Here is a 57,671-nt window from a genome sequence, read left to right as displayed (position 1 = left end):
GAGCACCGTGACCACGGCGCCGTCCGCCGGGGCGGTGATCACGAGCGGGTCGCCGGCGCTGACGGAGAAGGTCGAGGTCACCGCGGCCGAGGTGGTGCCGCCGACGGTCTGGGTCGCGGTCACGGTTCGGCCGCCGACCGGGACGCCCTGGAACGTCGTCGTCCAGTCGCCGTCGTCGTCCGCCGTGACGATCGCCGTGAACGCACCGCCGATCCCGACCGAGACGCGGGCGTCCGGCGCCGCCGATCCACTCACCGTCACGGGCGTGGTGGACGATGCGTCGGCAACCGTGATGACGCTGCCGTCGGTCGGTGTGGTGATCGTGAGTGCCGCTGCCGCGGTCACCGAGAACGCACGCTCGACCGGGTCGCTCGTCGATCCGCCGACCGTCTGGGTGACCGACGCGGTGTGGTCGCCAGCCGGGATCCCCGTGACCGTGGTCGACCAGGTGCCGTCGGCACCGGCCGTGGTGCTGGCGGTGTGGCCGTCACCGGCGTCGACGGCGACCGTCGCGCCGGGCTGGGCGGTGCCGGAGAACGGGACGTCGCGCGTGCCGTCGTCGTCGGCGACCGGGAAGACCTGCCCGTCGGTCGGGGTCGCGACCGTCAGACCGGCGGCCTGCACGACCCGGAACCCACGGGTGACCGCGTTCGACGTCGAGTCGCCGACGGTCTGCGTGACGCTCGCGGTGTAGCCGCCCGCCGGGACACCTGGGACGGTGACGCTCCATGCGCCCGAGCCGTCCGTGGTGCCGGTGCCGGTGCGACCGCCGCCGAGGTCGACGGCCACCGTGGAGTTCGGGGTCGCGGTGCCGGTGAGCGTCACCGGGGCCGAGGCACCCGTGATGGTGAAGGTCTGCCCGGCGGTGGGTGTCGTGATCGTCAGCGCCTGCTGCGCGACGACCGAGAACGGCTGCGTGGCGGTCCCCGCCGTCGCACCGCCGACGGTCTGCGTCGCCGTCGCGGTGTGGTCACCGGTCGGTACGTTCGCGATCGAGGTCGTCCACGTGCCGTTCGCGGCCACCGTGGCGGTCCCCGTCCGGCCGGCACCGAGGTCGACCGCGATGGTCGCCCCGGGTTCGCCGGCACCGCTGACGGTGACGGACCTGGTCGACGATGCGGACGGGACGCTGAACTGCTGGTTCGCGGTCGGCGTGGCGATCGTCACCGGAGCGACCGCGCTGGCATGCACCGTCGACGTCGCGAGGTCGACGGTGGCGACGTTCGCACCGGGCAGGATCGACAGCCGCAGGGCGTGCACGCTCCTGGCGCCGGCGTCGGAGCCGCGCGGGTCACGGAACCCGGTCGTGGTGTCCTGCGCGTTCACGGTCAGGTCGATGACCTGGCGAAGCAGCAGGACCGCCGGTGACAGCAGGTTCGCCACCGCGGTGGTGGTCGTGGTGAGGGTCTGTCCGAGCGTCGTGATCGCGTCGCCCGTGAGGAGCGGGCCGACGACCCCGCGGACGAGCGGGATGAGGGTGGTGTTCACGACGGGTGTCAGGAGCGGCGCGAGCGCGGCGCCGGTGAGCCCGGACGCCGTGACCGTGGGGGTCCCCGCCGTCGTACCGAGGAGCTGCCCGAGGGTCGTGGCGACGTTCAGCGTGAGCCCCGTGATCGGCAGTCCGGCGAGCGTGGCGTTCGCGGTGACGCGGATCGAGATCGCGGTCGAGTTGATCGCGTTCACGACGGCGGTCTGCAGTGCGGACGGCAGCTGGCGTTCGAGGATGTCCGCGATCGCCGTGTTGATCGACGTGACCGCCTGCTGCGTCAGCACCGGGGTGTTCGCCGGCTGGCCGTTCAGGGCGGTGAGCTGGTCGAGGTCGACCGACACCGCGCCGGTGGCCGGCGTGATCGTGACGGCCCCGGAGGTGAGCGGTTGAGCGAGCACCTGCGTGAGCGTGTCGTCCAGGTTCAGGTTCACGGTCGCCTGTGCCGTCGTCCCGCTCAGCGAGATCAGGCCGAGTGACGACAGCGCGCCCGTGAGCCCGGTGGTCAGCTGCCCGGTGATGCCGGAGAGTGCGCCGTTCGCGCCGATGGTGGAGTTCACGCCCGACGAGAACGTCCGGAGGTCGCTCCGGAGCGACGTGGTCAGCCCCGACACCGCCGGGCTCTGCAGGTTCAGCTTCGCGCCGGCGATCTGGTAGTCGCTCGTCGTCCCGACCGAGGTGCCGCGCGTCGCGGAGATCGTCGAGGCGAGCGCACCGACCTCGAGTCGGCCGTCGGCGAGGACGCTGGAGTTCGCGCCGACGCGGGACAGCAGCGGGTCGAGGTTCAGCGAGGCGCCGGACCCGTTCGCGCCGTTGCCGACACCGATGCCGCCGTTGCCGGTGATGAGCCCGGACGACCCGGTCGCGCCGGACGCCGAGGACGTCGCGTACTGACCGGCCGCCCCGAGGGTCAGGATGCCGTTCGACCCGAGCAGGTCGATGTCGTTGCCGAGGTTGACGTTCACCGCGTTCAGCGCTGTGACGTCCACCGGCTGGCTCGTGGTCCCGCCGCCGGATGTCGCACCACGGGCGGAGTAGGCACCGGCCAACTGCACGATGGCGTCGGCGTTGACCAGCCCGGACCCGCCGAGCAGCACGCCTTCGCTCTCCGCGACGTCGCTCGGCGCGGCGGCGGCCGGCTGGATCGCGACCGTCGCGGCGATGAGGGCGGTCACGGTGGCGACGACGCCGCCGCGGAGCAGCAGCCGATCACCGCCTGGTGCTCGCCGTCGGTGTTCCCGTCGGCGTTCCCGTCGGCCTGGAGTGGTCTGTCGTGTGCCATCGCCGGCTCCGGTGGGTACGCGGGTACCACGGAGCGACACGTGCTTGCGCATGTGTGTTCCTCATCCTGGCGGGCATGCCCGCCACCTGATCCTCGGATCCCCGCCGGTGGTGAGCCGGTGAGGGCAGGAACCCTGGTTGGGGGTTCCTGAGGGGGATCTTGGCACACGTTCAGGCTGGATGCGCGTCCCGGGACGAAAAAGACTCCTCACGCACCCCGCGTGAATCCGACGCTGCCCCGGTTACCTGGTCCCCGCGTTCCCCGCGCGGACACGAAAAAGACTCCTCACGCACCCGCCAGAGCCCGGTTACCCTTGCTGCGTTTCCGCCCTGGGGGAGTTGGCCTGGATGGCGTCACGTGAGGAGCCGCCAAGCAGTCTACCGGACACGAGGAGCACGATCGAACCATGAAGATCGCCATCGCCGGAGGACACGGCCAGATCGCCCTGCTCCTCGCCCGCCTGATCACCGAAGCCGGACACGAGGCCATCGGCATCGTCCGCAACCCCGCCCACGTGTCGGACGTCGAGCAGACCGGCGCAGCCGCGATCGTCGCCGACCTCGAGCAGCTCGACGACGACCAGCTCGCACTCCGCCTCCGCGGTGTCGACGCGGTCGTCTTCGCCGCCGGTGCCGGCCCGGGCAGCGGTGCGGAACGGAAGCTCTCCGTCGACCGCGACGCCGCCGCCCTGCTCGCTGACGCCGCCGAACGGGCGGGGATCAACCGGTACGTCATGGTGTCGGCGATGGCCGCGGACACCTACGACCCGGAGCTCGCGGTCGTCCCGGCGAAGGACGACGCCGCGGTGTTCCAGGTGTACCTCCGCGCGAAGGCCGAGGCGGACGCCGACCTGCGGGCGCGGAGCATGCGGTGGACGATCGTCCGACCAGGTGGCCTGCTCGACACCCCTCCGCAGGGCACGATCGCCGTCGGCAGCACGGTTCCCAGGGGGTCGATCCCCCGTGCCGACGTCGCCGCCGTCGTGCTGCACGCGCTCCTCGACGACACCGCGGTCGGCGTGCAGTTCGAGGTCACGAGCGGCAACACCCCGATCCCGGCGGCGCTGGCGGCGATCAGCTGACGACCCGCCGTCCCTCCCGCGAGAGCGACAGGGTGCCGCGGAAGTTCCGCGGCACCCTGTCGCTTTCGCGGACCACACGCGCCGGCCCCACCCGCGTGACGCGGCACTCCCCTACAGCGCGACCGCGGCGGACTGCCGGGCGATCTCGAGCTCCTCGTTCGTGGGGATCACGAGCACCGCGACGCGGGAGGAGTCGGTCGAGATCAGTCGCGCCTCCTTCGAGTGCAGTTCGTTGCGGTCGTTGTCGACCTCGATCCCGAGGTGCTCCAGCCCCGCGAGCACGCGTCGGCGGAGCAGCGCGTTGTTCTCGCCGACGCCCGCGGTGAACACGACGGCGTCGAGCCCGCCGAGCTGGGCGGTGTACGCGCCGACGTACCGACGGATCCGGTGCCGGTAGACGGCGAGCGCCGCCTCTGCGGTCTCGTCGCCGTCGATCGCAGCGGCCTGCACGTCACGCATGTCGCCGTTGCCGGTGAGCCCGAGCAACCCGGAGCGCTTGTTGAGCATGTCGTCGAGCTCGTCGAAGGACAGACCGGCCTGACGGTGCAGCTGGATGAGGACGGCGGGGTCGAGGTCGCCGGAGCGGGTGCCCATCACGAGGCCCTCGAGCGGGGTCAGTCCCATCGACGTCTCGATCGACCGGCCCCCGTCGATCGCGGCGGCAGAGGCCCCGTTGCCGAGGTGCAGCACGATCGTCTTGAGCTCGGACAACGGCCGGTCGAGGAACACCGCCGCCTGCTCGGAGACGTACTTGTGGCTGGTGCCGTGCATGCCGTACCGGCGGATCCCGTACTCGGCCGCGAGGTCGGCCGGGATCGCGTAGGTGTACGCGTGCGGCGGCATCGTCTGGTGGAACGCGGTGTCGAAGACGGCCACGTGCGGCACGTCGGAGAAGACCTGCTTCGCCGCGCGGATCCCCTCGAGGTTCGCCGGGTTGTGCAACGGTGCCAGGCTCGAGAGCTCCTCGATCTGGCGCTCGACGTCGTCCGTGACGACCGTCGCACTGTCGAAGGTCGTCCCGCCGTGCACGACCCGGTGTCCGACGACCGACGGCGGGTGCTCGTCGAACGACGGTCCGACCTTCGCGAACGCGTCGATCATCGCCTGGAACCCCGCGGCGTGGTCCGGTACGCGAGCGGCGTCGTTCGAGGAGGACTCGCCCGTCAGCGCGTTGGTGTGCTTCCACGCACCGGTGGACTCGCCGATGCGCTCGACGAGCCCGGAGGCGAGCGTGCGCTCGCCGTTGAGCTCGATGAGCTGGTACTTGAACGAACTCGATCCGGAGTTCACGACGAGGGCAGCGGTCACTGATGGCTCACTTTCATGGGTGGCCGGGTGCGGCCGGACGGGAGGCTGTGGCTGGGTCTGGTGGTCAGGCGGCGGTCGGCGCCGGGTCGGCCTGCGCCGCGGTGCCGGCCTGGATGGCCGTGATCGCGACCGTGTTCACGATGTCGCTGACGAGCGCACCGCGGGAGAGGTCGTTGATCGGCTTCCGCAGCCCCTGCAAGACCGGTCCGATCGCGACGGCGCCGGCGGAGCGTTGCACGGCCTTGTAGGTGTTGTTGCCGGTGTTGAGGTCCGGGAAGATGAACACCGTCGCGCGGCCGGCGACCGGCGAGTCCGGCATCTTCGTGCTCGCGACGGTCGGGTCGGCGGCGGCGTCGTACTGGATCGGCCCCTCGACCAGCAGATCGGGTCGGCGCTCACGCACGAAGGCGGTGCCGGCGCGGACCTTGTCGACGTCCGCGCCGGAGCCGCTGTCGCCCGTGGAGTAGCTGAGCATCGCCACACGAGGGTCGATGCCGAACTGCGTCGCGGTCTCGGCGGACGAGATCGCGATGTCCGCGAGCTGCTCGCTCGACGGGTCGGGGATCACCGCGCAGTCGCCGTAGACGAGCACCCGGTCGGCGAGCGCCATCAGGAACACGCTCGACACGATCGACGTGTCCGGACGGGTCTTGATGATCTCGAACGACGGTCGGATGGTGTGCGCGGTCGTGTGCTTCGCACCGGAGACCATGCCGTCGGCGAGGCCGAGCTGCACCATCATCGTGCCGAAGTAGGAGACGTCGGTCACGGTGTCGCGGGCGAGTTCGACGCTCATGCCCTTGTGCGCACGGAGCTTCGCGTACTCCTCGGCGAAGCGTTCGCGGAGCTCCGGGTCGAACGGCGACACGAGGTTCGCGGCGTCGAGGTCCAGGCCGAGTTCCGTCGCGCGTGCCCGGATCGCCGCGGGGTCGCCGAGGATCGTCAGCTCGCACACCTGCCGCTGCAGGAGGGTCGAGGCGGCACGGAGGATCCGGTCGTCGTCGCCTTCCGGCAGGACGATGCGCTTGCGGTGCTCCCGGGCCCGGTCGAGCAGGCCGTGCTCGAACATCAGCGGTGTGACCACCCCCGACGGGGTGACCTGCAGCCGGGCGAGCAGTTCGTCGGCCTGCACGTGCCGTTCGAAGAGCGACAGCGCGAGGTCCGCCTTCCGCGGGGAGTCCGCGGCGAGCCGACCGCGCGTCTGGGTGATGCGGAGCGCGGTATCGTACGTGCCGAGGTCGTTCGTGGCGATCGGCAGCGAGCTCGACAGCCCTTCGAGCAGCCGCGTGATCTGCGGCGCGGTCTCGAACCCGCCGTTGAGGATCACGCCGGCGAGGCTCGGGAAGGTGTCGGACTGGTTCGCCAGGAGCGTGGCGATGAGGACGTCGCTGCGGTCCCCCGGGACGACGACGATGCCGCCCTCGATGAGCCGCGGGAGCACGTTCTCCATGCTCATGCCCGCGACGACGGTGCCGAGTGCTTCACGGTCGAGGAGTGCGTCGTCCCCGCGGACGAGCGTCGCCCCGGTGGCGGCGAGCAGCGCCCGCACGGTCGGTGCGACGAGCACGGCGTCCTCGGGGATGGCCCACACCGGGACGTCCGGGTGGTCGTCGTGCACCGCACCGGCGACGCTGTCGCAGATCGCGGCGAGGGCATCGGGGTCCGCGCGGTTCACGACGACGCCGAGCAGCTGCGCGTGCGCCGCGCGGAGTTCGCTCGTGGTCACGTCCGCGACCTGTGCCATGTCCGCCGGGGTGCGGGTCCCGCGTTCGGCGGAGTCCCGGCCGCCGAGCACCAGGAGCACGGGAGCGCCGAGGTTCGTGGCGACCTTCGCGTTGAACGAGAGTTCGGTCGGGCTCCCCACGTCCGTGTAGTCCGAGCCGAGGACCACGACCGCGTCGCACTGGCGCTCGACCTGGGCGAACCGGCTGACGATCGTGCCGAGGGCGGCGTCCGGGTCCGCGTGCACGTCGTCGTACGTCACCCCGACGGCGTCTTCGTAGGACTGGTTCGCACCGCTGTGCTGGAGCAGGAGCTCGAGCACGTAGTCGGGTTCGTCCACGGAGCGGGCGACCGGCCGGAACACGCCGACGCGTCCGACCGTGCGGGCGAGGGTCTCGAGGACACCGAGCGCCACCGTGCTCTTGCCCGTGTGTCCTTCTGCTGACGTGATGTAGATGCGGGTCGACACGCTTCCCAGGGTAGCCGTCGGACATGTCACGACATCTGGGAGCGAAGGATCTGTGGAGCGGGGTGGTCATCCACACCCCGCAAGACCTGTACCATGGGGTGTCGTCATCGAGAGATGGCGCCAGGAGAATTCGCCTAGTGGCCTATGGCGCACGCTTGGAAAGCGTGTTGGGTGCAAGCCCTCGGGGGTTCGAATCCCCCATTCTCCGCAGTGTTTGCCACACGACCCTCACCATCGGGCCGGAGTGACATCGTCAGGAACGCGTCGTCCGTCTGGGCGGCGCGTTTCGGCGTTCCCGAGCGGATCCGACGGGTTGACACGTCACCGGTCCCCCACGTTGGGGACGCCGTTGCACCCCGTTCGCCAAGGACTGCCACCGAAGGGGTGGACAGACCTGTCGCCGATACCCGCGAGTCCTCTAGGCTGACCCCGCGGCACGCCCGGGACGGACGGGCCGCGGGGACGAGGAGAGCAGTGGTGGGGGAAACGACGGCGCCGGCGACGGCGATCACGGACTGGGGGACGTACGACGTCGTGGTCCGGCCGCGGGCTGCACTCGTCCGCTCCACCGCGCTGAGCATCGTCTTCTCGGCGGTGCCCCTGGCCGTCGCACTGGTGTGGGTGTCGTTCCCGTTGCAGATCTGGGCCGTCCTCGCCAGCGTGGTCGTCGTCCTCGGCGGCCTGGTCGGTCTCCTGTTCATCCGCCTGCGGTCGGCGTTCGTCGGCCTCGGTCCCGACGGCGTCACCGTGCGCGGCGTGCTGACCCCGCGTTGGACCGTCGCCCGTGACACCGTTGCGGGCGTGGTGCTCGCGACGACGTTCGGCAGCTCCGTCGATCGCACCTCGCGGGAGCTCGTCGCGCTCGACGTGGAGGGCACGCGCCTGTTCCGGATGCGGGCCGACGTGTGGGGCGACACCGGTCTCGAGCAGATCGTCGACGGTCTCGGCGTGCAGGTGACCGAGCTCGGTCGTCCGCTGTCCACGCGCGAGTTCAGCCGACGCCACCCCGCCGTCCGGACCCGCCGACGCTGACGCCGACGCAGGGTCGCCCGACGCACAAAAGCGCCGAGCGCCGAGCGCCCGGACGACCTACCGCCGACGACGCAGGGTCGAGAAGATCCCCTGCACCACCTCTTTCGCGATCGAGCCGCCGAGTCCGCCACCGAGCAGCTCGGACAGCGGGTCGTCCGCCTTCCGCGAGGTCGACGTCCGCGACGACGTGCTCCGTGACCGTCGGGTCTGCGCTGCCCGCTCCGCCTTCTCGAACTCGCGCTGCGTCCGCTCGTACTCCTTCTGTGCCGCTGCCCGATCGCGTGCTTCCTGCTTCGCCTGCGCCGCGGCCTCCTTCGCGGCGGTGGCCGCGGCACGTGCGGCCTCCTTCTCCGCCTCAGCCGCAGCCGCGGCCGCGGCCTCCTGTGCGTCCGCGGCAGCAGCCTGCGCAGCAGCCGCCTCCATCCGACGGGCCAACATCTCGTGCGCCGAGTCAGGGTCGACCCGGGTGCCGTAGGTGGCGAGGAGCGGGGACGAGGCGACCCGTGCCTCCATCTCGGCCGACGGCATCGGGTCCATCGACCCCTGCGGCGCGCGGAGGCGCGTCCACGCCACCGGGGTCGGTGCGCCCTTCTCGTTCATCACGGTGACGATCGCCTCGCCGGTGGCCAGCGACGTCAGGACCTCCCCCAGGTCGTACTCGCTCGTCGGGTACGTCGACACGGTCGCCCGCAGCGCCTTGGCGTCGTCGGGGGTGTGCGCCCGGAGCTGGTGCTGGATGCGCGAGCCGAGCTGGGCGAGCACGTCGTTGGGGACGTCCTTCGGGGTCTGCGTGACGAAGAAGATGCCGACGCCCTTCGACCGGATCAGCCGGACCGTGCGGACGATCTGTTCGGTGAAGTCCTTCGAGGCGCCGCTGAACAGCAGGTGTGCCTCGTCGAAGAAGAACACGAGCTTCGGCTTGTCCTGGTCGCCGACCTCCGGCAGCTCGTTGAACAGGTCGGCGAGGAGCCACATCAGGAACGTGGAGAAGACCTCCGGCTGGTCCTGCACCCCCGGTACCTCGAGCAGGCTCACGATCCCCCGGCCGTCCGCGGCGGTCCGGAGGAAGACCTGCGTGTCGATCTCGGGCTCCCCGAAGAACTGGTCGGCCCCCTGGTCCGCGAAGGTGATGAGCTCCCGGAGGATCACGCCTGCCGTCTGCTTCGACAGCCCGCCGAGTTCGGCGAGCTCCGGTTTGCCCTCGTCACTCACCAGGAACGTCAGGACGGCCCGGAGGTCGGACAGGTCGACCAGCGGCAGCCCGGCCCGCTCGGCGTAGTGGAAGACGAGCCCGAGCGACGACTCCTGCGTGTCGTTCAGCCCGAGGACCTTCGACAGCAGCAGCGGCCCGAAGCCCGAGACGGTCGCCCGGATCGGCACACCGGTACCCTGCCCGCCGAGCGAGTAGAACTCCGCCTGGCTCGCCGCCGGGGTCCAGTCCTGGCCGATGCCAGCGGTCCGTGCCAGCAGCTTCTCGTTGCCGGTCCCGACCACGGCGAGCCCGGACAGGTCGCCCTTGATGTCGGCGGCGAACACCGGGACGCCGTTCGCGGCGATCTGCTCGGCGAGCACCTGCAGGGTCCTGGTCTTGCCCGTCCCGGTCGCGCCGGCCACCAGGCCGTGGCGGTTGAGCATGCCGAGCGGGATGCGCACCTGCACGTCCGGCAGGGGGTCGCCGTTGACCAGGGCGCCGAGCTCGAGGGCGCTGCCGTCCACTGTGTAGCCGTCGCGGATCGCCGCGACGGACGCTTCGCCGAGTGGCCCGCTCGGGCCGCCACCCGGTTTCACCTCGGCGGTCGCCCCGAGGGTTGCCCCGACGGTCGCCGCGACGGGAGGCTCGGTGCCGGTCGCCGGGACGGCCTGCGGTGTCGCGGCAGCCAGCTCCGGAGCCGGGTCGGCCGCCACCGTCGGTTCCGCATCCGGGGCGAGCGCCGCCTGCTCGAGCGCCTTCGCGAGTTCCTCGGCACGCGTCGCCGCTTCGTCCGCGAGGCGTCGTGCCTCGTCCGCTGCGGCCCGCGCTGCCTCGGCCGCGGCCCGTGCCTGCTCCACCACGTCGCTCATGGACACAGCCTATGGACGCGTGCGCCCCCGCGGTACGGTCCTGCGGGAACCCTGACCCAGAACGACAAGATCGTCGTCGCACGACATCGATCTCGTCGTTCCGAGTCGACCGCGGGCGCTCAGCGCGGCCGCACCGACCGGCGGCACTCAGTGGGTGAGCGCCGGCACCGTCCTCGGCCGCACGACGGCCCACAGCAGCACGATCGCGACCGCCGAGGTGCACGCCATCACGGCCGCCATCGGCGCCGCCTGCGAGATGCCGAGCCATCCGACGATCGGCGAGATGAGCCCGGCGACGCCGAAGTTCAGGGCGCCGAGCACGGAGGCAGCGGTCCCCGCCTCCTTGCCGTGGGCGGCCAGGCCGATCACCTGCACGAGCGGGAACGAGAACCCGCAGGCAGCGATGAAGAACCACAGTGGGACGAGCACACCGACGAGCCCGGCGCCGAGCAGGTCGAGCACGATGATCGCGACCGCCGCCAGGAAGAGCGTCGCGGTCGAGCACGCCAGGATCCACTGCGGTCCGACGCGCTGCGCGATCCGCGACGAGATCTGCACCCCGACGACGACACCGACGGAGTTCACCGCGAAGAGCAGCCCGTACTGCTGGGCGTCCAACCCGAAGACGTCCTGGAACAGGAACGGCGACGCGCTGAGGTAGGAGAACAGCCCGCTGAAGACCATCGCCCCGATGAGTGCGACCCCGACGAAGATCCGGTCGGAGAACAGGGCGCGGTAGCGCTGCCCCATCGTCGAGTGGCCGGCCTCGTGCCGACGGGCGGGCGGCAGCGTCTCCACGATGAGCAGGATCGACGCGATCACGACGGCAAGGCCGTAGCAGGCGAGGAACACGAAGATCCCACGCCAGCTGACGAACCGCAGCATCTGGGAACCGATGAGCGGCGCGAGGATCGGCGCGAGGCCGTTCACCATCGCGAGCCTGGACAGCATCCGGACGAGGGGCTTGCCGCCGAACAGGTCGCGGACGGTGGCCATCGCGACCACACCACCGGCAGCAGCACCCATGCCCTGCAGCACGCGGAAGACGGCGAGCACCTCGATGTTCGGCGCCATCGCCGCGCAGATCGACGCCACGATGTGCACGGTCGTGGCGATGATCAGCGGCAGTCGGCGACCGACCTTGTCGCTCCACGGGCCGACGAGCAGCTGGCCGAACGCGAAGCCGATCGTGGTCGCGGTCAGGGTGAGCTGCACGGCGCCGTCGGTGACCCCGAACTGGTCCTTCAGTGACGGGAACGCCGGAAGGTACAGGTCGATCGTGAACGGCCCGAGTGCGGTCAGCGCACCGAGCACGAACACGTACACGAGGCGCTGGGCGCGGGAGAGCGAGTCCCCCGGGTGGAGGATGACGGTGAGCGAACCAGTGGTCGCGGGCGCGGTCACGGCAGAGTCCTTCGACGATGAGGGGCGGTGGGGAGAGGGGATCGCGGGATCGATCGAATCGATTCGTCCGCGGAACCATCCTAGGGGCGGGTCCGCACGCGCCGCATCCGTCGCCGTTCGTTGCCGCGTGTCGTCGCGGTCGACACGGTGCCGCTCCCCTGACCTGCGGTACCGTCGGAGGGCTCGGGAGCCTCCGGGCGGACTCGTACCGGAAGAGGGGGTGGGCGTCATGGTGGACGCTCGGATCCTGCACACCACGGCCGCGCTGCGCGAGGCGATCCTCCGGCTCGCCGCCGACCGCCCCGTCTCCGAGATCACGGTGGCCGACGTCACGCGCGCCGCCGGCATCAACCGTGCCACGTTCTACTCGCACGCCGTCTCCCCCGGCTCGCTGCTCGCCGACGTGCTCACCCCGGAACTCGACCGCATCCGCGACGACGACGCCGAGGCGCGCCGGGTCGCCTCCGACCGGGGTGCGAGCCGCGACGAACTCGCCGCGATCACCCGCAAGGGCATCAACGCCGTCGTCGAGCACGTCGTCACACACCGGGACATCTACGGCAAGGCACTCCCCGACCCGAACGACGGCTCGCTGCACCGGCTGCTCGTCGAGCACTTCACGGTGTCGAGCGCGCTGCACATCCGGGAGCTCGACCAGGCCACGCGCCCGGAACTCCTCGACGACGTCGCGGCGGGCTTCGTCGCCCAGGGGTTCGTCGGCGCGATCGAGGCCTGGCTCGCCGGCCCCCGACGTGCCCGCAAGGCCCTCGTCGACACCATCACCGCGTCCTTCCCGACGTGGTGGAGCTGACCGCCCGGCCGTTCCGCGCGTAGGAAGCAGTTCCGCGCGTAGGAAGCAGTTCCGCGCGTAGGAAGCCGATCTTCCCCGCCTCCTACGCGCGATTCGGCTTCCTCCTGCGCGCGTGATGGGTCGGAACGTGCGCGCACGGCGGACGGGAGGCTCGTGGCGGGGCCGCCACGAGCCTCCCGTCCGGCCCGCGGTCGCGACCAGAGCGCCCGACCTGCGTCAGTCGGTGGCCGGCTTCTCGCCCCGCTGGAGCGACGTCACGGCGTCGATCGACTGCTCGACGAGGTCGGCGTCGGAGTCCGTCCCGGTGATGCTGTAGTCGGACGACACCCCGTCGCCGCCGGTGCCGCTGGCGGGGACCGCGCCGTCGAGACCGACCACGACGACCCCAGCGTCGTGCGCTGTCTGCAGCACCCCGGTCAACGCCGAGGGGTCGTCGGCCTGCACGAGCAGCGCCTTCGCTCCCGTGCGCACGAGGTCCCGCACCGCGGTCCGCTGCGATCCCGCCGGGTCGTCCGCGTCGGCGACCCGCACGTCGGGCCGGAAGCCCGCCTCGGTCAGCGAGGTGCGGAACCGGTCGGGCAGCGACGCACCGCCACCGGCCGGTGTGGCTCCTTCCGGGAGCAGCACGACCCCGACGACGGCGTGCTGGTCGAACCCGCCGTCCGAGCTGGTGAGGTCCGTGCTCGTGACCGGCGTCGGCGCGACCGAGGTCGTCCCGCTGCACCCGGCGAGGACGAACACCGCGCTCACCAGGGCGGCGGCGGCCAGGATGCGACGCACGGTTCCTCCTCGACGTGGGTCTGCCACGCTACCCGTTCCCGGCGGACGACGGAGGCGGCACCGGACCGAGTCGGCGGACGGCGAACCACCCGACGAGCGCGATGACGGTCATCGCGGCGAACACGAGGGAGAACGCCGAGGCGTCGTTCCGTCCACCCGAGGCGGTGAACAGCAACCCGGCGACGGCGAGCCCCACCACGCTGCCGGCCGCGTCCGCGATCGTCAGGGCGGAGCTCGCGAACCCGTCGTCCCCCTCGCTCGAGAACCGGAGCGTCAGCATCGAGGTGCGCGGGTACGCGACGCCCATCCCGGCGCCACCGACGAACCAACCGGCCACGAGCACCCAGACCGGCAGGTCCCACGCCGCCACCGCGAACGCCGCGACCAGACTGACGACGACGAGGCCGAGCCCGACGCCGAACGCCCACGCCGCGGTGAACCGACGCTCCCCCAACCGCCCGTGCACCCAGCTCGCGCCGGCCCAGCTGAGCGCCGCGACGGTCAGCGCCAGCCCGGCCGCGGACGGCGAGAGCCCGTGCTGCGCCTGCAGGAGGAACGGCACGTACGCCTCGGCGCCGAAGAACCCCGCAGCGAGGACCCCGCGGAGCAGCACCACCGACGGCAGACCGGGAGCGGCGGTCAGGGTGCGGCGCGGCAGCAGCGGACGCAGGGCGACCCAGGCGCCGACGAGCCCGACGACCACCGCGGCGATGCGTGGCACGACCGGCAGGTCCGGAGCGACGTTGAGCAGGAGGACGGCGACGGCGGCCGCGACGGACCACGCGATCCGCCCGCGCTGCCACGGTGGGCGGAGTGCAGCGGCCGGCGGGTGGAGCCGTCCGAGGGTCGGCACGAGCAGGCTGAACGCGACCACGGCGATCACGAGCGCCCCGGCGAACACCCAGTGCCAGCTGGAGAGCTCCGTGACGAACCCGGCGAGCGCTGGTCCGACGAGTGCCGGGACCACCCACGCCGCGGCGAACCCGGCGAACACGGGACCGTGCAGCTCCGCGGGGAAGATCCGGGCGACCAGGACGTAGAGCACCACGTCGATGGCGCCGGCGCCGAAGCCCTCGACCAGGCGACCGGCGAGGAACACCGGCATCGTCGGCGCGAGCATGACGATCGCGGTCCCGACGGCGAAGAGCGCAGCGGACACCCATGCCACCACGCGGCCGCCCGCCCGGTCCGTCCAGTTGCCGGCGAGCACCATCCCCGGGACGCCGGCGGCGAGCGGTGCCGCGAAGCTCAGCGAGTACAGCGTCTCCCCGTGCAGGTCCCGGCTGATCTCCGGCATGATCGTCGTCATCGCCAGGTTCTGGAACGCGGCGACGGCCACGATCGCGACCATCCCGATCGTCGGGAGGGCGTACCCCCTGCTGAACAGGGTCGTCCTCGTCGGCGTCGTGGCGGTCACCCGCCCAGGCTAGCGGCGACCGGACGGACCGCGGGTCCGCGGCGGGTCAGCGCCGGGTCAGCGGCGGAGCGCCTGCTGGACGTCCGCTACCAGGTCGCCGGCGTCCTCGATGCCGACCGACAGGCGCACGATGTTCTCCGGGACCTCGAGCTCGGTGCCCTTCACGGACGCGTGGGTCATCTCGCTCGGGTACCCGATGAGCGACTCCACCCCGCCGAGCGACTCGGCGAGCGCGAACACCTCCGTCGACTCGGCGAACCGCTTCGCTGCCTCCGGACCACCCGCGAGCGCGACCGAGAGCATCCCGCCGAACCCGCGCATCTGCCGGGCGGCGACGTCGTGCCCGGGGTGGTCGGTGAGCCCCGGGTAGTAGACGTGCTCCACCGCGGGGTCGCCGACGAGTGCCTCGGCGACCGCTTGCGCGTTCTGCGAGTGCCGCTCCATCCGGACCGCGAGGGTCTTGATGCCGCGGATCGTCAGCCAGGCGTCGAACGGCGACGAGATCGCACCGGCGCCGAACTGCAGGAACTGGACCTTGTCGGCGAGCTCCTGGTCCCGCAGCACGATCGCCCCGCCGACGACGTCGGAGTGTCCGCCGAGGTACTTCGTGGTGGAGTACGCGACGACGTCCGCGCCGAGGGCGAGCGGCTGCTGGAGGTACGGCGACGCGAAGGTGTTGTCGACGACCACGAGCGCACCGGCGTCGTGTCCCACGGCGGCGAGCGCCTCGATGTCGGCGATCTTCATGAGCGGGTTCGTCGGCGTTTCGACCCACAGCACGGTCGACGCCGGCGCGTCCTGCAGTGCGGCACGGACCCGGTCGAGGTCGCTCATGTCGACGACGACGAGTTCGACGCCCCACGGTACGTGCAGCCGGTTCACGAGCCGGTGCGTGCCGCCGTAGACGTCGTTGCCCATGACGACGCGCGACCCCGGCGTCAGCGTGGCGCGGAGCAGGGCGTCCTCGGCGGCCAGGCCGGACGAGAACGAGTACGCGGCGACGCCACCGTCGAGGTCGGCGAGCAGGGTCTGCAGGGAGTCACGCGTCGGGTTGCCCGATCGGGAGTACTCGTAGCCGTTCCGCATCTGCCCGATGCCGTCCTGCACGTAGGTCGACGTCAGGTGGAGCGGCGGGATGACGGCGCCGGTGGGCCCGTCGGGCTCCTGGCCGGCGTGGATGGCGCGGGTGCTGAACTCGGTCATGTGCTTTCTCCAGGTCGCAACGGGAGGCTCGGATCGCGTCGGTCGCGCACCGCACGGTGGGTGCGCTGCCGTGCTCACTCGGACAGGTAGGTAAGCAGGTCGTGCCGGGTGAGCACGGTGACGGGCTTGCCGTCCTCGACGACGAGGAGCGCGTCGGCGGACTCCAGCGCCCGCCGGGCCGCCGACACGGACTCGCCGACGCCGATGAGCGGCAGCGGGTCCCCGACGAAGGCGGTGAGCGCGTCGGCCATCTTCGCGGCACCCGTGAAGACCTGCTCGAGGAGCGCCTTCTCCTCCACCGCGCCGACGACCTCGCCGATGACGACGGGCGGCTCGGCGCTCAGCACGGGCATCTGCGAGACGCCGTACTTGGTCATGATGTCGACGACCTCGCGGACGGTGTCCGACGGGTGCGCGTGGACGAGGTCGGGCAGGCGGCCGTCCTTGCCGGCGATGAGCGACCCGACGGTCCGGGCGTCGTCGGTCTCCGCGAACCCGTAGGAGCGCATCCAGCGGTCGTTGAAGATCTTGCCGAGGTACCCGCGCCCGCCGTCCGGCAGGAGCACCACGACGACGTCGTCCTCGGTCAGGTCCTGCGCCGCACGGAGCGCCGCGACGACGGCCATGCCGCTCGAGCCGCCGACGAGCAGGCCCTCTTCACGCGCCAGGCGACGGGTCATCGCGAACGAGTCGGCGTCCGACACCGCGATGATCTCGTCGGGGACCTCGGGGTCGTACGCCGACGGCCAGAAGTCCTCGCCGACGCCCTCGACCAGGTACGGACGGCCGGTGCCGCCGGAGTACACGGAGCCCTCGGGGTCGGCGCCGACGATCCGCACGCGGCCGTCCGACGCCTCCTTCAGGAAGCGCCCGGTGCCCGTGATGGTGCCCCCGGTGCCGACACCGGCGACGAAGTGGGTGATGCGCTCGTCGGTGTCGCGCCAGATCTCCGGACCGGTGGTCTCGTAGTGGCTGCGCGGCCCGTTCGGGTTCGCGTACTGGTTCGGCTTGTAGGCACCGGGGATCTCCTGCACCAGCCGGTCGGACACGGAGTAGTACGACTCCGGGTGCTCAGGCGGGACGGCCGTCGGCGTGACGACGATCTCGGCGCCGTAGGCGGTGAGCACGTTGCGCTTGTCCTCGCCGACCTTGTCCGGCAGCACGAACACGCACCGGTACCCGCGCTGCTGGGCGACGAGGGCCAGCCCGACGCCGGTGTTGCCCGACGTGGGTTCGACGATGGTGCCGCCCGGCTGCAGGTCGCCGGAGGCTTCGGCTGCGTCGAGGATCCGCGTGGCGATGCGGTCCTTCGACGATCCACCGGGGTTCAGGTACTCCACCTTCACCAGCACCGTGGCGCGGATGCCCTCGGTGACGCGGTTCAGCCGGACGAGGGGGGTGTCGCCGACGAGGTCGACGACGGAGTTCGCGTAACGCACGCATCGAGTCTACGGACTGCCTCCCTGTGCGAGTCAGCATGTGTCGGACTGGGCCCACGCCGCCGGTGCCGGCGCGACGCGCCAGCGGCGTGCCGGCCGTGCCGGTGGGGGGAGGCACGGTGCCAGCTGGCACCGAGCCTCCAGTCCGGAACGGAACGCGACCGAGCCGCTGCCGCAGCTCGCCGGGTCAGCTCGCCACGGCGCGGAGCTGCGCGATCCGCGCCTCGAGCGCGTCGGCGACGTCCTGGTGCCGTCGGTCGATGACCGCACCGATGTCCTTCGCGAGTTGCGGCGACGACCGCACGATGGTGTCGATCGCCTCGACCGGGACCACGAGCACCGTCACCTCGGTCAGGGCGACCTGGTTGGTCTGCACGACCTCCCGCGTCAGCGCGGTCTGCCCGACGTAGTCGCCTGCTTCGACCCTGGACGCCGGGAGCTGCTCGTCCTCGAACGGGACGCGGAGCTCGACGCTGCCGGACAGGACGAACCGCAGTGCCCGCGGAACGACTCCGGGGCGCATGATCGTCTCCCCCGCCGCGTACCGCTCGAGCCGGACGACGGGGCGCAGGGCGATCGCGTCGTCTGCGCCCAGGTAGAGCGTCGGCGCGATCGTCTCCACGGCGGCGTCACGGCGCTCGTCGGTGACGAAGTCGTCCGTGGTGTCGCCGTCGAGCCCGAGCCCGGCACGACGTGCGGCGTACCAGAGCCACAGCCGGAACACGGCGAGCGCGTCGCCCTCCTGCGACGGCCCGCGCACCTCGAACGACACCGAGTAGGCGGCTCCGCCGATCGGCACCGCTGAGGGCGTCGTGCCCGGGTACTTCTGCGGGAGTTCCGCCGCGATGCGCTGGAGCAGCGCCACGACGGCCGCCGGCGGGTCGTCGGTCGTGAAGGTGACCTCGGTCGACACCGGGAACGTGCCGCCCGTCCGGGACAGGTTCGTGAACGACGCGCCCGCGAGCGACGAGTTCGGCATGATCAGGATGCCGTTGCCGGTGTCGATGTGCACCGACCGCCAGTTCACCTCGACGACCCGGCCCCGCGCGCCGCCGGTGTCGAGCCAGTCACCCAGGCGGAACGGCTGCTCGAACAGCAGGAACAGGCCGGCGATGACCGGGCCGACCGCGGACTGCAGCGCGAGGCCGATGACGAGCGACCCGACGCCGAGTGCCGTGAAGATGCCGCCGACGTCCGCGTTCCAGACGAGCTTGAAGACCAGCGCGAGCCCGAGGGCGATGAGCACGATCCTGGCGATGTCGACGAAGATCGACGGGATCTTCTCGCGCCACGTGCCCTTCCTGGCGTTCGTGAACAGCATGATGTTCAGGCCGTTGAGCACGAAGATGATCACGAGGAACCCGAGGACGGTCCCGATGATCCGGTTCGCCGTCACCTCCTTCGGGTCGACCGCCTCGGTGACCTGCGTCGACAGGATGAAGATCGCGATGAGCGGGACGACCGCGTTCCGGAGCAGCCCGATGATCTTGTGCAGGTCGTTGCCACGCCGCTGCAGGTTCGACTGCCACTCGGTGAGGACGAGCAGCACGACGGGCAGCCCGACGATCACGACGATCGCCGGCCAGAACCAGTCCTGCTGCCAGAACGGGGTCATCGCGCACCCCTGACGAACTTCCACACCCGCTGCGGGCCGCCCTGCGTCTCGACGAGTCCGGCCTCTGCCAGGTCGTTCCGGTCGCCGAGCTTGTCGACCACCCGCTGCGTCGCGAAGACCCCTGGTGTCGGCGCGATGCCCTGCACCCGGAAGGCCAGGCTGACGGCGTCGCCCCACATGTCGTAGATCAGGCTCGACTTGCCGACCAGGCCGCTCGTGACCTCACCGGTGTCGATGCCGGCCCTGAGGCCTATCGATGCGCCGTTCTGCGCGTTGAACCGGTCGATCACGGCCTGCGCGTCCACGGTGAAGTCGACGACCCTGCGGACGTTGTCCACCCGGGGCACCGACAGGCCGCAGCTCGCCAGGTACCCGCTCCTCGTCGACCGCACGCGTTCGACGCCGTGGCGCTGCGCGGCGTCGTCGAAGGACCGCCAGACGTCGTTCACGAGCGCGAGGGACTGCTCCGCCGACAGGTCCTTCGCGAAGTCGTCGAACCCGATGATGTCGGCGTAGACCACCGCGACGTCCTGGTGGTCGGCTGCGATCGTCTGGTCGCCCTGCTTGTACCGCTTGGCGACCTCGTCCGGCATCATCGTCCGCAGCAGCGCGTCGTTCTGCCGTCGCTGGTCGTCGAGCAGGTCCTGCTTGACCTTGAGACTCCGGCTCATGTCGTTGAACGCGAGCCCGAGTTCGCCGATCTCGTCGCCCTGCTTCGCGCGGACCTCGACGCCGATCTCGCCCGCGCTCACGCGGTTGACCGCGGTCTGCAGCCGTCGGATCGGCCGGACGAACACCTGCGCGAGCAGCAGCGACAGCAGGGACACCAGCACGATGATCCCGACCAGGGCGAGCCCGATGTTCCTGGTGAGCTCGTTGATCGGCGCGAACGCCTCTGACGTGTCCATCTGCGCGACCACCACCCAGCGCAGGCCGTCCACCTCGAGCGGGGCGTAGGCCGCGAGGGTCTCCTTGCCGCGGTAGTCGTCCGCGACCACCGTGCCGGTCTTGCCCTGCAGGGCACGGGTCACCGGCGTGGTGTTCACCTGCTGGAGCAGGACCGACCCCTTGACCTGCACCTCGCGCTTCGCCGTCGCCGGAGCGGTGCCGGCCGAGACCACGTCCCGCTCGTACTGCTTCGGGTGCTCGAGCAGCTGACGCGGGTACGACCGCATCAGGTCGTCATCGCCGACGAGGTACGACTCACCGGTGTCCCCGAGGCCGTCCTTCGCCCAGTGCTGGTCGCCCGTCATGACCTGGTTGATCAGGTCGACGGGCACCTGGACGGCCATGACGCCAATGATCTTGCCGTCCTCGCCGACCGGCGACATCACCCAGAGGGTCGGCACGTTGAGGCTCGGCACGTACCGCGCGAAGTCCGTCACCACGATGTCGTCCGAACTCGTCAGCTGCAGCGCCTCCTTGTACCCGGTCGCCAGGTTCGAGTCTCGGTAGGGCCCGTCCTCGACGTTCGTGCCGAGGTCGGCACCCGCGTAGGCGGAGTAGACCACGTTGCCGTTCGTGTCCATCAGCGCGAGGTCCTCGTAGCCCTGTGCCTCGACGATCTGCCGGAAGTACGGCTGGTACTCGGCGTGCGCGGCAGACCAGGAGCTGCCATCGCCTGCGTCGTCCTGCTTGATGGCCTTGTCGTAGTCGTCGAACGGCGCCGTGTACTTCGCCTGCAGGTACGCCTGCGGGTCCTGGGTCGGTGCGAACTGCTCCGGGTTCGCCGTGCCTCCGCTGCGGGCATCGAGCTGCGGGACGAAGGTGTCCTGGTACCAGCCGTCGACCTTGCTTCGGTCGCTCGCCGACACCGGGGTGTCCTGCAAGTCGTCCCATCCCGACGTGAACGCCTTCGTGGCGCCGATGACGCTCGCGTTGCGGCTCTGCGACACCACCGTCTGGGTGAACTGGTTGAACGATCGCTTCAGTTCTGTGATGCGCGATTCCCGCAACGACGTCACCTGGTTCAGCGCCGCGGTCTGCAGGGCGTTCCGGCCGTTCACGTACCCGACGGCGCCGATCACCAGGGCCGCCAGCACGCTCACACCGAGGAGCATCACCAGCAGCTTCGACTGGATGTCGAGCGAGCCGGTGGTGAGGAACCGGCGCCAGCGACCCTTGCGGCGTGCCGGCTGGTCGGTCACCCGGATCGAACCCGTGCCGGTCCCGGGTTCTGCTGGCGGGATCGGGTCCGCGTCGGGGGCTGCTGGAGGGACTGCTGTCACGGGAACTCCGATCAGGAGGCACGGCGATCGCGTGCGCAGGGAACCGGTGGTGCAGCGCCGCGGGATCGGCGTTCAACCACAAGTACCACCTGCGCAACACGCGTGTCAGCAGTTGCTCTGAGTTGCTCGCGCGTCACGAATCGATGGCGCCGGTTGCCGCCTCGATCGGGGTGTTCTGCTGGAGGTGCAGCATCGCGTAGATGCCGTCGAGCGCCAGCAGTTCGTCGTGCGTGCCCTGCTCCACGATCCGACCGTGATCGAGCACGAAGATCACGTCGGCGTCGCGCACGGTGGAGAGCCGGTGCGCAATCGAGATCGTGGTGCGCCCCTGTGCGGCGGCGTCGAGCGCCGTCTGCACGACGCGTTCGGAGATGGAGTCGAGCGCACTCGTCGCTTCGTCGAGCACCAGGACCGGCGGGTCCTTGAGCATGACCCGCGCGATCGCGATGCGCTGCTTCTCGCCGCCGGACAGTCGGTAGCCGCGCTCCCCGACCACGGTGTCGTACCCGTCCGGGAACGAGGCGATCGTCTCGTGGATGTTCGCCGCGCGAGCAGCACGCTCGAGTTCCTCGTCCGTGGCGTCGGGTTTGGCGTACCGGAGGTTGTCGCCGATCGTTGCGTGGAACAGGTAGGTCTCCTGGCTGACGATCCCGACGTGCCGCATCAGGTCCTCGTGCTCGAGGTCACGGACGTCGGCGCCGGCGAACCGCACCGAGCCCTTCGTCGCCTCGTAGAGCCGCGGGACGAGGTACGAGACGGTGGTCTTGCCGGCGCCGGACGGCCCGACGAACGCGGCGAACTGCCCGGGTTCGAGCTCGAACGAGACCCCGCGGAGCGTCGGCTTGTCGGCTTCGCCGTCCGGGTAGGTGAACGTCACGTCGTCGAAGGCGACGTGACCCACGCGGGTCTCGTCGACCTTGCCGGCCGTCGGCGAGTCCGTGATCGCCGGCTTCAGGTCGAGGTACTCGAAGATGCGGGCGAACAGCGCGCCGGATGTCTGCAGGTCGAGGACGACGCGCAACAGCCCCACGGTCGGGAACAGCAGCCGAGACTGCACCGTCGTGAACGCGACGATCGTGCCGGCCGTGATCGGGACGCCGCCGAGGATCAGGTAGGCGGCGACGAGGTAGATGATCGCCGGGATGATCGACAGGAAGATCTGCACGATCGCGAAGAACCACTGGCCGGACATCTGCTGCCGGACCTGCAACGCGATCTGGTTGCGGTTCTCGTCGCCGTAGCGGTGGGTCTCGCTGCGCTGCTGGTTGAAGCTCTTGGCGAGCAGGATGCCCGAGACGCTCAGGGCTTCCTGCGTGATGGCGGTCATGTCGGAGAGCGACTCCTGCGTCTGCCCGGCGATCTTCGCCCGGACCTGACCGACCTTGCGCTGGGCGATGACCAGGAACGGCAGCAGGACGACCGCCACCAGGGTCATCTGCCAGCTCAGCAGGAGCATCGCGACCACCGCCGCGATCACCGTGACGGTGTTGCCGAGCACCGACGAGATCGTGTTGTTCAGCACGCTCGCGACGCCGCCGACGTCGTTCTGCAGGCGCGACTGGATCACCCCGGTCTTGGTACGGGTGAAGAAGGCGAGCTCCATCCGCTGCAGGTGGGCGAACAGGCGCATGCGCATCGCGCCCATCACCTTGTTGCCCACCGTCGCCGTGAGGTAGGTCTGCCACACGCCGACGCCGGCACTGGCGATCCACAGGACGACCATCGCGGTCACCAGCCAGAACAGCACCGGCAGGTCCGGCGTCCCCGACTTCGGGAACAGCCCGAGGTCGAACGCCTTCTGCGTCAGGAGCGGCGGGATCACGGAGAGCGCCGCCCCGATGAGCACGAGGACGACCGTGAAGACGATCGACCGACGGTGCGGGACGAAGAGTCCGGCGATGCGTCGCAGCAGGTGCGGGATCCGTGGCGCCTCGGCGTTGGCCGCCTTCTGTGCGTCGTAGTCCCCGCTCGAGATCCGGCCGCCGCGACCGCCACCGCCGCCGCCGCGCATCCCCGGCATGCTCATCGCGAGGTCCTTCCGCCCGGTGCCCACCGGACGGTGCGCTCACTCGAGCAAATGTATCCCCGGGCCCCGACGTCGGGACGCCGCTTGCACGGATCTGTGGAATTGACCCCCTTCCGGGCCCGTGCGAGCATGATCCGTCCCGTTCCCCGCACCACGAGGTCCCATGTCGTCCGCGCCGTCCCGCCCCGCAACGTCCCTGCGTCACCAGCTCGCGAGACGGAAGCCGATCGACCAACTGCAATCCGAGTCCGCGACGGGCGTCAACGGGGAGCCGCTGCGCCGGACGCTCGGGGTCTGGCACCTGACGATGATCAGCGTCGGGGCGACGCTCGGCACCGGCATCCTCGTCGTCCTCGGCACCGCGGTGCCGCTCGCCGGCCCCGCGGTGTGGATCTCCTTCGTGCTCGCCGGCGTCGCGGCGCTGCTGTCGGCGCTGTCCTACGCGGAGATGGCCGGCGCCGTCCCGACCTCCGGCTCCAGCTACTCGTACACCTACGCCACCATGGGCGAGGGGATCGCCTGGGTGTGCGGGTGGTGTCTGGTGCTCGAGTACGCCGTCTCGGTGGCGGCCGTCGCGGTCGGTGCGAGTGAGTACGTCGACGAGACCCTCAAGGTGTTCGGGCTGCACCTGCCGACCGCGCTGGCCGCTCCTCCCGGCGAGGGCGGACTGGTCAACCTGCCGGCGGCGGCGCTCGTGCTCATCGCCACCGCGATCCTGATCCCCGGTGCCCGCGAGAGCGCCTGGGTGAACACGCTGATGGTCGTCGTGAAGATCGCGCTGCTGGTGTTCTTCGTCGCCGTGGCCTTCACGGCGTTCCGGACCCAGAACTTCGAGCCGCTCGCCCCGATGGGAGCCGCGGGTGTGACCGCTGCGGCGTCACGACTGTTCTTCTCCTACATCGGGTTCGACGCCGCATCCACCGCGGGCGACGAGGCGAAGAACCCCCGCCGTGACCTCCCCCGCGCGATCATCGGGTCGATCGCGCTCATCACCGCGCTCTACATCCTCGTGGCCATCGCCGCGATCGGTGCCCGGCCGTGGACGTCGTTCTCGTCCACCGAGGCGTCCCTGGTCCGCATCGTCGTCGACGTGACCGGCCAACCGCTCGTCGCCCTCGTCTTCTCGATCGGTGCCGTCATCGCGATCGCGAGCGTCGTGCTGACGGTGCTCTACGGACAGACCCGCATCCTGCTGACCATGGCGCGCGACGGACTGGTCCCGCGGGTGTTCGGGCGGGTCTCGCGGCGCACGGGTACCCCGATCGCGAACACCCTGATCATCGGCATCGTCGTGACGATCGTCGCCGCCCTGGTACCGCTCGGCGAACTCGCCGACGCGACGAGCATCGGGACGCTCGTGGCGTTCGCGCTCGTGAACGTCTCGGTGATCATCCTGCGCCGGTCGCAGCCGGACCTCGAGCGGTCCTACCGGGTCCCCCTGTTCCCAGTCGTCCCGATCCTCGGTGCGCTCTGCTGCGTCCTGCTCGCCGTGTTCCTCGGCATCGGCACGTGGATCGCCTTCGGCATCTGGATGGTCGCCGGCGCCGCGCTCTACCTGCTCTACGGCCGCCGCCACAGCACCCTGTCCTGACCGCGGCGCCGCCGCGCGGCGCCGCCGCGCGGCCCTTCCGCGAAAGCGACAGGTTCCCGCCCGCATTCGGCGGCACCCTGTCGCTCGTGCGCACCGGACAATTCCACGATGTCGAAACGTGTCGCTTCGGCGTCACACGGAGACGTCACCGACATGGCACCCCCTGCTGCCGGAACAGCGCCCGGAGCCGCTCCGGCGCGACGAGGTGCGACCAAGTGACCCGAACGAACCGACGCACCTCGGCCCTCGCACGGAGGCGGTCCTCGCGACGCTTCTCGTCCCAGAGGACATCACGCGGGGCTCTCCCCGCGAGCATTGCGGGATCGTCGTACTTCTGACGGCCGTCGAACTCGACGACGATGCCCAGTCGTGGCAACCAGAAGTCGACGCGGTCGACGGTTCCGTCAGGCGCGACGAACTCGTGCTGGGGCTCGAGGTCGGGGCAGCCGAGTTCCGCTGCGCGGGCCGCGAGGTACGACTCACCGACGGACTCGTGTCGAACGTCCGCGATCTCGAGGGCGTGCTCGAGCCGCACCGATCCCCACGGACCGGTCTCCGCGGCGATCCGCTCGAGTTCCGCGGCCGACACGCCCCTTCGGAGTGCGTCGTCGATGACGACGACGGCCGCCGACAACGAACTCCGACGAGCGAGTTCCACGACCGTCCATGCGCGTGACGAGAACGGCACACCCCAGAACAGGCGCCCGTCTGCCCCGACGTGTCCGGCGTGCAGCGTCAGACCGACACGGTGGACGTCGTGGTCGAGCGACGGCACGACCGCACGGACCCGGTCCGGCCACGGATCGAGTCTGGGGAAGCCGAGGATCGCAGCCGCCGAGTCGAGCGCGAACAGGGCGCCTGGCCTCAGGAGCGGGATCACCGCCCGCATCCGGACGAGGTGCCGAGAACGACCGTCGAGCGCCTCCCACGGGTTGCGCTCGACGTACACACCGTGCCGTATCCGGACGAGTTCGTCGGCCGCACGTCGCCGCTGGAGATGTCGCGCTGCAGCACGGTCGAGCGAGGTGGTTCGGAAGAGGTCGATGTCACGAGCTGTGCACATACCCGCACGCTGTCGCCCTGGCGGACCGAGTTGGCGCGCTGTCCAGCGATCTGTGGACTGATCGTCCGCCCCGGACGATGTGGAGTCTGACGTCAACCCGACGCTGTGCCGCGTGGTCCCATTGTCACTGCCGCCGAAGCGACTTTCACCCGCAAGACTTCGGCGGCAGACTGTCGCTTTCGCGGAAGGACGCCGCCAGCCGCCCACGCGCCCGCCCCGCCTCCGCGCACGACGAAGGCCGCCACCCCGAGGGGCAGCGGCCTTCGTGACCGGATCGGTCGAACTTACGCGAGCTCGATCGTGGCGCCGGCGGCCTCGAGGGCCTCCTTCGCCTTGTCGGCCGTCTCCTTGTTCGCACCCTCGAGGATCTTCGCGTCGGCGGTCTCGACGAGCGCCTTGGCCTCGCCCAGGCCGAGCGACGTGAGGCCACGGACCTCCTTGATGACCTGGATCTTCTTGTCACCGGCGGACTTGAGGATGACGTCGAACTCGGTCTTCTCCTCAGCGGCCTCGGCCGGAGCGGCAGCGCCGGCCGGAGCGGCAGCGGCGACCGGGGCGGCCGCGGTGACCTCGAAGACCTCTTCGAACTTCTTCACGAAGTCCGAGAGCTCGATGAGCGTGAGCTCCTTGAAGGCCTCGATGAGCTCGTCCTGCGAAAGCTTCGCCATGATTTTCTCCTACTACTTACTGATGCGTGGTGTGGTTGTGGAACGCGAGCCTGATCAGGCCGCGGACTCCTGCTTCTCGCGGAGGGCGTCCACCGTGCGGACGGCCTGCGAGAGGGGTGCGTTGAACAGGTACGCAGCACCGAACAGCGAGGCCTTGAAGGCGCCGGCGAGCTTGCCGAGCAGAACTTCACGGGACTCGAGGTCGGCGAGCTTGTCCACCTCGGTCGCGGTGAGCGGGTTACCGTCGAAGTAACCGCCCTTCACCACGAGCTCGGGGTTCGCCTTGGCGAATGCACGCAGCGACTTCGCGACGGCGACGGTGTCACCGTGGACGAAGGCGAGAGCGGACGGACCGGCGAGCTCGTCGTCGAACGACGAGATGCCGGCGTTGTTCGCCGCGATCTTGGTCAGCGTGTTCTTCACCACGGCGTACGTGGCGTGCTCACGGATCGAGTTGCGGAGCTCCTTGAGCTGCGCGACCGTGAGACCGCGGTACTCGGTGAGCAGAACGGCGTTCGAGCTACGGAATGACTCCGTGAGCTCGGCGACCGCAGCTTCCTTGTTCGCCATGGTTCTCCTTGGGGTTCTTGCCGGTAGCCCCGGGTCCCGAACTGTGACGAACACATCAACTGTGACGAACACAGCCACTGTGACGAACACAGCCACCACATGAAAAAAGCTCCGGCGCAGAGGCTCGGAGCTGCTCCCCCGCGAACGGATGGAGAGGTTCTGAACACCTGCGCGGGTTGCCTCATGGATGAGGACCTTCGCTTGCTGCGCGAGCGCAGCAAGAACCGGCGGTCTTTGGCTTCGAGAACTGTACCAGATGCAGTGGTCGCCACCAAACACCGGACGGGAGGCTCGGTGCGGCCTGGCACCGGTCCTCCCGTCCGTCAGCTGGCGCGGTCCGACCCACAACGCCCGCCATGGAAAGCCGAATCGCGCGTAGGTGCTCGGAAAATCCGACCTCCTACGCGCGATTCGACCTCCTACGCGCGATTCGGCACGTCGGACCAGGCGCCAGCAGCACCAGCCGCGTCGGGCACCGGCTCCGCGGGCAGGTGCACCGTGAACACGGTGTTCCCCGGCTCGCTGGCCACGTCCACGGACCCGCCATGGGCCTGCACGACCGCGTCCACGATCGCGAGCCCGAGGCCCGTCGACCCGGCGGTGCGGGACCGCGAGCTGTCCGCACGGGCGAAGCGCTCGAACAGCTTCGGGAGGAACTCGGGGTCGATCCCCTGGCCGGTGTCCCGCACGGTCAGGTCGACCCCGCCCTGGACCGGAGCGATCCCCACGGTGATGCGGGTGCCGTCCGGCGTGTGGGTCCTGGCGTTCGTGACGAGGTTCACGATGACCTGGTGGAGCCTCGCGGCGTCACCGAGCACCACGACGGGCGACGACGGCACGTCCACGTCGATCGGGTGCTCAGGGGACGCGGCGTGGGCATCGTTCACGGCATCGAAGACCAGCCCGGTCAGGTCGACGTCGTCGAACTGGATCTCGCGGCCTTCGTCGAGCCGGGCGAGGAGCAGCAGGTCCTCGACCATCGAGGTCATCCGCACCGACTCCGACTCGATCCGGCTCATCGCGTAGACGACGTCCGGCGGCAGGTCCCCACCCATCCGCCGGGTGAGTTCGGCGTACCCGCGGACCGACGCCAGCGGGGTGCGCAGCTCGTGCGAGGCGTCCGCGACGAACTGCCGCACCTTCTGCTCCGAGCGCTCGCGGGCCTGCATGGCGCCGCCGATGTGCCCGAGCATGCGGTTGAACGCACTGCCGACACGGCCGACCTCGGTGCGGGGATCGGTGTCCGGCACCCGGACGCCGTCGAGGGCGTCGCTCCGCTCCAGGGGCATCCTGGCGACGGCCGAGGCGGTCTCGGCGACCCGCTCGAGCGGACGCAGCGATCGCCGGACGACCACCGCAGCGACGATCGACGCGGCGATCAGCGCGCCACCGACGACGACGATCACGACCCAGAGCAGTGACCACACGCTCTGGTAGACAGGCGACATCGGCAGACCGACCACGAGCACGGCGTCGTCGAGGTAGCCGTTGTCGACGCGGACGGCGGCGACCCGGTAGCTCCCGGTGCTGCCGAGGCCGATCGTCGCGGGTGCCACACCGACCTTCACCTGACCGAGTCGCTGCAACTGGTCCGTCGACAGGGACGTGGGCGACCCGTCGTCCTGGATGACGATGCCGCCGGCACGACCGTTGGTGAAGTAGTAGGCGGTCAGGGTCCCCGCCGCCTGCCCGGCCGGCCGCAGGACGTCGTCGCCGGGCGGCTGGTCGGTCTGGCCCTGCCCGAACTTGTTCGTGGCACGCTTCGTCGCGGTCTGCAGCTGCTGGTCGATCGCGCCGGTCTGGATCGAGGCGAGCGCGATGATGCTCCCGGCACCGATCACCGCGCTGACGGCGACGACCAGGGCGACGATGCTCAGGACGAGTCGACGGCGGAGGGTCACGGGAGTCTCAGGAGACGGGCTTGATGACGTAGCCCACGCCACGCACCGTGTGGATCATCGGCTGCTCGCCGGCGTCGATCTTCTTGCGCAGGTAGGAGATGTAGATCTCGACGACGGAGGACTTGCCGCCGAAGTCGTACGACCACACGCGGTCGAGGATCTGCGCCTTCGAGAGCACACGACGCGGGTTGCGCATCAGGAATCGGAGGAGCTCGAACTCGGTGGCGGTCAGCTCGATGGAACGGCCGGCGCGTGAGACCTCGTACGACTCCTCGTCGAGGACCAGGTCACCGACGACGATCCGCGAGTCGCCGGCCTCGGAGACGGAGATCTGCGAGCGGCGGATGAGTCCGCGGAGCCTGGCGACGACCTCCTCCAGCGAGAACGGCTTCGTGACGTAGTCGTCGCCGCCCGCGGTCAGGCCGGTGACCCGGTCCTCGACGGAGTCCTTCGCGGTGAGGAACAGCACCGGGGTGTCGTCGTTGTTCTGCCGGAGTCGGCTCAGCACCTGCAGACCGTCGAGGTCCGGCATCATCACGTCGAGCACCATCGCGTCCGGCTTGAACTCGCGCGCCTTGGCGAGCGCGTCCTGCCCGCCGTTCGCGCTCGTGACGTCCCAGCCCTCGTAGCGGAGGGCCATCGACAGGAGGTCGGTGAGGCTGGCCTCGTCGTCGACGACGAGGATGCGCAACGGCGAACCGTCGGCACGCGTGAGGCGCGGAGCTGCGGAGGGCTGGGAGATGGTCACGTCTTCGAGTATCGAGAGTTTCCTATGAAGCGTCTGAGACGGACCGAAGTGCCGTCTGTGGATGATCCGGCAGGGTTCCACGGGTGCCGCCCGTAGCGTCGAGGCATGATCCGTTCCACGGCATGGCCGACCGACGCGTCCGGCGTCGACACCGCGCGTCTCGAGGAGGCCGCCGGGAGGCTCGGCTCGTCCCCGGCGGACCGGCTCGCGTTCACCAGGTGGGTCGCCACCACCACCGCACCCCTGACCGCGGGCACGGCCGGTCCGGTGTTCGCCACGCTCGCCGCCGTCGCGGCCGCGGACGTCGCACTCGCCCGCACGGTCGAGCCGCACCTCGACGCGCTCGGGATCCTCGCGCAGGCCGGGGTCGACGTCCCCGAGGGATCCACGTGGGGCGTGTTCGCCGCCGAGGCACCGGGGCTGCGGCTCGAGATCGACGACGCCGGTGTCCTGACCGGGACGAAACCGTGGTGCTCACTGGCCTCGGTGCTCTCGCACGCGCTGGTCACGGCACACCGCGGCGACGAGCGGCAGTTGTTCGCCGTCGACCTGCGACATGCGGGCGTCACCACGCACGACGAGGCCTGGGTCGCGCGCGGGATGCCCGACGTGCCGAGCGGACCGGTGGACTTCGACGGGGTGCCGGCCGAGCCGGTCGGTGATCCCGGCTGGTACCTCGACCGGCCGGGGTTCGCGTGGGGCGGGATCGGCGTCGCGGCCTGCTGGTGGGGTGGTGCCGTGGGGCTCGCCCGGGTGCTCCGCGCACACGTCGCATCGCGCCCGGACGCCGAGCTGCTGCGGGTCGCGCTCGGCGCCGTCGTGGCGGACCTCGCCGACGCGGAGGACGCCATCGCCGGCGCCGCCGCAGCGATCGACGCCGAGCGGGACGAGGACTGGGCGCTCGTGGCGCAGACCGTCCGGTCGCGTGTCCGTCGTGCCGTGGACGACGTGCGCACACGGGTCGTCGGGGCGCTCGGTCCCGCGCCGCTGACGTCCGACCCGGCGATCGCCGCCCGCGTGGCCGACCTCGAGCTCTACGTCCTGCAGGACCACGGCGACCGGGACCTCGCGCGCATCGGCCGGATGGTCGTCGAGCGTGGCGGTGTCGCATGGTGAGCTTCGACCACCGGCAGCCCGGCACCGACCCAGCAGCCTGGTCGGCGTTCCTCGCCTCCGTCCCCGCCGGTGCGGTCGACGTCGCCGCGTACGCGTCCGTCGTGGTCGTCGCGCCGCACCCCGACGACGAGACGCTCGGTGCCGGCGGTCTCATCGCGACCGCAGCGGACGCCGGTGTCCCCGTGCACGTCGTCCTGGTGTCGCTCGGCGAGGGGTCGCACCCGGACTCCCCCACCACGACGGCCGCCGAACTCGCCGACACCCGTGCGTCGGAGTTCCGGGCGGCGCTCGGGACCCTCCACCCGTCCGTCACGTCGGAGTTCCTCGGGGTGCCGGACGTCGGCCTCCGCGAGCAGCCCGACACGCTGCGCGACGCACTCGTCGCCCGACTCGACGCCGCACCGGCACGGACGCTCCTCGTCGCACCGTGGAGCGGGGACGGGCATCGTGACCACCGGGTCGCCGGCGAGGTCGCCGAGGCCGTCGTGCACGATCGGGACGACGTCGACCTGCTGTCCTACCCGATCTGGGCGTGGCACTGGGACGACCCGACCGCGTCGGCGGCGCCGTGGGGCGAGGCCCGGGCCCTGGCGTTGTCCGCGGCCGTGCTCGACCGGAAGCGCCGTGCCCTCGCCGCGTACCGATCGCAGGTGGAGCGGCTCTCGCCGGCGCCCGGCGACGAGGCGATCGTGGACGACCGGCACGCGGAGCACCACCTGACCCCGACGGAGTGGTCCTTCGGGGTGGCGCGGTCGCGGTCGCGCGAGTCGTTCGACGCCCACTACGCACGGAAGCCGGAGGGGTGGGACTTCGACGGCTCCTGGTACGAGCGACGCAAGCGCGCCGTGACCCTGTCGGCGTTGCCCCGGGAGCGCTACCGGTCCGCGCTCGAGATCGGCTGCGCGACCGGTGTGCTCACCGCGGCGCTGACCGAGCGGGCCGACGACGTCCTCGGCACCGACATCGCCGCAGCACCCCTCGAACGAGCACGAACACGGGCCCCTCGCGCACGGTTCCTGCAGGCGGCGCTGCCGGACGAGTGGCCGGCGGGGACGTGGGACCTCGTGGTCATGTCCGAGGTCGGCTACTACCTCTCCCCGGCTGACCTCGACCGGACGATCGACCTCGTGCTGGACTCCCTCGCCGACGACGGTGTCCTCGTCGCCTGCCACTGGCGACACCCGGACGACGAAGCGGTCTCGAGCGGCGACCTCGTGGACGAACGACTCCGCGTACGCTGGCCACGTCCAGCGCTCGTCCGGCACGTCGAGGACGACTTCGTGCTGACGGTCATGCCCGGTGCCGACGTCCGCTCGGTCGCGCGCGACGACGGGCTCGTCCGGTGACCGGCCGCATCGACATCGTCGTGCCCGCCCACGACGAGGAGGACCGCCTCGCCGCCTGCCTCGACGCGCTCCGCACCGCGACGAGTCGGCTCGCAGCGGAACGCCCGGACGTCTCGGTCGGTGTGACCGTCGTACTGGACGGGTGCACGGACGGCAGCGCGGCGATCGCACGGTCGTACGACGTCGCGGTCATCGAGACGCCGCACGTCGGTGTCGGGCGAGCCAGGTCCCTCGGCGTCGCGCACGCCGTGCGGGCTGCCGGGGACCCGGACGCCGTCACGCACTGGCTCGCCCACACCGATGCCGACTCCCGGGTCGACGCCTCGTGGCTCGTTCAGCAGGCCGACGCGCTCGCCCGTGGGGCGCACGTGCTCGTCGGTGCCGTCGTCCCGGACCCGGACGACCTGGACCCCGTCGTCCTCGACCGCTGGACCTCGGCACACCCGCCCGGTGCCGCCCTCGGTCACGTGCACGGCGCCAACCTCGGGGTGCTCGCCGCCGCGTACCGCGTGCTCGGCGGCTTCGACCCGGTCCCCGAGCACGAGGACGTCCGCCTGGTCGAGCGTGCCCGCGCCCTCGGACTCCGCGTCGACGCGACGATCGAGGCGCCGGTCGTGACGAGCGGACGATTCGCCGGTCGGACGCCTGGCGGGTACGCCGAACACCTCCGCCAGACCTACGGCGACGCGTCCTGAGCGGCACTTAGACACCTCTTAGGGACGCGATGGCCCGGCCACAACCACCGTCCGTACGTTCTCCTCATTCCCGCACCGGCCCCACCGGTCACACCCCCGAGGAGAACCATGTTCCTGACCTACCTCAGGCGCGAGCTCACGAACCGCAAGAAACAGACCGTCATCATCGCGATCGGCATGGCGCTCGCCATCGCACTCGTGGTCATCGTCTCCTCGATCTCGAGCGGCGTGAAGACCGCGCAGTCGAGCGTCCTGCAGTCGGTGTACGGCGTCGGCACCGACATCACCGTGTCGAAGACCGCGACGCCGTCGTCGAGCGGCGGACGGCCGAGCTTCGACTTCGGCGGACAGGACTCGTCCGGCTCCAGCGGCAGCACGAACCTCTCGCAGTCGCGGCTCTCCGTCTCCCCCGGCACGAGCACGCTGTCCGCGGCGAACCTGAAGACCGTGACCGCGACCGACGGCGTCAAGGCGGCGACCGGTGTCCTCACGCTGCAGAACAGCACGTTCTCCGGGACCGTCCAGCAGCAGGACTCGAGCAGCGACAGCAGCAGCAGCAGCAGCAGCAGTGGGACCAGCACCCAGCAGGGACCCCCGAGCGGCGGAGGTGGTGGTGGCTTCGGTGGCGGCTCGTTCGACGTCGACTCGTTCAGCGTCACCGGCATCCCGGTGTCCGGCGACGCGGTCGGTCCGCTGACGAGCACCGAGATCACGAAGGGCCGCACCTTCGCGGCGAAGGACGCCGGCAAGGACGTCGTCGTCCTCGACGCGAGCTACGCGAAGAGCGAGTCGAAGGCCGTCGGGGACACGCTCGACATCGGCGGGACGACGTTCACCGTCATCGGCATCGTCTCGTCCACCGGCTCCGCGAGCACCACCGGGTCGAACACGTACATCCCGTTGGACACCGCACAGTCCCTGGCCGACCTCGACGGCAAGGTCACCTCGATCTACGTCTCGGCCGAGTCGTCCTCCGACGTCAGCACCATCAAGACGGCACTGCAGGAGAAGCTGACGAGCGCGACCGTCTCGACCGAGTCCGACCTGGCATCGAGCGTCTCCGGCTCGCTCGCCACCGCGTCGAACCTGGTCGCCAACCTCGGCACCTGGCTGTCTATCCTGGTGCTGGCAGCGGCGTTCCTCATCGCCGTCCTCTTCACGATCTCCGGCGTCACCCGACGCACCCGTGAGTTCGGCACCCTGAAGGCCATCGGCTGGTCGAACGGCCGCATCACCCGGCAGGTCGCCGGCGAGTCCCTCGTCCAGGGCCTCATCGGCGGCGTCATCGGTGCGGTGGCCGGTCTGATCGGGATCCTCGTGGTCAACGTCATCGCGCCGACGATCTCGGCGAGCGCCTCGACGAGCACCCGCGGTGCAGGCGGAGGCGGCGGGATGCCCGGCGGCGCGGCGACCGCGGCAGCCGGTAGCGGCACCACTGGCGGAGCCCCCGCCGGCGGGTTCGGCGGCGGCGGAGCGAGCACCGCCTCGACGACCGACGTCGTCCTGCACGCCCCCGTGACGGTCGAGGTGATCCTGCTCGCGATCGGCCTGGCGATCCTCGGTGGCCTCATCGCCGGTGCCCTCGGTGGCTGGCGTGCGAGCCGGCTCCGTCCGGCCGAGGCCCTGCGGAGCGTGGCCTGATGACCGACGACACCGCCGCGACCGAGACCGGCGCGACCGACACGACCGAACCGACGACAGGAGCACCCGTGACCACCACCGAGACCGCAGCGCCCACGGCGGACGCGACCCGTGCCTCCAGTCCGATGTACCGGCTCAGCAACGTGAGCAAGACCTACAAGCAGAAGAACCGCACCGTCACCGCCCTGACGAACGTCGACCTGACCATCCCACAGGGGCAGCTCGTCGCGATCCAGGGGCCGACGGGCGGTGGCAAGTCGACGCTGCTGCAGATGCTCGGCGCGCTCGACCGGCCGAGTGCCGGATCGGTGCTCCTCGGCGAGCGCGACGTCGCGAAGCTCGGGGACGGCGCGCTGACGAACGTCCGTGCGACGGAGATCGGGTTCGTGTTCCAGAGCTTCAACCTCATCCCGACACTGACGGCGCTCGAGAACGTGGAGACCGCGTTCGCGGGGTCGCTCGCGAACCGGGCACGATCGGAGATCCGGGCGCGCGCGACGGCCGCGCTCCAGGAGGTCGGCCTCGGTGAGCGCCTCGACCACCTGCCGGCCGAGCTCTCCGGCGGGCAGCAGCAGCGCGTGGCGATCGCCCGGGCGCTGGTGAAGAACCCGAGCGTCCTGCTCGCTGACGAACCGACGGGCGCGCTCGACGAGGGCACCCGTGACGAGATCATGGGGCTCATCGAGCGGCAGTGGAAGGACCGCGGCCTGACGGTCGTGATCGTCACGCACGACTCGTGGGTCGCCAAGCGAGCGGAGCGCCGCCTGCACATCAAGCAGGGTCAGGTCCGCGAGGCGTAGGGGTCGACGCCGGCCTGCTCGCGTCGCACCTCGTTGCGGACATCGCGCCCTGCCGTGGCGGGGCGCGATGTCCGTCGCGGGGTGCGGTGCCGATCAGACGACGGGGTAGTCGCAGTACGCGAACCAGGTCGAGTCCGGCGACCACGGCGGCACGTTGACCGTTCCCTGCCCGCCATCGAGCGTCACCAGGCTCTCGGGCACCGGCATCATGCGGGCGCCACGCACGAGGACACCGGGCAGGAGCCGGAGCTCGACACGATGGTCCGCCGGGTGTCCCTGCACGCCGGGCTCGTACGACAGGTACAGCAGGTGCGCGCCGTCCGGCGACACGTGCGGGAACCAGTTCACCCGGTCGTCGTTCGTGATCCGCACGGGCTCGGTCGCGCCGGGCCACAGGGCGACGAGCTGGGCCGTCCCCGGGCTGAAGCGCTCCGAGTTCCAGACGAGCATCTCTCCCGCGTAGGAGACGCCGTCGTCCGGGTGCTCGTCCCGGGTCAGGAAGGTCGGCTCTCCCGACGCGACGTCGACGAGCGCGACGTCGGTCGTCCAGACGCCGTCCTCGCTGCGCTCCCCCACGATCGCCGCGAGCGCCCCACCATCGGGTGCGATGCCGTGCAGGTAGTACTTCCGGACGACGGGCAGGGCGTCGGCCGCGTGGGTGAGGGGCGCCGACGCTCCCCCGTTGGGCAGCGGGATGCGGTAGAGATCCCCGTCGCGACTGCTCACCACGACGGACTTCCCCGAGGGGTCGAGGACGTGGTCGTTGTTGATCTCGGGGACGCCGGGCATCGGGACCCGTTCGAGTGCGCTCTCGTCGAGGACGGTGTCGGCGTCCGGGATCCGCAGCAGCCAGAGGTCCCCGTCGCCGTTCAGCACCAGGGTCCGGTCGTCGAGGACGTTCGGTGCCTCGACGAGGACGGTGGCGCTCTCGAACACGAGTCTCGGTTCGCGCCGGTCGACGTCGTACACGTGCACCCGGCTGGTCTGTCCGGGCAGCAGCTGCCGCCCGCGTGCGTCTGTCATGCGTCCATCCTGCCGCGCTGCGCGCCGCTCGTCCCGTCCCGTCCCGTGCCGTCCCGTCCCTCACGCGAAAGCGACAGATCCCGGGCAACTTCTGCCCGGGATCTGTCGCTTTCGCGGAAGGGAGCGTGCTGGTCCGCCTACTTCACCGCACCGGCGGTCAGGCCGGCGACGAACTGGCGCTGGACGATGAGGAACGCGATGACGACCGGGATGCTCACGACGAGGCTCGCCGCCATGATCTGGTTCCAGTACACGTTGGTCTGCGTCGAGTACTGCTGCAGACCGACCGCGAGCGTCTGCCCGTTGCCGTTCGTCATGACGGAGGCGAAGAGGACCTCGCCCCATGCCGTCATGAACGAGTAGATGCCGACCGCGACGAGACCCGGGCGGGCCGACGGCAGGATGATCCGGAACAGCGCACCCATCGGGCCGGAACCGTCGACCATCGCGGCCTCGTCGAGTTCACGCGGGATGGTCTCGAAGTACCCGGCGAGCATCCAGATCGAGAACGGGAGCGTGAACGTCAGGTAGGTGATGATCAGACCGGTCCAGCTGCCGACGAGCTGGATCCCGAGCGAGTTCCCGAGGTTCGTGAAGATGAGGAACAGCGGGAGCAGGAACAGCACACCGGGGAACATCTGGGTGGAGAGCACCGCGGTCGTGAAGGTGCTCTTGCCCCTGAAGTTCCACCGCGACACCGCGTAGGCGGCGAACGTGGCGATGATGAGCGAGAACACCGTCGCGACCGTGCAGACCACGAGCGAGTTGATGAAGTACTGCCCCAGCGGCACCGTCGACCACATGTCGATGAACGGCTGGAAGGTGATGTTGGTCGGGATCCACGTGAAGTCGTTCTGCACGTCACCGAGCGGCTTGATGGCCGTGGTGATCATCACGTAGAGCGGCACGACCGTGAAGACGGTCAGGAGTGCCAGGACGATGATCTTGAAGGACTTTGCGCCCACTGTTTCACGCACGGACGGACCTCCGGTTGGTCACGGCGAGGTAGATGCCGGTGACGACGAGCAGGAAGAGGAGGAGCAGGACGCTCATCGCAGCACCGGAACCGAAGTTCCAGGTGATGAACGAGGCGTTGTAGATGTGGAAGCTGAGCAGGTCGGCCGCCGGGGGCTGTGCCGTCGAGCCGAACAGCACGTACGGCGTGTTGAAGTCGTTGAAGGTCCAGAGGCACATCACGAGCACGAGCGTCACGTTGACCGGGCGGACCATCGGGAGCGTGATCGAGCGCCACTGCCGGAAGGGCTTCGCACCGTCGACCGAGGCTGCCTCGTACACGTCGGCGGGGACGGACTGCAGACCGGCCATCAGCATCAGGAACGCGAACGGCCAGGTCTTCCAGATCGCCACGACCACGACGGCCACGAAGGCGTTGTTGCCGATGAGCCAGAACGGCCCGCTTCCGCTGACCAGGTGGAGCTGGTCGACCAGGATGTGGTTGATCGCACCCGAGTCACGCTGGAACATGAACTTCCACGTGATCACGCCGGCGTACATCGGCAGCGCGTACGGCACGAGGAACAGGGTGCGGAACAGCCCGCGACCCTTGAACGGCTTCTGCAGCGCGACCGCCGCCATCATGCCGAAGCCCCACGAGAGGCCGACGACGAGGATCGTGAACGCCACGGTGATCAGGAACGAGTTGAGCAGTCCCTTGCCGATCGCCTGGTTGAAGTCGACGGCCACCTGGTAGTTGTGCAGGCCGGCCCACGGCGCGGCGCCCCAGTTCGCGATGAAGTACTTGGTGAGCTGGACGAAGCTGATCCAGATGCCAGTGAGCATCGGCACGATGTGGATCAGGAGCTCGAAGAGGATCGCGGGACCGACGAGCGCGTAGGGCAGCCACTGGAAGCGGCTCTTCTTCCCCTTGTGCGGAGGACGCGACAGGGTCGGCGCCTTCGTGTGCGTCAGGTCGATGGCCTCGGAGTCGGGCAGGACCGTCGTGGACATGGGCAGGGCCTTTCGGCTGAGGAGGGTTCGGGTGCTGCGCCGGCCGTGGCAGCGGCCGGTGGAGGTGAGGGGGTGGAGGCCCGGGGCGGCCTTGCGGACGCGCCCCGAGCCTCCAGGGTGGATCAGCCGTTCGCCTGGGACACCTGGTCCTGGGCGGTCTGCAGCGCGGACTTGATGTCACTGTCGGACACCGTGCCGCCGGTTGCGATCTTGGCGAACATGTCGTTCATCGCCTTGCCGACCGTGGACTCGAACTGGTCCTCGGCGGGCACCAGCGGGAGCGGCTTCGCCTTGTTGTTGTAGATGTCGAGGAACGTCTTCGTCTGCTCGTCGGTGACCGAGTCGGCAGCGGAGGCGAGCACCGGCAGGGCCGAGTACGGCTTGTCGAGCGTGGTCTGCGTGGCCTCGCTCGTCATGTACTTGACGAACTTGAGCGCGCCGTCCTTGTTCTTCGTGTTCTTGAAGATCGACAGGTTGATGCCGGCCGGGAAGCTCGCGATGTCCTTGCCGCCCTCGGGGGCCGGGAAGGGGACCACGCCGAAGTCGTCGGCGGACATGCCGTTCGACGTGATCGTCGCGTTCGCGTTGTTCTGCGTCAGCATCATCGCGGCCTTCTTGTTCGCGAAGTCCGAGACCGCCTGGGTGCCGTTGTCGTACTGCGCGTTCGAGGTGTTGACCACCTTGTCGCTCTGCATCAGGTCGAGGTAGCGCTTGATGCCGTCGACGTTGGCGCTCGACGTGAAGGTCGGCTTGCCGCTCTTGTCGAACCACTCGCCGCCGTTCTGCGCCGAGTTGATGAACGCGAAGTGCGCGTTCTCGGTGTACGAACCACCCGCGATGGTGAAGCCGTACTTGCCGTCGGTGGTGAGCTTCTTGGCGTCGGCGGTCAGGTCCTCCCAGGTGGTGGGGGCCTCGATGCCGGCGTCCTTGAACATCTGCTTGTTGTAGTACAGGCCGTAGGCGAGGCCGTAGAGCGGGACGCTCGTGACGGTCTTGCCGGGGGCGCCACCGGTGGAGAGCGCGACCTTGCCGAACTTGTCGGCACCGCCGATCGCCTTCATCTCGGAGGAACCGAACTCCTGGAACGCACCGGTCGCCTGGAGCGACGTCGCCCAGGTGTTGCCGATGTTGACCACGTCAGGGCCCTGCCCAGAGGTGACGGCGGTCTGGATCTTCGTCTGCAGGTCGTTCCAGCCGATGACCTGGAGGTTGACCTTGATCCCGGTCTCCTTCGTGAACTTCTCGAGGACGGGGGTCAGCACCTCCTTGTCGTTCTGCAGGGACGTGCCCTGGTTCGACGCCCAGTAGGTGAGCGTCTTGGAGTCGCCGGACGAACCGGAGCCTCCGGAGGAGCAGGCTGCGAGGCCGGTCACGGTGAGTGCCGCGGCCGCGGTGATGGCCAGTGCGCGGATGGCAGTGCGCATGACTCTCTACTTTCTCGTCGTTGAGATGGTGCAGTGGGATCTGCGGGGTGCTCCGGGTGGAGCGGTTTCGGGTGCTGCTGTGTGGTGTCGGCGGGCTGCGTCGTCCGACGACGTGGTGCGGGGCGGACCCCGGCCGTCAGGCCAGGGTCTGCTCCGCGGGGTCCCAGCCCTCGGGGAGGGTCGGGGAGGGTGCGACGGTGCTCTCGACGAGCACCGCCGCACCACGTTCGGCACTCTCGGCGATGGAGACCATCACGTCGAGGACGTGGAACGCGAGGGCGCCGGGGACCCGGTTCTCCTCGCCTGCACGGAGCGAGCGGGCCAGGTCGACCACGCCGGTGCCGCGCGAGTAGGTGGAGCCGACGGCCGGGATGGTCTCCGGCTCCTCAGAACCGAGCGCGTACAGCTCGGTGTCGCCGTCGAAGTTGTTCGGGTCCGGGAAGACGACCGTCCCGGTCTCCCCCGCGATCTCCACGAAGCCGGTGCGGCCGCGGTCCGACTCGAACGAGAACACGCTCTGCGCGCTCCCGCCGTTCTCGAACTCGATGAGTGCCGAGTGGTTCGTCGGCACCTCGACCGGGAACTCGGTGCCGGCCTTCGGTCCCGAGCCGATCGTGCGCGTCGCGCGGGACTTCGACGACGTCGCCGTCACCTTCGCGACCGGGCCGAACGCCTGCACGAGCGTCGTGATGTAGTACGGGCCGATGTCGAACAGCGGACCCGCGCCGTAGGCGAAGAGGAACTCGGGGCTCGGGTGCCACGACTCCGGGCCGGGGCTCTGGAACAGCGTCAGGCCGTTCAGCGGCGTCCCGATCCGACCGTCGCGGATGGTGCGGAGCGCGGTCTGCAGGCCGGCACCGAGGAAGGTGTCCGGCGCGACGCTGACCGTCTTGCCCGCAGCAGCCGCGGCGTCGCGCAGCTGTGCGGCACTCGAGCGGTCGAGCGCGTAGGGCTTCTCGCCCCAGACGTGCTTGCCGGCGGCGAGGACCTGCAGCGCGACCTCGACGTGGGCGGCGGGGATCGTCAGGTTGACGACGATCTCGATGTCGTCGATCGCCAGGAGCTCCTCGACGGTGCCGGAGCCCGCGACGCCCCACTTCTCCGCCTGCGCAGCCGCGCGGGGCAGGTCGATGTCGGCGATGAAGTGGACCTTCACGTCGGGGAAGACGGTGAGGTTCGAGAGGTACTGGTCCGAGATGACCCCGGCGCCGATGACGCCGACGCCGACCGGGCCGGTCTTCGTGGTGGTCTGGGCCTGTTCGCCCGTCGCGGTGTCGGTCATGCGTCCACTCCCTGCAGGAACGTGTACGAGTCGGCGACGGCCTGGAAGACGTCGCCGTCGTGGTCGTCGAGCTCGATGACGTGCAGGGCGTTCGGCGCAGCCGCGACGATCTCGCGGATGGGCATGATGCCGTTGCCGACCGCGACCTGCTGCTTGTCGTCGTGCGACCCGTCGCCGTCCTTGACGTGCAGGAACTGCACCTTGTCGCCGAGCTTCTCGATGACGGCCACCGGGTCGTCGCCACCGACCTTCGCCCAGTAGGTGTCGAGCTCGAGCACGACGTCGTCGGAGAGGGCGCCGGCGAACACCTCGTAGGCACTGACGCCGTCGATGCGGTTCGAGAACTCGAACGCGTGGTTGTGGTACCCGAGGGTCAGGCCGTGGTCAGCGGCACGCGGGGCCAGTGCGCTGAGTTCGCGGGCGATGGCCTCGACGTCCTCGCGGGTGGTCCAGCGGGCCTCGTCGATGTGCGGGTCGATCAGCGTCTCGGTGCCGATCGTCGCCGTGGCGTGGAAGATGCGCTCGAGGTCCTGCTCACCCGCGTCCAGCAGACGTGCGTGGCCGCTGGGGGCCTCGAGTCCTGCCTCCTTGAGCGCGGCCGCGTACTCGTCGGCGCGGTCCACGTAGCCGAAGAGTTCGACCTTCGTGAAGCCGATGCCGGCGATGCGCTGCAGGGTGCCGGGAAGATCGGCTCCGAGTGCGTCGCGGACCGTGTAGAGCTGAACCGAAAGCGGTTGTGTCACCAGTGTTCTCCTCATCGAGACGGTGGTCGTCACTGACCGAGCGTCACACTACGAGCACTTCTGTCGGCGGTCAAGCAGAAGTCCGCATATCTTCGGCGGACTTCATTGCGTGCCCTGTTCGATGTGTGGTTCACTCCCCCCATGGTCGACTTGACACGGACGGCAGCGTCGCCTCCGGTCGGGACGAGCGAGCTCTTCCAGATCCTCCGCGACGGTGTGCCGCGGACCCGGGCCGAGCTCGCCGCACTGACGGGGGCAGCACGCTCCACCATCGGCGTGCGCCTGGACGCGCTCGCGGACATCGGGCTCATCGGGCCCGTCGAGACCGCGGCGTCCACCGGTGGCCGCCCACCGGCGCAGATCGCGCTCCGTTCCACCTCGCGCCTCGTGATCGCCGCGGACCTCGGGGCGTCGCACGGCCGCGTCGCCGTCACCGACCTCGTCGCAGCACCCCTCGCCACGCGCGAGGCCCGCATCGACATCGCCGCCGGCCCCGTCCCGACGCTGACCTGGCTGGTCGAGGCGATCGACGAGCTCCTGTCCGAGGTCGGTCGCGCCCGCGACGACGTCATCGCCATCGGCATCGGCGTCCCGGGGCCCGTCGAGTTCTCCACCGGTCGGCCGGCGAACCCGCCGATCATGCCCGGGTGGGACGGCTTCGACGTCCCTGGCTGGCTCCGGCAGCACGTCTCCGCGCACGTGCTGCTCGACAACGACGTCAACATCGCGGCGCTCGGCGAGCGGGAGCACGGCTGGTCGAACGTGGACCACCTGCTGTTCGTCAAGGTCGCCACCGGCATCGGCTCCGGCATCGTGTCCGAGGGGCGGCTCCAGCGAGGCGCACAGGGCACTGCCGGGGACATCGGGCACGTGCGCGTCTCCCGCGCCGGCGACGTGCCGTGCCACTGCGGGAACACCGGCTGTCTCGAGGCCGTCGCCTCCGGGCCCGCGATCGCCCGGTCGCTCCGGGCGAAGGGCCACGACGTGCACACCAGCGCGGACGTCATCGACCTCGTCACCCGCTCGGACCTGGACGCCATCGGGGCGGTCCGGCAGGCCGGCCGGGACATCGGCGAGGTCCTCGCGACCTGCGTGTCCCTCATGAACCCCTCGGTCATCGTGCTCGGCGGATCGATCACGCAGGCGGGCGAGCACCTCCTGGCCGGCGTCCGGGAGGTCGTGTACTCCCGCTCGATGCCGCTCGCCACCGAGCACCTCGTCATCGCGCCCTCCCGTGCCGGGGGCATCGCGGCGCTTCAGGGAGCGGCCGCGCTCGCGATCGGCTACGCCCTCTCCCCCGCAGGCGTCGACGAGCTGGTCGCGTACGCAGAGGGGCGCGAGCTGGTCTCCTGACCGCGCGTTCCGGTCGGCGCGGTGCGCCGGTTTCCGTCCGTCGGTGCTCGGGGAGAGAATCGTCGGGTGACGATCGTGCAGCCCACCCTGTGGGACAGCCTGGAGGCCGAGCCCGGCCCCGGCGCGTCCGTCACCGGCGCGCACGACGCGTTCACGAGCCTCCGGGGCCACACCGAGCGGATCGTCGCGCACTCCTCAGACCGCGTCGCGTGGCTCCGCGCCCGCGCCGCGGGCATCACCGCCACGGACGTCGCGCGGCTCGCCTCGCTCCGCGCGGTCGAGGCCGTCATCGCGGACAAACGCTACGGTTCCCGGTTCTCCGGCAACGCCTACACCGAGCACGGCAAGGAACGGGAGCCCGTGATCGCCGCGTGGGTCGCCGCCACGCACGGCATCCAGCCGTCGGCGCACCTGTTCCACGCGAGCGCCAACCGTGCCCACCTCGCGACCCCGGACGGCGTCGGACAGGACCGGGACGGCCGGCTGCTCCTCGCCGAGATCAAGACGACGTCGTCCGGCTGGAAGCGTGTCCCGCGGCACTACCTGCGGCAGGTCTGGTGGCAGCAGTACGTGCTCGGCGCCGAGCGCACGTTGTTCGTGTGGGAGAAGCACGACGGGTTCGTGCCGATCGCGGACGAGCCCGAGTGCCGGTGGATCGACCGCGACGACGACCAGATCCGCGGACTCGTGCAGCTGGCGGACATGGTGCTGGACCGCCTGCGCGACGCCCGCTGACGTCCCGGCTACACCCGGATCAGGCGCAGTCGGCTCATGCCGATCACGAGCAACCCCATCAGGGCGATGAACACCGCCACCCCGAGGCAGTACAGCGCCACGACCCCGTAACCGAGGCTCGGGTTCAGGAACGGGTACGGCACCCAGCCGTCGGTCGCCCCGCGGACCAGCACCACGACCAGCCAGACCGCCGGGTAGAGCAGGAACCACCACACGTGGCGGGTGCGCAGTCGGGCACGGTCGGAGAACAGCAGCCAGTCGAGCACGGCGTACACGGGGATGACCTTGTGCAGCAGGTCGTTCGACCACGGCACGGTGAACGAGTTGCCGAGCGCTGCCTCGACGAGCAGCGTGTTGTAGACGATGCCGGTCGTGGCGATGTAGACGGTCGCGGCACCGCGGAACACCGACGCACCGACCCCCTCGCGCTGCCGGCGGGCCGCGGCGACCAGGGCGACGGCGAACGCGACGGCGATGATGATGTTCGACTGGATCGTGAAGTAGCCGAAGAAGTTCCAGAACACGACACCGGGACCCTGGGACGTCCGGATGAACTGGGCGACGATCGCGGCGACCACCGCGATCACGGCGATGAGCCGGAGGGAGTTGACGAGCGTGCGCACAGGGCCACGCTATCGGCTCGCATGCAGAAGGCCCCGCACCGATCCGGTGCGGGGCCTTCTGGCGTCAGATCAGTTCGATCAGATGCTGTTGACGTCCAGCGGGATGCCGGGGCCGAAGGTCGTCGAGACGGCGCCCTTCATGACGTAGCGGCCCTTCGAGGCGCTCGGCTTGAGGCGGTTGATCTCCTCGAGCGCGGTCGAGATGTTCTCGTCGAGCTGCTCGGCGGTGAACGAGGCCTTGCCGACGACGAAGTGCACGTTGGCGTGCTTGTCGACGCGGAACTCGATCTTGCCGCCCTTGATGTCGTTGACGGCCTGCGCGACGTTCGGGGTCACGGTGCCGGTCTTCGGGTTCGGCATGAGGCCACGCGGGCCGAGCACCTTGCCGAGACGACCGACCTTGCCCATGAGCTCCGGGGTCGAGACGGCCGAGTCGAAGGCGGTGTAGCCTTCGGCGACCTTCGCGATGAGCTCGTCGCCACCGACCTCGTCGGCGCCGGCGGCGATGGCGGCCTCAGCAGCGGCACCCGTCGCGAAGACGATGACGCGGGAGGTCTTGCCGGTGCCGTGCGGCAGGATGACGGTGCCACGCACCATCTGGTCCGCCTTGCGGGGGTCGACGCCGAGCTTCAGCGCGACCTCGACCGTGGAGTCGGTCTTCGCAGAGCCGGTCTCCTTGGCCAGGGCGACGGCCTCGGTCGGGGTGTAGAACTTGTCGGCCTCGATCTTCGCGGCCGCGGCCTGGTAGGCCTTGGACTTCTTCGCCATGGTGGTCTCCTTGCGAGATACGTGGTTGACGAGCCGGCGAGGCTCTCCCACGGAAGGGTTTGGGGGTGTGGACCTGAGTGATGAGCCCTAGTGCTTGGACAGCACTACGCCTCGACCGTGATGCCCATCGAACGAGCAGTGCCGGCGATGATCTTCGCGGCCTGGTCGATGTCGTTGGCGTTCAGGTCGGCCTGCTTGGTCTCGGCGATCTGACGGACCTGGTCCATCGAGATCTTCGCGACCTTGACCGTGTGCGGGGTCGCGGACCCCTTCTGCACACCCGCAGCCTTCTTGATGAGTTCAGCGGCCGGCGGGGTCTTGAGGATGAACGTGAACGAACGGTCCTCGTAGACGGTGATCTCGACCGGCACGACGTTGCCACGCTGCGACTCGGTCGCGGCGTTGTACGCCTTGCAGAACTCCATGATGTTCACGCCGTGCTGACCGAGCGCCGGACCGATCGGCGGGGCCGGGTTGGCGGCTCCCGCGTTGATCTGCAGCTTGATCAGGCCCGTGACCTTCTTCTTCGGTGCCATGTTGTGCTTCCTCCTGGAATCGAACGCACGGGGATCCGTGCACTCTCCCGCGTGGCCGGCGGTTCCGGCTCGCGGTCACGAGCCCGACGCACGAGGCGTTCGGGCCCAAACTCGATAAGTGTACTCGACTAGAGCTTGGTGACCTGGTCGAAGCTGAGCTCGACCGGGGTCTCGCGCTCGAACAGCGAGACGAGGACGGTCAGCTTGCCGCTCTCCGGCTTGATCTCGGAGATCGATCCGGGAAGCCCCGCGAACGAGCCTTCCTTGATGGTGATCGTCTCGCCGACCTCGAAGTCGACCTCTGCGGCCGGGGAGGCCTGCGTCTGGCCGCTGCCCTTGCCGCCCTTGGTCGGTGCCGGCTCGGCGACCTGGACCAGGGACTTCAGCATGCCGAACGCCTCGTCGAAGCGGAGCGGCGTGGGGTTGTGCGCGTTGCCGACGAAGCCGGTGACACCGGGGGTGTGCCGGACGACGGACCACGAGTCCTCGTTGAGGTCGAGACGCACGAGCACGTAGCCGGGGATCCGGACGCGCGTGACGAGCTTGCGCTGACCGTTCTTGATCTCGACGACGTCCTCCATCGGGACCTCGACCTGGTAGATGTAGTCCTCCATCGACATCGAGACCATGCGGTTCTCGATGTTCGACTTCACGCGGCGCTCGAAGCCCGCGTAGGAGTGGATGACGTACCACTTGCCCGGCTTCATCCGCAGCTCGGCCTTGAAGGCCTCGTACGGGTCGACCTCGGCGGGCTCCTCGTCCTCGAGCGCGTCGGCGGCTTCGTCCGCGGCGATCGTGGCGTTCGCCTCGGCGGCGGACTCCTCTTCGATCTCGGACTCTTCCTCGTCCTCGACGGCCTCGACGGCGGCTTCTGCCTCGTCGGCGGTGTCGATCTCGAGCGCGTCGTCGACGATCGCGTCGGCCTCGGGGTCCTGCGACTCCGCGAGGGCGGTCAGGCTCTCGTCGATGCCGAGCGACTCGTCGTCCTCGTCCTCGACCGAGATCGCGCGCTCCTCGGCGGACTCCGCCGAGCGCTCCTCACCGGTCTCGACGTCGCCTTCCTGGTTCTCCTCCACCTCGGAGGACTGCTCTGCAGCGGTCGCGAGGTCGATGTCGTCGCGGGAGTTGTCAGACACTGTCGGTTCTTTCCGTTCGGTGGTGCGGATCGGGTTGGCGTTCGGTCTCCGGGTCTGCCTGGTTTCGGCTCCGCCCGCACGATGTTCGATCAGCACCGTGCTGATCTGCGCGGGCGGGGAACCGGGTGACCCGGGAGTCGGCCCGTGTGGACGAGCCTACGTGGACGGCCTGATCAGGCGGTCGGACCGTTGCCGAAGACGTAGCCGACACCGAGTCCGAACACGAAGTCGAGGACCGACACGAGGATCATCATCACGACGACGAAGACCAGGACGACACCGGTGTAGCTGAAGAGCTCCTTGCGGGTCGGCGTGACGACCTTGCGGAGTTCGCCGATGACCTGGCGGATGAACAGGGCGATCGCGGCGAACGGCCCGCGGCGCCCGGCCCGGTCCTGCTTCGCCTTGGCGACGACGTCGTCCGCCGTCGCTTCCACGTCTTTGCTCGCCAACTTCTACCCTTCCAGAGTTGCAGGGCGGACAGGACTCGAACCTGCAACCTGCGGTTTTGGAGACCGCTGCTCTACCAATTGAGCCACCGCCCTTCAGGGGCCGATCCGGCTCCTGGGTGAACACGTCCGCCGTCAGGCAGGCCGTGACCACCGCAGATGAGTGTACGGGAGTGCGTCACACGGTGTCCACTTGAGGGCCGCTCCGGCGTGCCGCGCCGATAGGCTGGACCGGTGAGCACCGCAGCCAACGGCCCCGAGTCCACCGCCAACCAGCGCCCGCGCATCGCGTCCCGCATCGCCGCGATCGCCGAGTCCGCCACGCTGAAGGTCGATGCCAAAGCCAAGGCGCTGAAGGCCGCCGGTCGCCCGGTGATCTCCTTCGCGGCCGGCGAGCCCGACTTCGCCACGCCGGCGCACGTCGTCGACGCCGCGGTCGCCGCAGCGCAGGACCCGAAGAACCACCGCTACACGCCCGCGACGGGCCTCCCGGAGCTCAAGCAGGCCATCGCCGAGAAGACCGCCCGCGTCTCCGGCGCGACCGTCGACGCCTCGCAGGTCGTCGTCACGAACGGTGGCAAGCAGGCGGTCTACGAGGCGTTCGCCACGATCGTCGACGACGGTGACGAGGTCCTGCTCCCCGCTCCGTACTGGACCACCTACCCCGAGGCGATCCGTCTCGCCGGCGGTGCGCCCGTCGAGGTCTTCGCCGGCAGCGACCAGGACTACCTCGTCACGGTCGAGCAGCTCGAGGCAGCGCGCACCCCGAAGACGAAGGCGCTGCTGTTCTGCTCCCCCTCGAACCCCACGGGCGCCGTGTACTCGGCCGAGCAGACCCGCGCGATCGGCGAGTGGGCGCTCGAGCACGGCATCTGGGTGATCAGCGACGAGATCTACCAGGACCTCGTCTACGACGGCACCGAGTTCGCCGGCATCCTGCAGCAGATCCCCGCCCTCGCCGACACCACGATCCTGGTGAACGGCGTCGCGAAGACCTACGCGATGACCGGCTGGCGCGTCGGGTGGTTCATCGGCCCGGCCGACGCCGTGAAGGCCGCCTCGAACCTGCAGTCGCACCTGTCGTCCAACGTGTCGAACGTGTCGCAGCGCGCCGCGATCGCCGCCCTGAACGGCCCGCAGGAGCCCGTCGCCGAGATGCGCGAGGCGTTCGACCGCCGCCGCAAGGCCATCGTCGCCGGGCTCAACGCGATCCCCGGGTTCGTCACGCCGACCCCGAAGGGCGCCTTCTACGTCTACCCCGACGTCACGGCACTCCTCGGTCGCGAGTGGGCAGGCAGCACCCCGACGACGTCGCTCGAGCTCGCCGACCTGATCCTCGAGCACGCCGAGGTCGCGGTCGTCCCCGGCGAGGCGTTCGGCCCCTCCGGCTACCTCCGGCTGTCGTACGCCCTCGGCGACGACGACATCACCGAGGGCGTCGCCCGCCTGGCGAAGCTCTTCAGCTGACACTGCCTCTTCGGCTGACCGCCCCCTCGCCAAAGCGACAGTGTCCGCCCGGATTCCGGGCGGACACTGTCGCTTTCGCGGTGCGGGTTGGTGCAGAGCCGGGAGGCTCGTCCCGCGTCAGGCGAGCAGGTCGCCGACCACGACGGGTTCCGGCACGAGCGACACGCCGAACCGGTTGAGCACCGTCAGCTGGACGTAGCGCGCCAGCTCCGCGACCTGCGCGGCCGTCGCGTCGCCGCGGTTCGTCAGCGCGAGGGTGTGCTTCGACGAGATCGCCGCGTGCGACCCGGCGAGCGCGTACCCGCGGTGCACCCCGGCGTGCTCGATGAGCCAGGCGGCGCTGAGCTTGACGTCGTCGCCGGCCGGCCAGCGCGGTGCGTCGGCGGGCAGCGACTCCGCGAACCCGGCCGAGACGATCGGGTTCGTGAAGAACGAACCGGCGCTCCAGGTGTCCGGGTCCTCGGCATCCAGGACCATGCCCTTCGCGGCACGCAGACCGAGGACGGTCGAGCGCACCACGGCGGGGTCGACACGGTCGCCGAGGGTCACGCCGAGGGACCCGGCGAGCTGCGCGTACCGGACGGGCACACCGCCGTCGGTGTCGGTGCCGAGTGCGAACTCGACGGTGAGGACGACGCCCCGACGCCCGTGCTTCAGCGTGGACGTGCGGTACCCGAGCGCCAGCTCGGCGGCCGGCACCCACGTGCGCTCCCCCGTTGCCGCATCGAGGAACTCGACCCGGGTGAGCACGTCGGAGAGCTCGACCCCGTACGCCCCGATGTTCTGCACGGGGGACGCACCGACGGTGCCCGGGATGCCGCTCAGGGCCTCCAGTCCGGTCCAGCCGTTGTCGACGGTCGACGCGACGAACGCGTCCCACGGCTCACCGGCCGCGACGCGGACGGTGACGCCGTCCGCGGTGGCCTCGTGCTCGACGCCGCGCGTGCGGACGAGCACGACGGTGCCGTCGAACCCGGCGTCGGCGACGAGCAGGTTGCTGCCCCCGCCGACCACGAGCCACTCCTCGTCCGCCCAGGCGTCCCTGGTGTGCGCGACCAGCTCGTCGGTCGTCTCCGCGACCAGGAGCCGTCCGGCGGGGCCACCGACACGGAGGGTGGTCAGCTCCGCGAACGCCTGCTGCGACACGGTCAGCGGAACGCCACCGTGACCTGCGCCTTGCCGAGCACGGTCTGCTCGGCGGCGGTCACGGTGAGGTCGATGCGCTGCGGACGGCCCTCGTCGTCGACGGTGCCGACCTTGGCGACGATGCCGACGTCCGCGCCGGTCTCCGGGTCGACCACGACGGGCCGGGTGAAGCGGACCCCGTACGACACGATCCAGCCGCGGTCGCCGAGCCACTCGGAGACGGGCTGGACGGCGATGCCCATCGTGAGCATGCCGTGCGCGAGCACGCCGGGGAGCCCGACGGACGCGGCGACGTCGTCGCGGTAGTGGATCGGGTTGAAGTCACCGGAGGCGCCGGCGTACCGGACGAGGGAGTCACGCGTGATGTGCACCTGTCGTTCGGCGACGACGGTGCCCACGGTGATCTCGGTTGCTGCGTCGGTCATGCGTCGTCCCCCCGGACCACGAGGGTGGAGGTCGCCGTGACGACGTGCTCCCCCGCGGCGTCGTTCATCGTGCTCTCGGCCGTGACCATCGCGTTGCCGCCGAGCGTCTTCACGCTCGTGACCGTCAGGGTCGCGGTGAGTTCGTCGCCGGCGACGATCGGTCGGTCGTAGGTGAACTTCTGCTCGCCGTGCACCACGCGCGAGAAGTCGATGCCGGCGTCGGGCTCGGCGAGGAGCTGCGCGAGTGTGGCTTCCTGCACGACGACCGCGAACGTCGCCGGGGCGACGACGTCGTCGTGGCCGGCTGCACGTGCGGCGTCCGGGTCGTGGTGGATCGGGTTCGTCGCGAACGTGGCACGGGCGAACTCGCGCACCTTCTCTCGACCGACCAGGTACTTCGGGGCCGGCGGGAACGTCCTGCCGACGAGCTCGGGGTTCACTGACACGACGGGGAGTCTACCGAGGCCGGTCGGGGCTTGCGATTCATGAGTATGCATCGGCTATGCTGGTTCCCGCGGCGCCGGGGGGGCGCCGGTTCGTTCGAGGGGGATGCACGTGGAGTCGACGATCGAGTTCGCCGTGCACACCGGCGATCGGCGCACGGCGATGGAGCTCGCGGCCGCGGCGCTGCGATCCGAGGGCCACGACGTCGTGGCCGCACCCGGGTCGATCACCGCGACGTCCGGCAGTCGGTTCCTGACGGTGCTGCTCGGAGCGCTCGTGCACCCGGCGAAGCAGTACCGCCGGTACGAGGTCATCGTGTCCACGGCGGGAGGCAGGTCGCTGCTGACGCTCCGGCACGCCGGACACGGGCCGGCCGTCGCTGGCGGGTCGATCGGCGCCGCTCGACGCCGGGAGCGCTGGCACGACGTCGTCCGGGTCCTCGAGCGGACGCTCCGGTCCGCCGGGCTGCTCGTTGCCGACGTCGATCGGGCCGGGCGGTAGCGACGCTCCGCTGCGCCGTGCGGCTGCGTCGTGTACCGCTCGGTTGCGCCCGCGCACGATCGTCGCGCCCCGGCATGACGGGGCGCGGTGTTCGTACGGGGGTGCGAACGCGACAAACCGGCGCCCGGGCCCGGGCCCGGGAACGACGAAAGCCCGGCGCGGACGCCGGGCTTGCGGTAGCGAGGGCGGGACTTGAACCCGCGACCCCACGATTATGAGTCGTGTGCTCTAACCAACTGAGCTACCCCGCCACAGATCCGGCGCTGGTTTCTCGCCGGGTCGGAGCCCCGAGTCAGGATTGAACTGACGACCCCTTCCTTACCATGGAAGTGCTCTACCACTGAGCTATCGGGGCGTGTACCGCGAGCGGCACCACACGAGGATAGCAGAACCCGGACGGTGGTCTGGAACCGGCCGTGACGCCCGGGCGCGCCGCCTCGTGGAGCTAGTTCGCGTTGGCCTGGAGCCACGCCAGCGGGTCCACCGGGACGCCGTCGACGTGCACCTCGAGGTGCAGGTGCGGGCCGGTCGAGTTGCCCGTCGAGCCCACGAGCCCGAGCTCGTCCCCGACCGCGACCTGCTGGCCCTTCACGACCTTGAACGAGTTGTCCATCATGTGGCCGTAGACACTCGTGAACTGCTTGCCGTCGACGTCGTGCTCGACCCACACGTCGTTGCCGAAGCCACCGTCGTTCGGCTGCACCTTGATGACGGTCCCGGAAGCGATGACGCGGATGGGGGTTCCCGCCCCGGGGGCGAAGTCGACGCCCTGGTGGTTGGTCGAGCAGAACGAGCAGCCCTCGACCTGGCGCCCACCGAATCCGGAGGTGATCGGCACGCCGGTCAGGAACGGCCACTGGATCGTGCCGTTCGGATCGTTCGTGAAGCTCGACGAGTCGACGTTCTTGTACTGCGTGGCGTCGGACACGGTGTAGGCGTCGCGGTTCGTCGAGCCCTCGGTCGCGTCACCGACGCGGAGCGACTGTGTGTCGCCGTCGGCGGCGGCCTGCACGGTCGTCGAGCCGGGCTCCGGCGTGTAGAGGGCCTGCGCGGGCAGGGAGGTCGACACGACCAACCCGGCGACGAACAGCAGCGCGCCGACGGCGGTCGCGCGCGAGGCGTTCTTGCGGAACGACGCACCCGTGCGCTTCGTCGGCACCGGCGCGGCAGCCACGGACGGGCGGCCGGCACCGAGGTGGCGCGTGGCCCGGTCGACGCGGGGGGCCGGAGCGGTGGTCCGGCGACGAGCGGGAGGCACCTGGCCGCTCACCCGGCGGGTCGCTGCGGGTGCGACGACCGGCGACGACGGTGCGGGCGGGGTCGCCGGCTCGATCACGGACGCCGGCAGGACGGGCGATGAGGGCGCCGGCGGCGTGACGGGCTCAGCCTGGTCGGACGGCGACACCGGGGCGGCGTCGATCGACGCGGCGTCGACCGGCCCGGCCGATGCGATGTCCTGGGAGTGCTGGACGCCGTGCTTCGCTGCTGCGCGCTCCGCTTCGATGCGGGCCCGGCGGGTCATGTGGACCACGGGCGAGGCGCCGTCGGTGGTCCTTCCGTCGAGGGTGGTTCGTCCGGAGACGGCGGGCTGCAGCGTGGCTTCGAGCATGCGTTTCGGTGGGGATCCTGATCAGGGCTGTCGGCGCTCGTTGATAACGAGCAGATAACGGGACTGCAGCGACGGTACCAGGGGTCGTAGCGTGCCGCCAGTCGTGGTCATGACCACACAGGGGCCCCAGAGGTGGGGGTCAGGACCCGAGGACCCCGGCTTCGACCCGACGCACGAGGGTCTCGAGCTCGGCGGCGATCGACGGTGCGGCGAAGAGGAACGAGCGCGTTCCACCGGCTTCCCACGACGTGACGACGGCGCCGGCGGAGGCGGCGACGATCGATCCGCCGGCCATGTCCCACGGGTTGATCCCGCGCTCGTAGTACGCGTCGACGACCCCTGCGGCGACCGAGCAGCAGTCGAGTGCGGCCGACCCGCCACGACGGATGTCGCGGACCTCGCCGAGCAGTCCGGTGAGCACGGCGACCTGCTCCCGACGGCGGTCGGCGGTGTACCCGAAGCCCGTCGCGACGAGCGTCTCGCCGAGGGAGGCGGGCTCCCCCACGGTGATCACGGTGCCGTTGCGGGTGGCGGGCTCGCCGGCGACCGCACGGAACACATCACCCGTCGCCGGGGCGATGACCACGCCGGCGATCGATTCCCAGACCGCAGGGTCCGGGTCGCCGCGGACGACACCGATGCTGACGGCGTACTGCGGGCTGCCGTAGAGGTAGTTGACGGTGCCGTCGATCGGATCCACCACCCACGTGATGCCGGAGGTTCCGTCGGCCCCGCCGGTCTCCTCGCCGAAGAACCCGTCGTCCGGCCGGGTGGCACGGATGCGGTCGTGCACGAGAGCCTCGACCTCTCGATCGGCGGCCGTGACGACGTCGACGATGCTCGACTTCCGGTCGGCGACCTCGACTCCTTCTGCACGACGACGAGCGGCGAGCTCGGCGGCTTCGGTCGCGATGGACTCGGCCAGGTCGGCGAGCTCGGTCGGGGTCGGGTCTGCGCTCATGCACTCGATCCTTCCAGGAACGAGCAACAACCCCGTCAGGAAGGGGACCCAACGAATCAGGGCCCCGTCAAAACGGGGCCCTGCGTTGTTCCGTCACCATGCGCAGACAGTTCTCCAGCACATGGACACGTGGCGAGTGAGGGATTCGAACCCCCGAAGGCTACGCCGGCTGATTTACAGTCAGATCCCTTTGGCCGCTTGGGTAACTCGCCATGTGCGCACCCAGCCCGTGTAGTCACCAACCGGAGGCGCCAGAACAGCATACCGGATGGCCGACGATGGTCGTGACCACCGTGGCGCGGACCGAGGTCGGCGCTCCCCGTTAGGCTGTCGGGCATGGCAGACAGCTCCTTCGACGTGGTCAGCAAGGTCGACAAGATGGAGGCGGACAACGCCCTCAACCAGGCCGCCAAGGAGATCGAACAGCGCTACGACTTCAAGGGCGTCGGCGCATCGATCGCGTTCAGCGGTGAGGACGTCCTCATCAAGGCGAACACCTCCGAGCGGGCGACCGCGGTCCTCGACGTGTTCGAGTCCAAGGCGATCAAGCGCGGCATCAGCCTCAAGAGCCTTGACGCCGGCGAGCCGTACCCGTCGGGCAAGGAGTTCCGCATCGAGGTGAAGTTCAAGAACGGCATCGAGCAGGACGTCGCGAAGAAGATCGGCGCGTTCCTCCGGGCGAACGCCGCGAAGAGCGTGAAGAGCCAGATCCAGGGCGACGAGCTCCGGGTCTCCTCGAAGAGCCGCGACGACCTCCAGAACACGATCCAGCTCCTCAAGGGTGAAGAGTTCGACGTGCCGCTGCAGTTCATCAACTTCCGCTGACGCCCCGCGCGCCCGCGAAAGACGACTCGACGCCCCCGTGGAGCACTGGCTCTCCGTCACCCTGACCGTTCTCCTGGTCCTGCTGGACCTGGCGATCCGTGCCTTCTCGCTCATCTACGTCCCGATCAACCGGAAGCCGCAGACCGCGACCGGGTGGTTGCTCGCGATCTTCCTCATCCCCTACATCGGCTTCATCGTCTTCCTGGTCATCGGGTCGACGAAGCTGCCGAAGGCCAGGCGGGAGAAGCAGACCGAGATCAACGCCTACATCCTCGAGCAGACCGAGGGCATCGAACGCGTCCGTCGGGACCACCCGTGGCCGCCGTGGTTCGAGAGCATCACCGAGCTGAACCGCAAGCTCGGCGCGATGCCACTGGTGGGGGGCAACTCGGCGGAGCTCTACCCGGACTACGACGAGTCGATCGCCGAGATGGCCCGCGCCATCGACGACGCACGGCGGTTCGTGCACGTCGAGTTCTACATCGCGACGCTCGACGACACCACGCGCGGCTTCTTCGAGGCACTCGCCCGGGCGCAGGCGCGCGGCGTGACCGTCCGCTTCCTCATGGACCACTGGGCGAGCCGCGGCTACCCCGGGTACAAGGACACGCTGGCCTTCCTGGACCGCGCGGGCATCGAGTGGCACCTGATGCTCCCGCTGCAGCCGTTCAAGGGGAAGTTCCAGCGCCCTGACCTCAGGAACCACCGGAAGATCATGGTCATCGACGGGTCGGTGGCGTTCACGGGGTCGCAGAACCTCATCGACAAGTCCTACGACCTCAAGGCGCACATCGAGAAGGGGCTCGCGTACAAGGACCTGTTCGCCCGCTTCGAGGGTCCGGTCGTCGCCGGCATCAACGCCCTGTTCGTGACCGACTGGTACAGCGAGACCGACGAACTCCTGCTCCGCGAGAGCGACCCGGTGCAGCGAGCCGACCGCGGCGACGCGCTCGACTGCCAGGTCGTGCCGTCCGGCCCCGGGTTCGACGGCGAGAACAACCTGCGCCTCTTCAACGCGCTGCTGTACTCGGCGCAGAAGAAGGTGTCGATCACCTCGCCGTACTTCGTCCCCGACGACTCGATGCTGTACGCCATCACGACGACGGCGCAGCGCGGGGTCGAGGTCGAGCTGTTCGTCGGGGAGATCGGCGACCACGCGATGACCTGGCACGCGCAGCGCTCCTACTACGAGGGGCTCCTCCGCGCCGGCGTGAAGATCTGGCTGTACCGCTCGCCGACGATCCTGCACGCGAAGCACTTCACGATCGACGACGACGTCGCCGTGATCGGGTCGAGCAACATGGACATGCGGTCGTTCAGCCTGAACCTCGAGATCTCGGTGATGGTCCGTGGGGAACGGTTCGTCGACGCGCTCCGCGGCGTGCAGGACGCCTACCGGAAGGACAGCATCCCGCTCGAGCTCGACGCGTGGCTCGGTCGCACGCGTCGTTCGCAGGTGCTCGACAACATCGCGCGGCTCACGGCAGCCCTGCAGTAGCGGCCGGGAGGCCCGGTGCGCGTCCGGCGCGCCGGCTCGGTCAGCGCGGGACCACCGACACGATCCGTGCGACCAGACGCTCGGCCGGCCCACGTCCCAGGAACCGGCTCCACAGCGCGGCGAACAGGCCGGCGCCGATGGCGAACCACCACCACGTGGCCGGCTCCTGCGGGAGCGGCGGCAGCACCGCGATGACGACGAGGTGCAGCGCGTAGATCGTCAGCGGCATCGACCCGATCGCGGCGAGCGGGAAGGCGATCCGGCGGGCCACGGCACCGCGCCCGTCGAACAGCAGCGTGCAGAGCCCGATCACGGCGACGGCGACGCCGGCGGTCCCGACGACGTCGACGATCGACGACGAGTGGTCCCGCGGCGACAGGAACACCTGCGCGAACGCCTGCCCCGCGGACGCGCCCTGCGGCACGAACGGGACCCCGGGGAACGCGTCACCCGCGTCCGTTGGCACCGGTGCCGTCACTGCCCCGGCGAGGTAGGCCGCGGTGGCGACCACTGCGCCGGACGCGAGGAGCGCGACCTGCGTGCTCCGAGCCTCTCCCCACCGGCACGGCCCGGACGCCGCTGGCGCGTCGTCCGGGAACCGGCGGCGTGGGCCCAGGTCGGATCTGGCGACCGCGAGCCCGACCAGCACGTACGTCAGGAACGTGACCACGGGGTAGACGAGGCCGAGCTGCAGCGTGAAGGTGCTCGCGTCCGCGTAGGCCGGGACGATCGCGATCGCGACGGGCGCAGACAGCAGCGCACAGACGCCGGCGGCGGAGACGAGTGCCCACCGGGGCCAGCGCAGCGCCGGGAGCACCAGCAGGAACAGCACCCCGTAGGTCGGCAGGATGACGTAGACGGGCGTGTTCAGCGCCATCAGCAACAGGCCGATCACGACGATGACGACGGCCCGGATCGCCAGCCGTGCGCGCACCCGCCCGATCTCGGGAGGACCCGGCGGGTCGGTCCGGCCGCTCACCAGGCCCACCGAGACGCCGGCGAGCACCGCGAACAGCGTCGACGACCGCCCGTTCACCACGGCCGACCAGGTGGAAGGGTCCGACCAGTCGAGCTGCTCGGCGACGCCCCCGACGTGCGCGGCCACCATGCCGAGGAGTGCGACGGCACGGGCGACGTCCACCCCGTACAGGCGTGGGGGGGGGGGGGGGGGGGGGGGGGGGGGGGGGGGGGGGGGGGGGGGGGGGGGGGCGGGGGGGGGGGGGGGGGCGCGGGCGCGGGGGCCCAGCGGCGC

Annotated in this window: 49 protein-coding genes, 5 tRNA genes and 1 other RNA gene (1 of these 55 cut by a window edge); 16 read left to right on the top strand and 39 right to left on the bottom strand. The window is 70.3% G+C overall.

Translation table 11 applies throughout. The features are described 5' to 3' along the window. Both ACIPJ2_RS15800 and ffs read right to left on the bottom strand, forming a co-directional pair. Positions 1-2,820 carry the 5' portion of a beta strand repeat-containing protein gene (locus ACIPJ2_RS15800; RefSeq protein WP_402729599.1) on the bottom strand. It extends 4,722 nt beyond the left edge of the window, so 2,820 of the gene's 7,542 nt are visible here — the first part of the coding sequence; the start codon lies at positions 2,818-2,820; its stop codon lies off the left edge, out of view. 221 nt (positions 2,821-3,041) lie between these two features. Next, positions 3,042-3,138: signal recognition particle sRNA small type (ffs, locus tag ACIPJ2_RS15795), an RNA gene on the bottom strand. Between the two features lie 36 nt (positions 3,139-3,174). Here ffs and ACIPJ2_RS15790 point away from each other — a divergent pair. After that, complete coding sequence (locus ACIPJ2_RS15790; RefSeq protein ID WP_402729598.1) at positions 3,175-3,849, top strand: NAD(P)H-binding protein; 675 nt, start codon at positions 3,175-3,177, stop codon at positions 3,847-3,849. A gap of 111 nt (positions 3,850-3,960) precedes the next feature. On the opposite strand, the gene ACIPJ2_RS15785 is transcribed toward ACIPJ2_RS15790, so the two are convergent. Both ACIPJ2_RS15785 and pta read right to left on the bottom strand, forming a co-directional pair. Beyond that, a complete protein-coding gene (locus tag ACIPJ2_RS15785; protein ID WP_402729597.1) occupies positions 3,961-5,157 on the bottom strand; it encodes an acetate/propionate family kinase in 1,197 nt (398 codons plus the stop codon). 64 nt (positions 5,158-5,221) lie between these two features. Beyond that, the gene (pta, locus tag ACIPJ2_RS15780; protein WP_402729596.1) at positions 5,222-7,348 is read right to left on the bottom strand and encodes a phosphate acetyltransferase; all 2,127 of its coding nucleotides are present in this window, start codon (positions 7,346-7,348) and stop codon (positions 5,222-5,224) included. 123 nt (positions 7,349-7,471) lie between these two features. Between pta and ACIPJ2_RS15775 the strand changes: the two genes are divergently transcribed. Both ACIPJ2_RS15775 and ACIPJ2_RS15770 read left to right on the top strand, forming a co-directional pair. Then, positions 7,472-7,556 (top strand) — tRNA-Ser (locus tag ACIPJ2_RS15775). Between the two features lie 269 nt (positions 7,557-7,825). Next, complete coding sequence (locus tag ACIPJ2_RS15770) at positions 7,826-8,380, top strand: hypothetical protein (protein ID WP_402729595.1); 555 nt, start codon at positions 7,826-7,828, stop codon at positions 8,378-8,380. Positions 8,381-8,437: 57 nt separating this feature from the next. Here ACIPJ2_RS15770 and ACIPJ2_RS15765 read toward each other — a convergent pair whose 3' ends face one another. Continuing rightward, positions 8,438-10,441, bottom strand: coding sequence for a helicase HerA-like domain-containing protein (locus ACIPJ2_RS15765; RefSeq protein ID WP_402729594.1), 2,004 nt, complete (start codon positions 10,439-10,441; stop codon positions 8,438-8,440). 147 nt (positions 10,442-10,588) lie between these two features. Continuing rightward, positions 10,589-11,845: a multidrug effflux MFS transporter gene (locus ACIPJ2_RS15760; RefSeq protein WP_402729593.1), complete on the bottom strand. Its 1,257-nt coding sequence runs from the start codon at positions 11,843-11,845 to the stop codon at positions 10,589-10,591. 229 nt (positions 11,846-12,074) lie between these two features. Here ACIPJ2_RS15760 and ACIPJ2_RS15755 point away from each other — a divergent pair, with 229 nt between their 5' ends. Next, positions 12,075-12,656 carry a TetR/AcrR family transcriptional regulator gene (locus ACIPJ2_RS15755; RefSeq protein ID WP_281265102.1) on the top strand — a complete coding sequence of 194 codons (582 nt, stop codon included), beginning with the start codon at positions 12,075-12,077 and terminating at the stop codon, positions 12,654-12,656. Positions 12,657-12,872: 216 nt separating this feature from the next. Here the strand turns inward: ACIPJ2_RS15755 and ACIPJ2_RS15750 are convergent, their stop codons facing one another. The 7 genes from ACIPJ2_RS15750 to ACIPJ2_RS15720 form a co-directional block, all read right to left on the bottom strand. Further along, positions 12,873-13,436: a substrate-binding domain-containing protein gene (locus ACIPJ2_RS15750; RefSeq protein ID WP_402729592.1), complete on the bottom strand. Its 564-nt coding sequence runs from the start codon at positions 13,434-13,436 to the stop codon at positions 12,873-12,875. A gap of 28 nt (positions 13,437-13,464) precedes the next feature. After that, positions 13,465-14,853: an MFS transporter gene (locus tag ACIPJ2_RS15745; protein WP_402729591.1), complete on the bottom strand. Its 1,389-nt coding sequence runs from the start codon at positions 14,851-14,853 to the stop codon at positions 13,465-13,467. 57 nt (positions 14,854-14,910) lie between these two features. After that, positions 14,911-16,056 (bottom strand): cystathionine gamma-synthase, encoded by a 1,146-nt coding sequence (locus ACIPJ2_RS15740; RefSeq protein ID WP_402729590.1) that lies wholly within the window; start codon positions 16,054-16,056, stop codon positions 14,911-14,913. Between the two features lie 74 nt (positions 16,057-16,130). After that, positions 16,131-17,495, bottom strand: a complete 1,365-nt coding sequence (locus tag ACIPJ2_RS15735; protein ID WP_402729589.1) for a cystathionine beta-synthase — start codon at positions 17,493-17,495, stop codon at positions 16,131-16,133. A 187-nt stretch (positions 17,496-17,682) separates the two neighbouring features. After that, positions 17,683-19,110, bottom strand: a complete 1,428-nt coding sequence (locus ACIPJ2_RS15730; protein ID WP_402729588.1) for a mechanosensitive ion channel domain-containing protein — start codon at positions 19,108-19,110, stop codon at positions 17,683-17,685. After that, positions 19,107-21,338 (bottom strand): adenylate/guanylate cyclase domain-containing protein, encoded by a 2,232-nt coding sequence (locus ACIPJ2_RS15725; RefSeq protein WP_402729587.1) that lies wholly within the window; start codon positions 21,336-21,338, stop codon positions 19,107-19,109. Before ACIPJ2_RS15725 ends, ACIPJ2_RS15730 begins: the two co-directional genes overlap by 4 nt. A gap of 133 nt (positions 21,339-21,471) precedes the next feature. Continuing rightward, on the bottom strand, positions 21,472-23,358 hold the full coding sequence (locus ACIPJ2_RS15720; RefSeq protein WP_402729720.1) for an ABC transporter ATP-binding protein: 1,887 nt from the start codon (positions 23,356-23,358) through the stop codon (positions 21,472-21,474). 169 nt (positions 23,359-23,527) lie between these two features. Between ACIPJ2_RS15720 and ACIPJ2_RS15715 the strand changes: the two genes are divergently transcribed. Then, a complete protein-coding gene (locus ACIPJ2_RS15715) occupies positions 23,528-24,955 on the top strand; it encodes an amino acid permease (protein WP_402729586.1) in 1,428 nt (475 codons plus the stop codon). Positions 24,956-25,100: 145 nt separating this feature from the next. On the opposite strand, the gene ACIPJ2_RS15710 is transcribed toward ACIPJ2_RS15715, so the two are convergent. From ACIPJ2_RS15710 to ACIPJ2_RS15690, 5 genes are all read right to left on the bottom strand, one after another. Then, positions 25,101-26,018: a hypothetical protein gene (locus ACIPJ2_RS15710; RefSeq protein ID WP_402729585.1), complete on the bottom strand. Its 918-nt coding sequence runs from the start codon at positions 26,016-26,018 to the stop codon at positions 25,101-25,103. Between the two features lie 284 nt (positions 26,019-26,302). Then, positions 26,303-26,686: a 50S ribosomal protein L7/L12 gene (rplL, locus tag ACIPJ2_RS15705; protein WP_281265111.1), complete on the bottom strand. Its 384-nt coding sequence runs from the start codon at positions 26,684-26,686 to the stop codon at positions 26,303-26,305. A gap of 54 nt (positions 26,687-26,740) precedes the next feature. Continuing rightward, on the bottom strand, positions 26,741-27,256 hold the full coding sequence (gene rplJ / locus ACIPJ2_RS15700) for a 50S ribosomal protein L10 (RefSeq protein ID WP_123655473.1): 516 nt from the start codon (positions 27,254-27,256) through the stop codon (positions 26,741-26,743). A 419-nt stretch (positions 27,257-27,675) separates the two neighbouring features. Next, a complete protein-coding gene (locus tag ACIPJ2_RS15695; protein WP_281265112.1) occupies positions 27,676-29,157 on the bottom strand; it encodes a cell wall metabolism sensor histidine kinase WalK in 1,482 nt (493 codons plus the stop codon). 7 nt (positions 29,158-29,164) lie between these two features. Beyond that, positions 29,165-29,905, bottom strand: coding sequence for a response regulator transcription factor (locus ACIPJ2_RS15690; RefSeq protein WP_281265113.1), 741 nt, complete (start codon positions 29,903-29,905; stop codon positions 29,165-29,167). 105 nt (positions 29,906-30,010) lie between these two features. Here ACIPJ2_RS15690 and ACIPJ2_RS15685 point away from each other — a divergent pair, with 105 nt between their 5' ends. The 5 genes from ACIPJ2_RS15685 to ACIPJ2_RS15665 all read left to right on the top strand — a co-directional run bounded on the left by ACIPJ2_RS15685 (position 30,011) and on the right by ACIPJ2_RS15665 (position 35,503). Continuing rightward, positions 30,011-31,021, top strand: a complete 1,011-nt coding sequence (locus ACIPJ2_RS15685) for an acyl-CoA dehydrogenase (RefSeq protein ID WP_402729584.1) — start codon at positions 30,011-30,013, stop codon at positions 31,019-31,021. Continuing rightward, positions 31,015-32,367, top strand: a complete 1,353-nt coding sequence (locus ACIPJ2_RS15680; RefSeq protein WP_402729583.1) for a PIG-L family deacetylase — start codon at positions 31,015-31,017, stop codon at positions 32,365-32,367. Before ACIPJ2_RS15685 ends, ACIPJ2_RS15680 begins: the two co-directional genes overlap by 7 nt. Further along, positions 32,364-33,062, top strand: a complete 699-nt coding sequence (locus ACIPJ2_RS15675; protein WP_402729582.1) for a glycosyltransferase — start codon at positions 32,364-32,366, stop codon at positions 33,060-33,062. The genes ACIPJ2_RS15680 and ACIPJ2_RS15675 overlap by 4 nt, the downstream gene beginning before the upstream one ends. Before the next feature lie 108 nt (positions 33,063-33,170). Next, entirely contained in the window at positions 33,171-34,703 is a 1,533-nt protein-coding gene (locus ACIPJ2_RS15670) for an ABC transporter permease (RefSeq protein WP_402729581.1), read from the top strand. 125 nt (positions 34,704-34,828) lie between these two features. After that, complete coding sequence (locus ACIPJ2_RS15665; RefSeq protein ID WP_402729719.1) at positions 34,829-35,503, top strand: ABC transporter ATP-binding protein; 675 nt, start codon at positions 34,829-34,831, stop codon at positions 35,501-35,503. 93 nt (positions 35,504-35,596) lie between these two features. Here the strand turns inward: ACIPJ2_RS15665 and ACIPJ2_RS15660 are convergent, their stop codons facing one another. The 6 genes from ACIPJ2_RS15660 to ACIPJ2_RS15635 form a co-directional block, all read right to left on the bottom strand. Beyond that, the gene (locus tag ACIPJ2_RS15660; RefSeq protein ID WP_402729580.1) at positions 35,597-36,526 is read right to left on the bottom strand and encodes a TolB family protein; all 930 of its coding nucleotides are present in this window, start codon (positions 36,524-36,526) and stop codon (positions 35,597-35,599) included. A 137-nt stretch (positions 36,527-36,663) separates the two neighbouring features. Then, positions 36,664-37,503, bottom strand: a complete 840-nt coding sequence (locus ACIPJ2_RS15655; protein ID WP_402729579.1) for a carbohydrate ABC transporter permease — start codon at positions 37,501-37,503, stop codon at positions 36,664-36,666. After that, entirely contained in the window at positions 37,496-38,494 is a 999-nt protein-coding gene (locus ACIPJ2_RS15650) for a carbohydrate ABC transporter permease (protein WP_402729578.1), read from the bottom strand. The genes ACIPJ2_RS15655 and ACIPJ2_RS15650 overlap by 8 nt, the downstream gene beginning before the upstream one ends. Positions 38,495-38,616: 122 nt before the next feature. Next, complete coding sequence (locus ACIPJ2_RS15645) at positions 38,617-39,918, bottom strand: ABC transporter substrate-binding protein (RefSeq protein WP_281265121.1); 1,302 nt, start codon at positions 39,916-39,918, stop codon at positions 38,617-38,619. Between the two features lie 136 nt (positions 39,919-40,054). Continuing rightward, positions 40,055-41,200, bottom strand: a complete 1,146-nt coding sequence (locus ACIPJ2_RS15640) for a Gfo/Idh/MocA family protein (RefSeq protein ID WP_402729577.1) — start codon at positions 41,198-41,200, stop codon at positions 40,055-40,057. Next, entirely contained in the window at positions 41,197-41,943 is a 747-nt protein-coding gene (locus ACIPJ2_RS15635; protein ID WP_402729576.1) for a sugar phosphate isomerase/epimerase family protein, read from the bottom strand. The genes ACIPJ2_RS15640 and ACIPJ2_RS15635 overlap by 4 nt, the downstream gene beginning before the upstream one ends. A 141-nt stretch (positions 41,944-42,084) precedes the next feature. Here ACIPJ2_RS15635 and ACIPJ2_RS15630 point away from each other — a divergent pair, with 141 nt between their 5' ends. After that, the gene (locus ACIPJ2_RS15630; protein WP_402729575.1) at positions 42,085-43,296 is read left to right on the top strand and encodes an ROK family protein; all 1,212 of its coding nucleotides are present in this window, start codon (positions 42,085-42,087) and stop codon (positions 43,294-43,296) included. Positions 43,297-43,362: 66 nt separating this feature from the next. After that, positions 43,363-44,031, top strand: coding sequence for a YqaJ viral recombinase family protein (locus ACIPJ2_RS15625; protein ID WP_402729574.1), 669 nt, complete (start codon positions 43,363-43,365; stop codon positions 44,029-44,031). 8 nt (positions 44,032-44,039) lie between these two features. Here ACIPJ2_RS15625 and ACIPJ2_RS15620 read toward each other — a convergent pair whose 3' ends face one another. The 6 genes from ACIPJ2_RS15620 to ACIPJ2_RS15595 all read right to left on the bottom strand — a co-directional run bounded on the left by ACIPJ2_RS15620 (position 44,040) and on the right by ACIPJ2_RS15595 (position 47,639). Next, the gene (locus tag ACIPJ2_RS15620) at positions 44,040-44,654 is read right to left on the bottom strand and encodes a Pr6Pr family membrane protein (protein ID WP_402729573.1); all 615 of its coding nucleotides are present in this window, start codon (positions 44,652-44,654) and stop codon (positions 44,040-44,042) included. 78 nt (positions 44,655-44,732) lie between these two features. After that, on the bottom strand, positions 44,733-45,422 hold the full coding sequence (gene rplA / locus ACIPJ2_RS15615; RefSeq protein WP_281265126.1) for a 50S ribosomal protein L1: 690 nt from the start codon (positions 45,420-45,422) through the stop codon (positions 44,733-44,735). A gap of 104 nt (positions 45,423-45,526) precedes the next feature. Continuing rightward, on the bottom strand, positions 45,527-45,958 hold the full coding sequence (gene rplK, locus ACIPJ2_RS15610; protein WP_281265127.1) for a 50S ribosomal protein L11: 432 nt from the start codon (positions 45,956-45,958) through the stop codon (positions 45,527-45,529). Positions 45,959-46,086: 128 nt separating this feature from the next. After that, positions 46,087-47,094, bottom strand: coding sequence for a transcription termination/antitermination protein NusG (gene nusG / locus ACIPJ2_RS15605; protein ID WP_402729572.1), 1,008 nt, complete (start codon positions 47,092-47,094; stop codon positions 46,087-46,089). 173 nt (positions 47,095-47,267) lie between these two features. Then, positions 47,268-47,531 (bottom strand): preprotein translocase subunit SecE, encoded by a 264-nt coding sequence (gene secE, locus ACIPJ2_RS15600; protein WP_402729718.1) that lies wholly within the window; start codon positions 47,529-47,531, stop codon positions 47,268-47,270. A gap of 35 nt (positions 47,532-47,566) precedes the next feature. Next, positions 47,567-47,639 (bottom strand) — tRNA-Trp (locus ACIPJ2_RS15595). 189 nt (positions 47,640-47,828) lie between these two features. On the opposite strand from ACIPJ2_RS15595, the gene ACIPJ2_RS15590 reads away from it, so the two are divergent. Further along, positions 47,829-49,010 carry a pyridoxal phosphate-dependent aminotransferase gene (locus tag ACIPJ2_RS15590; RefSeq protein ID WP_402729717.1) on the top strand — a complete coding sequence of 394 codons (1,182 nt, stop codon included), beginning with the start codon at positions 47,829-47,831 and terminating at the stop codon, positions 49,008-49,010. Positions 49,011-49,127: 117 nt separating this feature from the next. Here the strand turns inward: ACIPJ2_RS15590 and ACIPJ2_RS15585 are convergent, their stop codons facing one another. The 3 genes from ACIPJ2_RS15585 to ACIPJ2_RS15575 are packed head-to-tail and all read right to left on the bottom strand — an operon-like array spanning position 49,128 to position 51,027. Further along, positions 49,128-50,162 (bottom strand): UDP-N-acetylmuramate dehydrogenase, encoded by a 1,035-nt coding sequence (locus ACIPJ2_RS15585; protein ID WP_402729716.1) that lies wholly within the window; start codon positions 50,160-50,162, stop codon positions 49,128-49,130. Further along, positions 50,159-50,581 (bottom strand): MaoC/PaaZ C-terminal domain-containing protein, encoded by a 423-nt coding sequence (locus ACIPJ2_RS15580; RefSeq protein ID WP_402729571.1) that lies wholly within the window; start codon positions 50,579-50,581, stop codon positions 50,159-50,161. The genes ACIPJ2_RS15585 and ACIPJ2_RS15580 overlap by 4 nt, the downstream gene beginning before the upstream one ends. Further along, the gene (locus ACIPJ2_RS15575; protein WP_402729570.1) at positions 50,578-51,027 is read right to left on the bottom strand and encodes a MaoC family dehydratase N-terminal domain-containing protein; all 450 of its coding nucleotides are present in this window, start codon (positions 51,025-51,027) and stop codon (positions 50,578-50,580) included. Before ACIPJ2_RS15575 ends, ACIPJ2_RS15580 begins: the two co-directional genes overlap by 4 nt. A gap of 109 nt (positions 51,028-51,136) precedes the next feature. On the opposite strand from ACIPJ2_RS15575, the gene ACIPJ2_RS15570 reads away from it, so the two are divergent. Beyond that, the gene (locus ACIPJ2_RS15570; protein ID WP_281265134.1) at positions 51,137-51,526 is read left to right on the top strand and encodes a hypothetical protein; all 390 of its coding nucleotides are present in this window, start codon (positions 51,137-51,139) and stop codon (positions 51,524-51,526) included. A gap of 177 nt (positions 51,527-51,703) precedes the next feature. Here ACIPJ2_RS15570 and ACIPJ2_RS15565 read toward each other — a convergent pair. From ACIPJ2_RS15565 to ACIPJ2_RS15545, 5 genes are all read right to left on the bottom strand, one after another. Then, positions 51,704-51,777 (bottom strand) — tRNA-Met (locus tag ACIPJ2_RS15565). 32 nt (positions 51,778-51,809) lie between these two features. Continuing rightward, positions 51,810-51,881, bottom strand: a tRNA-Thr gene (locus tag ACIPJ2_RS15560). Positions 51,882-51,971: 90 nt separating this feature from the next. Further along, on the bottom strand, positions 51,972-53,135 hold the full coding sequence (locus ACIPJ2_RS15555) for a peptidoglycan DD-metalloendopeptidase family protein (RefSeq protein ID WP_402729569.1): 1,164 nt from the start codon (positions 53,133-53,135) through the stop codon (positions 51,972-51,974). 139 nt (positions 53,136-53,274) lie between these two features. Next, on the bottom strand, positions 53,275-54,096 hold the full coding sequence (locus tag ACIPJ2_RS15550; RefSeq protein WP_402729568.1) for an inositol monophosphatase family protein: 822 nt from the start codon (positions 54,094-54,096) through the stop codon (positions 53,275-53,277). Between the two features lie 130 nt (positions 54,097-54,226). Further along, positions 54,227-54,308: transfer RNA gene (locus ACIPJ2_RS15545), tRNA-Tyr, on the bottom strand. 124 nt (positions 54,309-54,432) lie between these two features. Here ACIPJ2_RS15545 and ACIPJ2_RS15540 point away from each other — a divergent pair. Both ACIPJ2_RS15540 and cls read left to right on the top strand, forming a co-directional pair. Further along, entirely contained in the window at positions 54,433-54,921 is a 489-nt protein-coding gene (locus ACIPJ2_RS15540) for a YajQ family cyclic di-GMP-binding protein (protein WP_281265137.1), read from the top strand. A gap of 37 nt (positions 54,922-54,958) precedes the next feature. Continuing rightward, entirely contained in the window at positions 54,959-56,419 is a 1,461-nt protein-coding gene (gene cls, locus ACIPJ2_RS15535; RefSeq protein WP_402729567.1) for a cardiolipin synthase, read from the top strand. Positions 56,420-56,459: 40 nt separating this feature from the next. Here the strand turns inward: cls and ACIPJ2_RS15530 are convergent, their stop codons facing one another. Beyond that, on the bottom strand, positions 56,460-57,560 hold the full coding sequence (locus ACIPJ2_RS15530) for a heparan-alpha-glucosaminide N-acetyltransferase domain-containing protein (RefSeq protein ID WP_402729566.1): 1,101 nt from the start codon (positions 57,558-57,560) through the stop codon (positions 56,460-56,462). Positions 57,561-57,671: the final 111 nt, after the last annotated feature.

This window comes from Curtobacterium sp. NPDC090217, assembly GCF_044746705.1.
Taxonomy (GTDB): domain Bacteria; phylum Actinomycetota; class Actinomycetes; order Actinomycetales; family Microbacteriaceae; genus Curtobacterium.
The sequence above is the reverse complement of the archived record's forward strand: the minus strand, read 5'-3'. Positions and strand labels throughout refer to the sequence as shown.

Coding starts and splice junctions, on each gene's coding strand:
- ACIPJ2_RS15740 (WP_402729590.1), bottom strand. CDS start 16,056: ATGACCGAGTTCAGCACCCGCGCCATCCACGCCGGCCAGGAGCCCGAC.
- ACIPJ2_RS15685 (WP_402729584.1), top strand. CDS start 30,011: ATGATCCGTTCCACGGCATGGCCGACCGACGCGTCCGGCGTCGACACC.
- rplK (WP_281265127.1), bottom strand. CDS start 45,958: ATGGCACCGAAGAAGAAGGTCACGGGCCTGATCAAGCTGCAGATCAAC.
- ACIPJ2_RS15680 (WP_402729583.1), top strand. CDS start 31,015: ATGGTGAGCTTCGACCACCGGCAGCCCGGCACCGACCCAGCAGCCTGG.
- ACIPJ2_RS15640 (WP_402729577.1), bottom strand. CDS start 41,200: ATGACCGACACCGCGACGGGCGAACAGGCCCAGACCACCACGAAGACC.
- ACIPJ2_RS15720 (WP_402729720.1), bottom strand. CDS start 23,358: ATGCCGGGGATGCGCGGCGGCGGCGGTGGCGGTCGCGGCGGCCGGATC.
- rplA (WP_281265126.1), bottom strand. CDS start 45,422: ATGGCGAAGAAGTCCAAGGCCTACCAGGCCGCGGCCGCGAAGATCGAG.
- ACIPJ2_RS15630 (WP_402729575.1), top strand. CDS start 42,085: ATGGTCGACTTGACACGGACGGCAGCGTCGCCTCCGGTCGGGACGAGC.
- ACIPJ2_RS15645 (WP_281265121.1), bottom strand. CDS start 39,918: ATGCGCACTGCCATCCGCGCACTGGCCATCACCGCGGCCGCGGCACTC.
- ACIPJ2_RS15650 (WP_402729578.1), bottom strand. CDS start 38,494: ATGTCCACGACGGTCCTGCCCGACTCCGAGGCCATCGACCTGACGCAC.
- ACIPJ2_RS15765 (WP_402729594.1), bottom strand. CDS start 10,441: ATGAGCGACGTGGTGGAGCAGGCACGGGCCGCGGCCGAGGCAGCGCGG.
- ACIPJ2_RS15660 (WP_402729580.1), bottom strand. CDS start 36,526: ATGACAGACGCACGCGGGCGGCAGCTGCTGCCCGGACAGACCAGCCGG.
- ACIPJ2_RS15665 (WP_402729719.1), top strand. CDS start 34,829: ATGTACCGGCTCAGCAACGTGAGCAAGACCTACAAGCAGAAGAACCGC.
- ACIPJ2_RS15755 (WP_281265102.1), top strand. CDS start 12,075: ATGGTGGACGCTCGGATCCTGCACACCACGGCCGCGCTGCGCGAGGCG.
- ACIPJ2_RS15550 (WP_402729568.1), bottom strand. CDS start 54,096: ATGAGCGCAGACCCGACCCCGACCGAGCTCGCCGACCTGGCCGAGTCC.
- ACIPJ2_RS15555 (WP_402729569.1), bottom strand. CDS start 53,135: ATGCTCGAAGCCACGCTGCAGCCCGCCGTCTCCGGACGAACCACCCTC.
- rplJ (WP_123655473.1), bottom strand. CDS start 27,256: ATGGCGAACAAGGAAGCTGCGGTCGCCGAGCTCACGGAGTCATTCCGT.
- ACIPJ2_RS15540 (WP_281265137.1), top strand. CDS start 54,433: ATGGCAGACAGCTCCTTCGACGTGGTCAGCAAGGTCGACAAGATGGAG.
- ACIPJ2_RS15730 (WP_402729588.1), bottom strand. CDS start 19,110: ATGACCCCGTTCTGGCAGCAGGACTGGTTCTGGCCGGCGATCGTCGTG.
- ACIPJ2_RS15790 (WP_402729598.1), top strand. CDS start 3,175: ATGAAGATCGCCATCGCCGGAGGACACGGCCAGATCGCCCTGCTCCTC.
- rplL (WP_281265111.1), bottom strand. CDS start 26,686: ATGGCGAAGCTTTCGCAGGACGAGCTCATCGAGGCCTTCAAGGAGCTC.
- ACIPJ2_RS15710 (WP_402729585.1), bottom strand. CDS start 26,018: ATGTGCACAGCTCGTGACATCGACCTCTTCCGAACCACCTCGCTCGAC.
- ACIPJ2_RS15670 (WP_402729581.1), top strand. CDS start 33,171: ATGTTCCTGACCTACCTCAGGCGCGAGCTCACGAACCGCAAGAAACAG.
- ACIPJ2_RS15580 (WP_402729571.1), bottom strand. CDS start 50,581: ATGACCGACGCAGCAACCGAGATCACCGTGGGCACCGTCGTCGCCGAA.
- ACIPJ2_RS15715 (WP_402729586.1), top strand. CDS start 23,528: ATGTCGTCCGCGCCGTCCCGCCCCGCAACGTCCCTGCGTCACCAGCTC.